Genomic DNA, 56,256 nt, shown 5'->3' on the forward strand with positions numbered 1-56,256 from the left:
GACGCGGCGGGACGGATCACCCAGGCGTTCACCGCCGCCATCCGCAGCGGGCGGATCAGCAAGGCCGCCCTGTTCGACCAGCGCTATCAGGAGATTGCCGGCAGCAACCCCAAGCAGTTCACCACCGCCTTCACCACCCTGGCCGACGCGCTGCTGCCGCCCATCCAGGAAGAGGTGCTGACCCGCGCGCAGGGCGTCATCCTGTGTGCGGCGGTGGACCGCAACGGCTATCTGCCCACCCACAACCGGATCTACAGCAAGCCCCAGGGCAGCGACCCGGTGTGGAACGCCGCCAACTGCCGCAACCGGCGGATCTTCAACGACCGCGCCGGCATGCTGGCGGCCCACAACCGCCTGCCCATCTTCCACCACACCTACGACCGCGACATGGGCGGGGGGCAGGTGGTGTTCCTGAAGGAGGTGGATTGCCCCATCATGATCGACGGCGACCACTGGGGCGGGTTGCGTCTGGCCTATAAGGCGTAGGCGGCCTTACTCCGGCGTGCCGTCTCCAACCGGCGAAGACGGCACGCCGTAGATGTCATCCTCGGTGCGGCCGCAGCCCTCGCAGCGGCCGTCCTCGCCGATGATGCAGATCCCGACACAGGGGTTTTCGTCGTCCATGGCCGTCCCGCCGTGATGTGAGCCTTCCCGCCATCATGTAGGCCGCGCCCCGGTCCGCGGCAAGGCGGCGCTTACGCCGGGCCGGCGGTGTGGGGGGCGGTCCAGCGGGGGCCGAACACCAGCCCGGCGGGCGGATCCGCCGACGGTTTGGCCGGAAGGCGCGCGGTCCACCCCAGACGCGCCCCGTCGATGCGGCTGAGCCGGGCCGGCGGCAGGGCCGCGGGATCGGGGCGGATCTCCACCTCCAGCTCCAGCGCCGGATCGCCGATGCAGAACAGGCTCAACTCGCACAGAGCGGCAAAACCGGCCGTCCCCGGCAGCAGCCGGCCGAAATCCGCCTTGCCCAGCGGCCCGAGGATCAGCCGCACCCGCGCATCCTGCTGCCAAACCCGCTGCCCCGCCATGGCGGTGCGGCCCAGGGCGTTGTTGCGCCCAAGGCGCCCCAGCCGCGTCAGATCGCGGGCGTCCACCGCCTGCCACGCCCCGATCAGCTTGCGCCCCTGCACCGGCACGCCGAACAGCGCGCCGACCAGACTGCACACCGCCGCCAGCGAGCGGGGGTGGTGGGTCAGGATGCCGGCGTGCTGCAGCAGCGACCGGTCGGGTGCGGTCATGCGGTCGCGCGTGCCCGGGGTGCCCAGCCCGATCAGGCTGTAGAGATAGCGCGCCATGGCCGTGCGGTGCGGCGGCGTGCGGTCGAACGCCACCCGGTGCCGGCGGCGCACCTGATACATCAGCGCGATCAGCCGGTGTTCGAAGATGCCGAGGAAGTCGCGCATCCCCGCATCCTTGCGCGCCATCCGTTCCAGCAGCAGCCGGGTGTAGGGCGGCGGCAGCGGGCCGTGGGCGCCCGACAGGCCGAGGAAAGTGGTGTGGATCTCGTACGGCTCACCCGCGCGGGCGGCGGGGCGCACCGACACCACGTCGGACACCGGAAACGCCTGGGACGGCAGGTGGACGAAGCGCGCCGCCTCCTGCGATGCCATCGTGCCGGTGCCGATGCCGGCGGTGCCGGGGCGCAGCGTTTCGATCAGGTTCACCACCTGATAGAAATCGAAACGGTACGCCTCGCGCAGCAGCAGGCTTTCCACCGTGCGGCCCGCCGGACGGACGGCGGGTGCGGTTTGCGGCGAGGCCGCCGGGGTGCCGGAAGCGCTCATACCAGACCGCCCGCGCCGTCACGGATGGGCCATTCGCGCAGGATTCCCTCGCGCTGCTGGCTGCGGATGGACAGTTGGGTGAAAGCGTTCATCGACGCGTGCAGGGCGAAGAAACGGTCCAGCACCCCGGCAAAGGGAAAGATGCTGGAGCCGACGTAATGGCGCTCGTCGAAGCTCAGCACCACCTCCGTCCCGCGGCAGAAGCCGCGCCACGCATCGCGGCCCAGCCGGCGCACCACCGTGTGGCAATCCATGGACCGGATGCCCTCGATCTGCTGTTCGGCCACGGCGGTGTTGGCCATGTTGTAGACGCGCAGGATCTCCTTCAGCGATTCCAGCCGGTGCGGCTCGTTGCCGAAGGACAGGCGGTTGACCGTCAGCGTGGACACCAGCCGCCACAGGGTTTCCCCATGGGACGGCGGAGCCAGTTGCCGCGACGGCTTGGTCAACAGCACGATGCGCGACGCCGGCACCGTTTCGTCGGTCTTCAGGACAGTGTTGGCCGTCATGCGCTCGGCCAGGCCGCGGTTGGTGCACACCACCTCGGCGTACGCCACCTTGTCCGCCACATGGGAGGGGTGGAAATCCAGATCCACCAGGGCCAGAAGGAGATCGGTGCCCGACTGCCCCGGGGCCGACGCCGCCAGACGCCGCGTCATCCAGAACACGTTGCCCGAATCGCCGCCCATGTCGCCGTCCAGCGGGGCCGCGCGGTGGTTCAGGGCGAAATAGGGCCGCACCACCTCGGGCTTCGGACGGCCGGGCGAGACGAGACGGATGGACTCCACCGTGTGGATTTCCGTCGTCGCCTCCCGCCGCAGGTCGGCCACCACGCGGTATTCCGGCTGCTGGTGGGTGATGCGGATCGGCTCGCTGGTGCGGCGGAACAGGTTGATGACCGGGACGCAGCCCAGATGAAAGGTGCCGGCGTCCACCGACGGCGCGCGCTTTGGCATGTGCGAGAACAGGAAGGCGATGCGCAGCGCCCCGCCCGCGGGGCGGCGCTCCAGCCCGGAAATCTCGAAGAAGAAGAACTTGTCGGGAAAGGCGAAGTATTCCTGCACCAGCCGGTGGGGCACCCCCACCAGCCCGTCGCCGGGCAGGACCGTCTCGTCATCCTCGAACCCGACGAAGCGCAGCGCATCCGCCGGCAGCACCACCGTCTTGCGCGGGTCGTCGGCCACCAGCGCGATGCCCGACAAACTGGCCGACAGCATCTCATAGATCTGGCTGGCCTGCACCCGGTCGCCGCCGATGAAGAAACGCAGCGTTCGGAAGCCCTGGGCGTCCACCGGAACCCCGCTTCCCTCCACCCGGATTTCCACCGCCCCGGCGTACCGCCCGTCGGACGCCGGCAGGTCATAGTCGATGACGCTGGCAGGGCGCGCGTCGGTCACGCGCAGCGGCCACATCTCCAGCGGCCAGGCGGTCTGGAAACGGCAGGGAACCCCCTCCCCCGTTTCGGAATAAAGCGGCAGGCCCTTGGGTATCACCTCGCCGCCCAGGGGGCCGCCGTCGGAACCGACCACGCATTTGGCGATGGCCATGGATGGAACCGGCGCCATCATCTGGGGGAACAGCACCCCCAGCAGGCTGGCCGGGATTTCCAGGAATTCGGAATCGAGATTGTGCTGCAGCCGCGCGGTCAGATAGGCGAAGGATTCGATCAGCCGCTCCACATGGGGGTCGGCGGATTCGTCGCCGCTGAACTCCAGCCGGCTGGCGACCTTGGGATATTTGGCGGCAAACCACCGCCCTTCCCGCCGCAGATACGCGATTTCGCGCAGATAATGCGGAAGGAGCGGATCATGTTCGTCACCAGCCATGCTCGACCTCTGCGTCTCCATCGCCACCCAGATGCACCGGGAACGTCACCGGCACCGGAACACCGCCGGTCACCATCAGGGCGGAAATCTCCATGGTCACCTTGCGGTTCCTCAGCGTCTCCCAATCCACCGATACCATGACCGATGTCAGCCGCGGCTCGAAAGCGGAAACGGCGTCGGTGATGTCGCCGGCGATGCCCAGCAGCCCTTCCCGGCTGCGGTCGCCGGAGCGGGCGACGTCGGGGCCACCGTAATCGATGGTGCTGCGGAACGGGCGGGGGGCCGCACCGGGGGGAATGGGGGCCCGGGTGTTCAGCAGCCACGACAGCTCGCGGGCGATGGACTCCCGCATGCCCTGAAGATCGACGGCACGGAACGGCGAAGGCTCCGCCGTCCGCAGCGGCTCGTCATCGACGAGCCGCTCGAACAGCAGAGCCCGGCCGCTGTGCGCATGTCCCGAACGGGACGATCCGGATCTGGACTGCGCCACGGAACGTTAGGCCGCCTTGTTCTGGGCCAGATCCCAACCGGCCGACACCGAGCCGTCCTTGGTGCCCTGGTTGTTGAACAGGTTGTAGGTCCACTTGATCGAGGTGTAGTTCAGGGTCACCACCTCTTGCGGCAGGTCTTCACCACGCTTGGAGCTGTTCTTCACCGACGACACATACACGTCGGTCAGTTCCACCTGCCAGAAGATCTCGGTCGTGCCTTCCAGGGTACGGGCGTAGTAGAGCTGCACCTTGCCCAGGTCGATGCCCTTGGAGCAGGCTTCCAGCAGCTTGGCCGATGCCTTGTCCAGGTACTTCGCCACGATGATGTCGCCGTGCTGCGAACGGCCGCGGGTGCGCGAGTTGCCCGAGGTGTCGAAGGTCACCGGCAGGGTGATGGCATGGTCCACGGAGATCAGGTCGATTTCCTTGGCGTGGCCGTCGATCGTCGATTCACCTTCGATCGCGAACTTGTCGCCGATCTTCATGATGATGGCGTCCATCAGATATCCTCCATGCAATGGTGATGGTTCGATTTGAAAGCGCTGGAAAGGGCGGCATCCCGGGTTTTTGAAAAAGCGGGGAGGCGTCAGCGCGGGTATCGAGGGGCGCCGGACGACGGCCGGCGCCCCGAAGCACGTCTATGCTCAGCCGGCCGCCGGGGCCGGCAGATCCGCCACCAGACGGATCGAGGTGGTCAGCTCTTCCAGCTGGAAATGCGGACGCAGGAACACCGTGGCGCGGTAGGCGCCCGGCTTGCCCGGCACCTCGAACACGTCCACGCGGGCTTCGCGCAGCGGCAGGCGGGCCTTGGTCGGCAGCGAGGCCTGATCGTCCAGGGTCACGAACTGGGCCACCCAGGTGTTCAGGAACTTCTGGATGTCGGCGCGCGACTGGAACGAGCCGATCTTGTCGCGCATGATCGCCTTCAGGTAATGGGCGAAGCGCGACGAGGCCATGACGTACGGCAGCACCGCCGACAGGCGCGCGTTGGCGTTGGCGGCGTCGGTGTTGTAGACCTTCGGCTTGTTGACCGTCTGGCCGCCGAAGAACGCCGCGTAGTCGGTGCCCTTGCAATGGACCAGCGACACGAAGCCCAGGTCGTTCAGTTCCTTTTCCCGGCGGTCGGTGATCGCCACCTCGGTCGGGCACTTCAGCGCGATGTCGCCGTTGTCGGTCTTGAAGGTGTAGGCCGGCAGGCCTTCCACCAGACCGCCGCCTTCCACGCCGCGGATCGCCGCGCACCAGCCGTACTTGGCATAGGCATCGGTGATGCGGGCGGCATAGGCCCAGGCGGCGTTGCCCCACACGAACTTCGAATGGTCGGCGCCGCCGACGTCCTCGGTGAAGTTCACGCCTTCGACCGGCTTGGTCTCGGGCCCATAGGGCAGGCGCATCAGGATGTGCGGCAGCACCAGCGACAGATAGCGCGAATCCTCGCTCTCGCGCAGCGAGCGCCACTTCACCAGCTCCGAGCTTTCGAAGATCTTCGACAGGTCGCGCGGGTTGCCGATCTCGGCGAAGCTGTCCATGTCGAACAGGCGCGGCGAGGCGGCGGAGATGAAGGGGGCGTGCGCGGCGGCGGCCACCTGCGACAGGGACTTCAGCAGTTCCATGTCCTGGGCGTTGCGGCCGAACTCATAGTCGCCGACCAGCACGCCATAGGGCTGGCCGCCGAAGGTACCGTATTCGGACTCGTAGACCTTCTTGAACAGCGCGCTCTGATCGAACTCGGAGGCCTTTTCGAAGTCGGCCAGCAGTTCCTTCTTCGACGCGTTGAGGAAGCGCAGCTTCAGGTTCGGGCCGGTTTCGGTCCGGCCGACCAGATAGTGCATGCCGCGCCAGGTGGCTTCCAGCTTCTGGAACGCCTCGTCGTGCAGGATCGCGTTGAGCTGGCCGCTGATGAGATCGTCGATCTCGGCGATGCGCGCCTTGATGACCGCGGTGGAGTCCTTGCTGACGGCCACGCCGCTGTCGATGACCTGGGCGATGAACTGCCCGATCAGATCCTTTGCGTGGGCGGTCTGCGACTCGTCGCGCGCCATCTTGCCATCGGTCAGAATGCGGTCGAGGATCGAGCCGCTGTCCTGCGCCGTTTCAACCAGCATACCCTGAGCGTCAAGGGTTTCGGTCGCCATTGTAATCTCCAGATACCGGTCCGTGGAGGAGCGTCGTCAATGATGGGCGGGGGCGGATCAGGCCGGCTCGTCTTCGGCGGCCGGCGCCGGCTCGGCACCATCCAGCGCACCGCGCAGGGCGGTCTGCTGCTCGGAGCTTTCCATCACCGACACCAGCAGGGCGTTCAGCTCGTCGTTGCCTTCCAGCTTGGCCAGCAGGTCGTTCAGGCGCTCGCGGGCGTCGTAGAGGCGGCGCAGCGGTTCGACCTGCTTGATGATCGACACGGGGTCGAAGTCTTCCAGCTTGTTGAAGCGCAGGTCGATGTTCATCTGCGAGCCGTCGTTGGCCAGACGGTTCTCGACCTGGAGCGGCAGGCGCGGGCCGGTGGCGGCCATCACATCGTCGAAATTGTCGCGGTCGATTTCGACGAAGCTGCGGTCCTTCAGCTTCGGCAGCGGCTTTTCGGGCTTGCCGGCAGCGTCGGCCAGGATGCCGACGATCAGCGGCAGTTCCTTGTTCTGGATCGCATCGCCGATTTCCACGTCATAGGTGATCTGGACGCGGGGGGGACGAACACGGTCCAGCTTATGCTGAAGGCTCTCGCTCATCTAGGATCACTCCCAGTTAAAAGTTAGCGTTTCCACTCAAGACGGTCTGATTTACCCGAAACCCGCACCTGGCGGCACGTCGTCCAAGGAGATAATGACCATAACGAACAGCAAACCCGCACATAGGTCTATTCAGATAACAACACGCATCCAAGCAATAAATTGATTTGTTATTGTAATGAAATAACAAAATTACGGATCATACCAATTCTGCAATGTTACATTTTTTACATGAAAAAATGCTTGCGTTGCCAATCAATCAAAAAATAATAAAATTAAATAATCATGCCAAATCCAAAAACAAAATGCCCTTTGCAAATTAAATTTGCCACACGCAATGCTTTGCTTTGGATTTTCCATCAGGTTTTGCCATCAACCAGCATGAATATTGAAAAATCTGCATGTATTTCGCGTATGCGCAGAATTTTTCTTCACGCCATGCCCCATCAACACTCCTCCGCGCCGACAAAACCATAGAGACAGAAGTTGCTTTTATGGATGATGACCAAGAAACCGAAGATTGTCCATAGTTCCAATCCCCATTTTTGTCACAGCCGGGGAAATGACCGGGACCGAGACCCGTGTTGCGGCGCAATCAACACGCCGCAACACGGAATTTCAATCAACACGCTGCAATCAAGCGCTCATTCAAACGTATAGAGGAAACCGATCTCGTTCACGGCGACATGTATGGTGGAGAATGGTGTCCCATCGACCATCCGCCGTAGCACCTCGTCCGACAGCTCCGCCAGCACTGTGTTGGACAGGACGGCATCGATGGAACGTGCGCCACTCTCGGTTTCCGTCGCCCGTTCGACGATGGCGTCGATCACCGCCGGATCGAAGGTCAGCTCCGCCCGGTGGGCATCGCGCATGCGGTTCTGGATCTTGCGCAGCTTCAGACGGGCGATGTCGCCGATCTCCCGCGCGGTCAGCGGGAAATAGGGCACGATGGTCACGCGGCCCAGGAACGCCGCCTTGAAATGGTTGACCAGATAGGGGCGGACGATATCGACCAGATCCTGCGGGTCGGGGCGGGTGCGCGCCTTCAGGCAATGGTCCATGATCGCTTCCGACCCCAGGTTGGAGGTCATGAAGATCACGGTGTTGCGGAAATCGACCACCTCGCCCTCGCCGTCCTCCAGCGTGCCCTTGTCGAACACCTGATAGAACAGCTCCGACACGTCCGGGTGGGCCTTTTCCACCTCGTCCAGCAGGACGACGCTGTAGGGGCGGCGGCGCACCGCCTCGGTCAGCACCCCGCCCTCGCCATAGCCGACATACCCCGGAGGCGCGCCTTTCAGGTTCGAGACCGTATGGGATTCCTGATACTCGGACATGTTGATGACGATCATGTCCTTGTGCCCGCCGTACATCAGTTCGGCGATGGTGCCGGCGGTCTCGGTCTTGCCCACGCCGCTCGGGCCGACCAGCAGGAACACGCCGGTGGGCTTTTCCGGTTCCGCCAGGCCGGCGGAGGCGGTGCGGATGCGCTTGGCGACGGTGGCCAGCGCATCGTCCTGGCCGATCACGCAGTCGGCCATGCGCTCGCGCAAGGTCAGCACGCCCTTGATGTCGTCGCGCACCATGCGGCCCGCCGGAATCCCGGTCCAGCCGGAGATGACGGAGGCCACCACATGGGTATCGACGCACAGCGGCACCAGCGGGTTTTCCCCCTGCATGGTTTCCAACTCGCGGATCAGGCCGGCGATGCTGTGGCGCAGCCCCTCCACCTCCGCCCGCGCCACCTCGTTGGTTTCGGCGGCGGCGGATTTCTCGAAGACGGTGGCGCGAAGCTGGCGGATGCGCTCCACCATCCCCTGTTCGGCGGTGAAGGCGGCGTTGAGGTCGGCCTGTTCCGCCACCAGTTCCTCGCGGCGGCGCACCAGCGCGTCGATGCGCTCGGGCTGGCCGATGCCGGCGTTGCGTTCCCGGCGCAGCAGCGCCAGTTCGCTGTCGATGGTCATCAGCTCGTGCCCGATGGCCTCGATGGGGGCGGGGGTGCTGTTCTGTCCCACCGCCACCCGGGCGCACGCGGTGTCCAGCACGCTCAGCGACTTGTCCGGCTGCTGGCGCCCCGACAGGTAGCGCGACGACAGGTGCACCGCGTCCATCACCGCCTCGTCGGTGATGACCACGCCATGGTGCTTTTCCAGCCGCGGCAGCAGGGCGCGCATCATGGCGATGGTGGCCGCGTCCGACGGTTCCGGCACCTTGACCACCTGGAAGCGGCGGGCCAGAGCCGGATCCTTTTCAAAGTACTTCTTGTATTCCGCCCAGGTGGTGGCGGCGATGGTGCGCAGCTCGCCGCGGGCCAGCGCCGGCTTCAGCAGGTTGGCGGCGTCCCCCTGCCCCGCCGAGCCGCCGGCACCGATCATGGTGTGCGCCTCGTCGATGAACAGGATGATGGGGGTGGGGGACTTGCGCACCTCGTCGATCAGGCGGCGCAGCCGGTCCTCGAACTCGCCGCGCACGCCGGCACCGGCCTGGAGCAGCCCCAGATCCAGCGTGCGGACCGAGATGTTGCGCAGCGGCGGCGGCACGTCGCCGGCCACCACCTTCTGCGCGAAGCCTTCGACGATGGCGGTCTTGCCCACACCGGGCTCGCCGGTCAGGATCGGGTTGTTCTGGCGGCGGCGCAGCAGGATATCCACCAGTTGGCGGATCTCGGCGTCACGCCCGATGATCGGGTCGATCTTGCCGGCCCGCGCCGCGGCGGTCAGGTCGTTGGTGAAGGTGTCGAGCGCGGTGGCCGAGCCGCCCGCGGCCGCCGGGGCGCCGGTGGGCACCAGCGGATCGGCGGCGGTGCGCACCGTGCCTTCGCCCGTGCCGGCCTGGCACAGGGCCTTCAGGTCCACCTTCAGCCGGTCCAGCGGGATGCGGGCCAGCGACGGCACCTTCTGCGACAGGACGCCCATGAGCTGCTGGTTTTCCAGCACCGCCAGCAGGATGGCGCCCGAGCGGATCTGCGGTTCCCCCAGCGTGAGGGAAGCGGTCATCCACGCCCCCTCCAGGATCTTCGGCATGTCCTGGGAAAAGGCGGGGGTGCGGGTGGAGCCGCGCTTGAATTCGTCGATGGCGACCGACAGTTCCGCCTGCACCGTGCCGGGGGCCACGTCGTACTGACGGAACACCGCCTGGATGTCGGAGGGCTGGACGTCGATCAGCTTGGCCAGATAGTGCTCCACCTCCACATAGAAATTGGAGCGGGCCACCGCCAGGGCCGCCGCGTCTTCCAGCGCGCGGCGGCAGGTCGCGTTCAGCTTGCCGACCAGAAACTTGATTTCCATGGATGGTTCCCTCGGGACTGTCCCTTAAGGGGGGACGCGGGAGCCGCCGGAACCGATCGTGGTTCCGGCGCTCCGGGGTTGGCTCAGAAGCTCGTGGGCCGCACGTCGGGGAAGCGGATGGGGAAGGCGGGAACACCCTTGGCCGGCGTCTTGCCGCCCGCCCCCGCCGTCACCCGTGCCGCCAGGAAGACCACCGTGTCGGGGGCCGCCGTGCCGGATACGGTGCGGGTGGGAACGGTGATGCGGATCACCTGCTGGCCGCGCAGCATGGGATCGAAGCTTTCGGGGTTGCGCACGCCGCGGGCCACCAGCAGGCGCAGCAGCGACCACGGCCCCTTTTCGACGATGGTGGCCTTGTCGTCGGTGACGGTGGGCGCCCCCGGACGGCCATCGGCGCGGCGGGGACGGTAGTCGGACCCCGACGCCCAGCGCAGCGAAATTTCCACCGGTTCGGAATAGGACCACACCAGCGTGCGTTCCTTGGTGTTGGATCCCGCCGCCGAGGAGCCGGAGCGCATGGACCATTCGATGATCTGGTCGCCGCCGACCTCGTTGACGCGGTTGACGCCGAACGTCAGCTCCGCCGACAGCTTCAGGCTACCCGACCCTTCCGGTTCCACGATGTCGGCCAGGAAGGCGCGGCTGCCCTCCACCTGTTCCACGAACTGGCGCAGCGGGCTGTTGCGGCGCTTGTCGGTGGCCAGTTCCTGCTCGATGCGCGGCTTCATGTCGTCGTACAGGCGGTAGAAGCGGCGGATGTCGGCGGGATCGGCGTCGGGTGCGGTCAGCGCATCCTCGGCCCGGACGAAGGGGAAGCGCCCGGCCAGGAGCTGGCCGAAGCTGGCGCCCAGCTCCTGCATCACCGTGTGGATCTGCTGGGCCTGGAACCGCAGGCAGCGTTCGTTCAGCCGGGAGAGCGACTGGACATGGATGCGCGAGAAGTAATCCCCGCCGCCGACCATGCCGACCCGTTCGCCCAGCACCTCGCGGCAATTGTCGCGGCCCACGGCGTTGCCGACGTAGAGCACGTATTTTTCCAGCTCCGACAGGGCGTTGTTCGGGATCTGCTGGTCGTAGCGGTCGATGGCCGCCAGGATGTCCTGCCAGTCCTGCACCGCCCGCTCGGCGCCCGGCGACCCGATGCGGTAGGGATCCTTGATGTAGTCCAGCGCCGGCTTGGCATAGGATTTGGCCAGCACCCGCACCCGCTGGCGGGCGGACGCGATCATGGACGCCAGCTCGCCGCCGTTGGCCGCCCCGAAGGCGCGGGCCAGGGCGCCCGGCTCGCCGTCCCACCGGCCGATGTTGTCCACCAGCGGCTTGTACGGCTCTTCGGAAGCCAGGACGTCGGTGACGCGGTTCAGGATCTGCACGCTCTGGGCGTTCAGAAGCTGCTCGATGTCCAGCGTCGATCCCGGCTCGGCGATGGGGCGCACGCCGTCCATCAGTTCCTGGATGATCGGCGCCACCGTCAGGAACGACGCCACCTGATCGGCCAGCGAGCGGTCGGTGGCAGCGGAACGGAACGTGTCCTCGTTGTTCGACACCGACACCGCGCGGGCGGTCAGCGTCATCACGTTGGACACCATGCGCCGGCCCACCGCGATGCGCAGGGCCGAATGCAGGGGCTTGGGAAAATCGCTCAGCCGCTGCGCCACATAGGTGGAATAGTCCACCTTGTACTGCTTGGCCTGATTGAGGACGGTGGCGTCCCACATCAGATGGCTGTCGGCGCTGACCGGCTCGAACTTCGCGGTGCCCAGGTCGGCCATGAAGCCCTGCGACAGCAGCACCTCCATGGGATCCATCAGGTCGTGGAAGCGCTCGTTGAGCTGGAACGGCGCGCCGGCCTGGGTCTGCACGAACACCCGCCCGACAAACGGCATGTCCAGGCCCAGCATCTCGTCGCGCAGGGCCATGGACCGGGTGGCGATGGTCTTGCCGATCTCCTCGAACGTGCGGCCGCTCAACAGCACCGACACGGCGATGCGGCCCAGCAGCATGTCGATTTCCGGCGGCGACTTGGCCTCCGCCGACAGGATCCAGCGGTTGACCGGCGCGTCCGCCACCGAGCGGAGCTGCTGGTAGGAATACTGCATGTCCTGCAGATCCCTGGCGGAAATCCGGTTCGACACCGCGTTGGCGCGCAGCGTCTCAAGCTGGGCCTGCAGCCGCTTGGACCAGAAGCTCAGGCTGTTGCGCGCGAACAGGTCGTCGTACAGATCCTCGGCGTACTGCAGCGCGCCCACGCCGGCGGCGGACTGCAGCGGATCGACGTTGATCTCCTGCAGCTTCGCCATGCGGATGGCGTTGGAGCGGAAACGCTCGTTGTCCTTCAGGATCGACGGCGGGGACACGCCGAACACGTACTGGGTCAGGCTGGCCAGATCGGAGAAGGAGCCGGTGCGGCGCAGCCGCTCGTACCGGTCGAGGTTCTCGCGCAGTGCCGCCAGATGGTCGATGTAGCGCGACAGCCGCTGGTATCCGGGCAACTGCTCGATGGAGCGCGGGGCAGCGCGGGAATCCATGTTGACCGCCCCCGACCGCGGAGCATCGCCCATGCCGTTGGCCCCCAGCCCGCCCACGGCGGTGTTCAACTGCTGCAACAGGCCGCCGCGCAGCGATTTCAGCATCATGCGCTGCATGGCGATGCTGACCAGGGATTCCAGATCGCCGTCCATACGGCTGAGCAGCGAGGTGGGCAGCAGGAAGGACGAGAGATCCTCGCGCTCCACCAGCACCGCCGCCGACAGCAGCCGGGCGATGGTCGGGGGATCGGCGGCGGCTTCCGCCGACAGCCCGCCCATGCGCGCCCGCTCCTCGAACCGGATCAGGTCGCGGCGGGTTTCCTCCACCGTGGAGCCGATGACGCGCGCACGGTCGGCCAGCGCGCCGCTTTCATAGATCACCGCACCGGTCAGCAGCGCCGCCGTGCCGGCCAGGGCCGCCTGCGCCAGCCGCGTGCGCTTGGTGGACACGAACAGGGCGCGCGACACCGGGCGCGCCAGCCCCAGTTCCTGGAAGATCTTCTGTTCCAGCACATCGCGGACGAAGGCGACCGGCGGGGCCGACGACGACGGGCCGTTGCCGGACGGCAACGCCGTCAGGGCGCGGTAGCTGTCCACCTCGTCCGCGGCGGCGGGGGCGCTGGCACCGGTAAAATACACCCCGCGCAGCACGAACACCTCGTGATAGGCGGTGGGGGTGAAGATGCGGCCCAGAAGCTGTTCCATCGGACGGCGCAGATGCTGGAAGCTTTCCGGCAGCAGCGCCAGCCGCCCGCGCTCGTCGGCCAGGGGCTGGCTGGCGAACAGGTCGGTTTCGATGGCGGCGATGTCGGCGGCGGTCTCGTCGAAGATCTCCGCCACCCAGCGCGGGTTGTACGACGCCTCCACCCCATAGGGGCTGGACCAGCCCAGCATCGAGGCCGACAGCTCCGCCGGCAGGGCGGCGCAGAATTCCGGGAACCCGTCCAGCGCATCGCACTGGGTGACGATCACATAGATGGGAACGTTGATTTCCAGCGTCTTCTGCAGTTCCCACAGACGGTTGTGCAGGGTTTCCGCCTTTACCAGCAGGGCGTTGCTGCCCTCCGCCGTCTGGTCCAGCAGGTCGCGGGCCGAGATGGACAGGATCACCCCGTCCAGCGGACGCTGGGGCCGGCTGGCCTGCACCAGCTTGATGAAGCGTTTCCACAACGTGCCCTCGGGCGCGCGGCCCCCCGGCCCCAGCACCGCCCGGCCCGCGAGATCCAGCACGATGGCGGTGTCGAAGAACCACCAGCTGCACGCCGCCCCGCTCTGCGGCACCGTGCCGGGGCTGGAGAACGGGCGGTGGATGGGGGCGGAGGCGAACAGCGTGGTCTTGCCCGCCCCCTCGTCGCCCAGCGACAGGAACCACGGGATCTCGTAGCGGAAGGTGCGGCTGGGAACATGGCGCTTCAGCAGGTCGAGCACGTCGGCGAACGACCGCTCCAGCGACACCGTGGACACCCCGTCGGGCAGAACGGCGAAGCGTTCCGGTTCAGGGGCCGCGGCCGCCGCCGCCCCCTCGGCCTGGCCGACACCCGGCTGGGCGCGGAACTGGCGCGACAGCACCCGGCGGCGGATCACCGCCCCCACCGTCGTCACCAGCAGATACGCGGCGGCCAGCCCCAGGACCAGCAGGATCAGGGCCGCGATGTAGGGCCAGTAGGGCTGGATCACCGACCACGCGGAATAGAACAGCCCCCAGGGCGACATATTCAGTTGGGCCATGACGTTCCCAGATTTTCGATGGCGGCGCGCGCGGCCCCCAGATCTTCGGCGATTCCCCCGGTGTTGACCGCCCACACGATGTGGGACACCACCAGGAACAGGGCGGCCACGCCGCCGATCGCCCAGTACCAGACGCGGGTCGTGGGCAGGAATTTGGGCTTGGCGTCGCTGATCAGCCGTTCATAGGCCCGCCCGCTGGCCCGCGACGACACGGGCCGCCCCTTGGCCAGCAGCCGGTGCAGGCGCAGGCGGTATTCCGTCACCTCGCCCCGGCTGTCGTGGGCGCGGAACTTGCCCTCGAACCCCAGCCCCAGGACCGCCAGATAGACCGCGGCCAGATCGCGGCTGCCGCCGTCGGGCTGCTGGAACAGGCGGTCGATGCGCTGGAACAGCCCCTCGCCCGCCACGTAGGAGTTGAACAGGCGCTGCTCCAGCAGCACCGATTTCCATGCCTGCCGCCCCGGCCAGTCGAGGCTGAGGAACACGTCGTCCCCCAGGGCGGCCATGGCGTACTTCGCCTCGGCGAACAGGGCCGCGGCAAAGGGACCGCCGGAACGCGCCGCTTCCTGCCCCAGGGTTTCCAGCAGTTGGACCAGCCGGTCCGACAGCTCTTCGGCCAGCATGGCCGAGGACGGCCTGGCCGCGGAGAAGGCCGCGGGCGGCGGCGGGGCAACCGCCGCAACCGGCGGCCCGCCGGCCAGCGGCGGCGGGCCGGACACCGGAAACGCACCGGCCAGCGGCGGCACGGCCGAAGGGGCCGGCGCGGCGGCCAGCGGCGCCGGGGCCGGGGCGGGCATCGACGCCGACGCCGGCATCGACGCCGACGCGATGGCACGGGCGCGGCACGTCAGCAACTCGGCATAGAAGCGGCGAAACAACGCGGTCATCGTCGTCCGGCCGCTCAGGCTGTGTTCCATGGCTCAAAGCTCCTTGGGGCACGGGGGCCGGGGTCAGCCCGGCGGCACGAACAGCATGATTTCCGACGGCTGGATGGTGCGGCGCGCATCCTGCTGCACGATCATCAGCGGCTCGCCCGCGCGCACGAAGCCCTGGGCCGTGTCCAGCGCGAACAGCAGCATGCCGCGGCCCGGAACCACCTGCAGCTCGTCGTCCCGCTCGATCAGCCGGCGCGGCGCGCCCAGGATGCGGCGCGATTCCAGATCGGAGATCAGCGAGGACGACCCGATCAGGCACGAATCCAGCCAGCTCACCGTTTCGGCCTGGGTCATGCTGGCCCCGTGGCGGATGCCGATGGTCAGGCCGGGGCGCAGCCAGCGGTCGCGCAGATAAAGGCTGAACGCCGCCTGGGCCCGGTCGAACGCCACCGCCACATAGGTTTCGCTGATGCGGTCGAGCACCGCATGCACATACCGCCCGGCGGCGTCGAACGCCGGCCACGGGTTGTCGTGGGCATAGGCCGGCAGAACCGGCGGAATCAGGCTTTCGGTCATCACCGACACCTGTCCGGCGATGCCGGACAGTTCGGTGTAGAGCACCGCCGGGTGGGTGTGGCGGGACCGGGCGGCCACCTCCAGCCGCGGCAGGGATGCCACCAGCGCCTGGATCATGGTCTGGTCCTGCTGCGACACCACCCCGCCTTCGCGCACGGCGGCCTGGATGCGTTCGGACAGCATCACCGCCTTCTGCCGCATGCGCTCGGCGATGCCCAGGCACAGCGCGCCGGGGCGCGCGGCGGGATCGTTCAGCGGCGCCGGCGGCACGAAGGCGGTGAGGGAGAAGGTCTCGTTGCGGAACTCCACCTCCGCCACCGCCAGGGTGACGAAGCGCCGCGACGGCTGGTTGGACACCAGAAGCTGGATGTTCGGCACCATCCGCGGCACGCGCAGGCGCCCGTCGGGGGTGTGCTCGTCCACCGCCTCCGGCCCCTCGGCCGTCAGATAGCGGGCGGTGCCGCCCGCGGTCAGGGTGCCGTCGGCGGCGGCCACCGGCACCGCCAGATGGATTCGTTGCGGCTTGGCCTTGATGTCGTCCTGCGCCTGGGTCAGATCGACGCTCAGCGTCTGTTCCGGGCAGCCGTCCTGCGGGTCGGTGGAATAGGTCACCACCAGCCCGTCGGGCATCACCGCGTGCAGACGGGTAACGGTGAACAGGCCGTTGACCAGGGCGGCCTTGTCGATCTGAAGCTCGATCACGCCCCAGGCATCGGGAGCGGCAGCACCCAGCCGGGCCGACAGCAGCGCTTCGGTCCGCCGGTCCTGCTGCTGGAAATGCTGGGGCGAGAGCATCATGCCCTCGTGCCACAGAATGGCGTGGGGGGTGGCGGGGGCGCTCATGCCGGCACCCCCGGAGACGACAGAAGAACCATGACCGGCCCCTTACGGCGTAAGCGTTTCAACGGTGAAGGTGTCTTTGAGCAGGTGGACGACGACCGCATCGTCGGAGGCCACGCGGAAACGGTGGTCCGCCGGAGTGGTGTAGCCGGCGAACACGAAGACGGCGACCACCCGCCCGTCGAAGGGCGGCAGCTCGCGCAGGCCGATGCGCTGGCCCGGCACCACCTCCCACGACACGATGTCGGCGCTGCGGGGATTGTCGCGCAGGATCTGGGCGCGGTTGGCGAACCAGTCCTGGGACGGCACCTTGGCCAACTGGTCGGCCAGCGCCAGATTGCCCACCCGCACCACGTCCACCGGCACCGGGCGCCGGCCGTTGGCATCCGAATCGGCCAGGAGCTGGATCTTGTCCACCTGCACCTTGGGCGGGCGCCCCAGAACCCAGTCGGCAGCCGAACACCCCTGAAGGGCCGCCACCGCCGCGACAGCCACGGCAAAGCGCCGGACGGCGGCACCCTTTTTCCCGCAAACGGCCTTGAACATCCAAACCCCCGCTCGTCTCACCCTCGTTTCCCCCGCACCGGCCCCGTCACGGCCGGGAACCCTCCGCGCACCGGCCATGTCCGTCACCCGACGGGACGCGGCACGGGCCGCCGGAACGGCTCCGGCACCCGCTCGCGGGGCACCGTCTCGTCACCGCCGCGGCCGGCCCCGGCGGGCGGGGCCGGCGCCGCCAGGGACGCATCCTGTGCGGCGGGCACGGCGGCCAGCGCCTTCGCCATCACGTCCACGGCCAGACGCTCGTACCCGGACAGGGCCGCCTGAATTTCCCCGGTCAACTGATCCATGCGGGTTCCGGTGTCGGCCTGAAGGGTGCGGATCTGAAGCCGCACGTCACCCAGTTGCCGGTCGATCCGCGCCACCGCCGTGGCCGCCGACCGCACCGCTTCCGCCAGCGCCGCCACGGCGTCGGCATCCGGCGCAGACGGCGCGGGCACAGGCACGGGCGGCGGGATGGTGGCGCACAGGGTCTCCACCCGTGCACGCGCTTCGGCCTCGGCCGCGGCAAGCCGGCCGTTCAGCGCCGCAAATTCCGCCGCCATCAACCTTTGCATGCGGGATGCCCGGACCAGGGCCGACAGGGCACAGACCGCCGCCAAAAGGGACGCCCCCAGAACCGCGGCGATGCCCGCCGGTCCGCTCAGAAGGAGCGCCTGCAACTCCGGATCGATCATGCGCAGCAGTTCCCATTCATGAATTTAGAAATCCGCGGCTTGACGGCTGCAAGGCATCCTATTGCAGTAACGCATCCGGCGTCTATCACCTTTGATTGGCGTGCGCAAGGTAAGCAATGAATGATTGATAGGTTGTTGCCTGACACGATTACAATCCGGCGATGATTGACAGAACATCATCACCCCTCGTGCCAATCTTTGGCCGAATGACCGGATGGCTTGTCCCACTAATTTTTCCGATTGGAGACAAAAACCTGCTTTTCTGTTTCAGTTTGGTAACAGAGCGCCGTGACGCTATTACAGAAAAAAGCAAATAAAACCCATCAATGCGCCGATACGTTGAGTTTGAAGCGGAACGGATCCCATCGGGAGCAAAACCCCCTTGGCGCCTCACCTCCCGTCCACAGTCTAAGGATGCTGACACATCGAAGGGAGCTTGTCATGGGAACGTTGCCCCGTCATGCTCCCCTCCACCGGCCCGTCCGTCCGCCCCGCCGCCGGCCCACCACACCTCGGCGTTGCATCGGGGGCGTTGCATCGGGGGCGTTGCATCGGGCGGGCACGCGGCGGTTTGGTCCGGCCCGGCGGGAAACACGCCCCGCGCCGCGATGACGAACGCATCAGGATGACGAACGCATCAGAAGGTATTGCGAATGGATGCCCAACCGGCGACGGCCGAACCGCAGGATTACCGGCCACGGATCGCGGCGCTGCCCTACGCCGCGCTGATCAAGCCGATTTCCCCCGACGCTCCCTGCGGCGAGAGCCTGCGCTACGACGATGCCTACGACCGCCTGCGCGAGTACCAGCGGGAGGAGGATGCCGGCCTGTCCCAGGACGTCTGGCAGCGGGAGGTCAAGCGCGCCCAATGGCCCGACCTCTACCGGCTGGCGGTGGACGTGCTGCGCAGCCGGACCAAGGATCTTCAGATCGGCTGCTGGCTGACCGAGGCTTTGGCCCATCTGCACGGCATCCCCGGCATCATCGACGGGCTGAACCTGCTGGGGGACTATGGCGCGCTCTACTGGGCCGACGTCCACCCCGAGGTGGAGGACGGCGATCTGGAATGGCGCGCCGCCCCCTTCGTCGCGCTGGACCGCCGCCTGGTGGTGTTCCTGCGCCAGGTGCCGCTGACCAGCCCGGCCACCGCCGACGCCAGCCCCTGTTCCCTGGATCAGTACGACGAGACGATCCAGATGGAGGCGCTGTCCCGCCGCAACGCCAAGCAGTTCGAGCGGCTGGCGTCGGAGGGCAAGATGACGCGCCAGCGCATGCTGGCCAGCGCATCGCTGACGCCCATGGATTTCTTCGTGGCGCAGGCGCGTGAACTGGCCGGCCTGCTGGCCGAGGTGGCGAAGCTGGAAGGCCGGCTGGAAGCGCTGATGGGCCGCGATGCGCCGTCGTTCACCGGCACCCGCGGCGTTCTGGACAACATGGTGCGCGTGATCAAGGAGATCGGTGGCATGAACGACATCCCGACCGACGCGGCCCCGGACGCCGCCGCCGTTGCCGGCGCGGAGGATCCGGCCGTGGACGCCCGCGGCGCCAGCGTGTCGGAATTCCCCAACCGCCCCGCCGGCCCCATCGTCAGCCGCGAGGACGCCTACCGCCGCCTGACCGAAGCGGCGGATTACCTGCTGCGCACCGAACCCCACAGCCCCGTGCCCTATCTGATCAAGCGGGCGGTGGCGTGGGGCCGGATGGACCTGTCGGAACTGCTCCAGGAACTGATGTCCAACGATCAGGATCTGTTCAAGACCTACGGCCTTCTGGGCATCCGCGAGTGGACCGGACGGAAATGACGGGCGGCGCGCCCCGCGCCCTGTGTCTGGCCGCCGCCGTGCTCGCCGCCGCGGCGGGGACGGCGCCGGCCCTGGCCGACAGCCGGCAGAGTCTGGAGGCGCGGGCGCAGGGGGGCGATGCCGCCTCGCAATACACCCTGGCGATGATGAGCCGGAAAATGGGACCGACGGGCATGGACCGGTCGGTGTCGCTGCTGTGCCGCGCCGCATCCCAGGGCCATACGGACGCGGCCTATCAACTGGGCCGCATCTATCTGACCGGCATCGGCGCCCCGATGGACCCCGACATGGGGGCGGCGTGGCTGCGCCGCGCCTCGTCGCGGGGCCATGCCGGCGCCACGTCGATGCTGCGCACCATCGGGCCGACCATGGCCGTGGCCGCCCCCACCTGCGCCGGGCGGGCGGTTCCGGCGGTGGCGCCGCGGGCGGGCGCCGGTTTTGCCGCAGGGCCGGGCGGCTATGCCGGGGGGTACGCCAGTGCGGCCATGCCGGCCGCCGCGATGCCCGCCAGCCCCCTGTTCCGCGATGTGCCGCCGGTCCGCGGGCCGGCGGATGCTCCGGCGGATGTGGTGGCCATCGTCAACCGGCACGCCGGGACCATGGGGCTGGACCCCGATCTCGTGCTGGCGGTGATGCGGGTGGAATCCCGCTACCGCCCCGATGCGGTGTCGCCGAAGAAGGCCGCCGGGCTGATGCAGCTGATGCCCGCCACCGCCCGCCGCTTCGGCGTGGCCGACGTCTTCGATCCCGAGGACAACATCCTCGGCGGCATGCGTTACCTCCGCTGGCTGCTGAACACGTTCCAGGGCGACGTGACCAAGGCCGTCGCCGCCTACAACGCCGGGGAAGGAGCGGTGGAGCAGCACAACGGCGTACCACCCTATGCCGAAACCCGCGAGTATGTGGAGCGCATCCGCGCCGTCTATGACCGCGCGTGGCATCCCTACGCGCCGGGAACCCCGTGACCATGCTGTCCGCGCTGCTCCGCATGCTGGGCCAGTGGGCCGAACGGGGGTCGCGGGCCGGCGGCGGCTCCGCATCCTTGATTTTGGTGCGGCTGTCCGACACCCTGTTGCGGATGTCCTCGCACCTCGCCCCCCCGCCCCGCCCGGCCACGCCGCACCCGGCCACGCCCGCCGCCCCCACCGCGGAAACCATAACGGGGGCGGTTCCGGTGACGGCGGCGGCCCTGCCGCCGGCCCCCGCGTCCCCCTGGCACGCGCTGCGGCTGTTCGGGCTGACGGTTCTGTGGGCGTGGCGGGTGACCACCGCGCCCATCCGGCTGACCGTGTGGCTGGCCGAGGCGGTGGTCACCCTGTCCATGGCGGCGCTGATCCTGGGTGCCGCGGCCTGGGCCATGGGGCTGATCCCGGACGACACCATCCTGCGGCTGGCCCGCCCGCTGATGGAGCGGCTGGGCGGTTTCGTGGTCCACAGCATCGAACAGGTTCTCCAGAACCGCGGCGGCGGGTGAACCATCCCCCCCGGCGGAATGTGGACAGTCCGGGGCAGAAGGCTTATGGTTCGCCCCCTCCCCCCATCATAACGATTCACCACCGCTCCCATGAGTCAGTCCGACGGCATTTCTCCGGGGTTTGGAACGGTCACCCCCGACGATGGGGCGGACGCGGCGTCGGAAGCGCCGGGCCGCCGGCGCACCGCCAAGCTTCTCGCCAACCATCAGGTTCTGTGCTCCACCGCGTTCCGCAACGCGGTGGAATCCCTGGCCGACCGCAACGGCGTCACCCTGGCCGAGATTCTCGAATCGGCGATGATCCTGGCGACCCCGGCGCGGCTGGAGGCCATCGCCGACCCCGGCGAACCGGAACCGGGCGATCTGTCGGTGACGGTGGTGCCGCTGGCCAACGGGCAGAGCCGCACCTTCCGCCGCAAGCCGTGCCTGAAGATCCGCGGCCCCATGGGGCTGGACCCGGCGCTGATCCGCCGGCTGCTGGCCTTCGCCCTGGCGCTGGACGACGGCGACGGCTGGCGGCTGGTGCCGGTGGCCGAGGTCACCCGCCCCTATCACCAGATCGCCACCCTGGAACGGCGCATCCACGCGCTGGTGGACATGCTGCGCCAGCAGTACCCCAACGTGACGGAGGAGGCGCCGCGCAACCTGCGCCAGGCCACCGCGCTGATGGGGTTTCCCAACGAATGGTGCCTGGACGAGGCGTCCATCAACAAGCGGTTCCGGGAAATGGCCCGCGTCTTTCATCCCGACACCGGGCTGGCGGCCTGCGATCTGCGGATGAACTCGCTGATCGAGGCACGCAAGCTGTTGCTGCGCTTTGTGAATACCTCCCGGCGGGCTTCCGCGGCATCGTAAGGGCTCCGGGCGGCGAAAGGGTCATCTCCGAAGGCGCTCTGTCCGCCGGCGTTCCGTCTTCCCATATGGATTTCATGTGAACCCGTGGGAGAGCGCCGACATGGAAACGTCCCGTTCCGCAAGCGTAAAGCTCCTGGCCGGCGATCTGCGCATGGCGGCGTACCAGAGCCTGGGGTTTCCCGATGCCACGGTGCAGACCTATTGGGATGACCTGCTCGGGTTCATCGGCGCCCATTACCGGCTGAAGGGCGGGGTGCCCGACACGGCCTGGGTTGCCGCCGTGCGCAACCGGCTGCTGGCGTCCAACGGCGCGGCGCTGGAAAGCCTGGACGGCCACGACGACCACGGCTTCGTGCTGGGGCTGCTGGTGTGGCTGATCCGCGATTGCCGGGTGCCCTACGACCATTCCCTGTCCCTGGTGCGCCAGCCGGGGCTGGTGCATCTGGAGACGTACCGGGTGTGGGCACAGTTCCGCCACCTGCAGGCCGCGGGCCGCATTTCGGAATAAAGTCTGGACGGCCTCCCCGTGCTTTGGGCACCGTAGCCGGGTTTGGTCCGGCCCATGGGGATGTCGTTGATGATGCGGTGTTTTCGGCGTGTGATGCGTGTCCGGCTGGTGCTGCCGCTGGCTCTGGGCGCCGCGGTGGCATCCTGCGGTTCAAACGATGCCACCGCCGTGCAGGAACGCAACGGCAACCGCATCAGCATCGATTACGACACCGCCAAGGCCGGTCTCGAGGCCACGCTGCACAAGGCCGAAGCCTACTGCCGGACCCAGGGCGACCTGCACGCTAGCCAGATCGACACCGCCTATCTGCGCGGCGGGTCGGGCTCGCCGCTGTGGCGGACCGCCACCTTCGTCTGCGTGCCCTGATCCCGGTTCTGGCGGGCGGCGTGACGTTTCCCGGCGGCTCTACAGCGGAACGGTCACCCCCCGGCGGGTCCGGCTCAGCCGGTAGCCGGCGGGTACGGACAGGGCGGCGACGATCTCTTCCGCCGCCCACACCCGCGGCCAAGGGCTGGAATCGCCGCCCTGGTGCCGGCGCGCCCGCAGGGCATGATCGATGCGCCCGTCCAGGTCGGCCAGGATGACGTCGCGCAGCCGGCGCCGTTCGTCGGGCAGGATGCGGGGGTCCAGGTAGAAACCGGGCGCCCCCTCCTCCGCCTGATACCCCAGCATGTCGGTGCCGAAGGGGCCGAAGGCCGGGCGGGGGCACGTGCCGTCATCCCCCGGCTCCCACGTTCCGCCGGCATCCAGCAGGAAGCCGTCCCCATCGCCGGCCAGGGTGCGTTCCATCAGATGGCGCACCCGCCGCTTCAGGGTTTCCGCCGTGTCCAGATCCTCCGGCGTCAACGGCACGCTGCCGATTCCCGACCGTTCGCGGAACATGGCCGCACGGTCCGCCACCCGCTGTCCGGCCACGGCCGCGAAACGGGCCGACAGTTCCAGCAGCGCCCGGCGGGGGGCGCCGTCGGCGGCGCGGGCGGCGGCGGCGATGGCGGCGGCGTGGGCGCGCACCTGCTCCACCGTCATGGACGCCACCCGCAAAGGTGTCAGCACGAACGGCGCCACCGGGTTGGCCACCACCGGGAGCGGGGCATCCGCCGCGCGTCCGCCCGCCGCCTGCGGGGCCGGCGGCAGCGCCGCCGTCACCGCCGCCGTCACCGCCGAATCGGCGGGCGCGCGAAGTATCGTGCGGAAGAGTTCCGCCAGCAATGGGGGAGGAAGATGATCGATGAACAATCGCACCAGCGAATCGTCGGGAAGATCCAGCAGATCGTGAACGTTCCATCCCCCCTCATCGCCATATGATGAAAGATGGCTCATCTCTGTTTTCTCCACGCCGTCCAAACCGTTGATGCCGCGATTCACACAGGCGCAGTGTTACGAGGAAATTTCAAAATAATAAGCAAATTCTGGTAGCATCGTTTCGATGGCTCGGAAAAAATCGTTTCCAGCCCAGCGCCCTGGTTGACGACATCATGCCCCGCGACGAACAGCAGCTAGCCGCCCTTCCCGAAAGCCCGGCTCCGGCCCAGGCACCGCAACCTTTGGTGCCGGATTCCCTGGTCAACGAGGCGGTGAACACCCTGCTGGGCGGGCAAGGCAACGCGCAGGCCCTGGAACAGAAGATCGGCCAGTCCATGGCCGCGGCCGGCGTTCCGCCGGAACAGGCTGCCGGCTATGCCGGGCAGTGGGTGCGCAGCTTCGTGACGCAGATGGCCACGTCGCCGTCGCCCGACGCCGCCCAGGCGGAGGCGAGCCGGATCGTATCGGCCAGCATCGCCCAGGCGCAATCCGCCCCCGCCCTGACCCCGGAACAGAAGCTGGCCAGCGCGTTGGCCACGGGGGGCAACGTGGCCGGCGCCCTTTCCGACACCGGCATCCTTCCGGCGGGAACCGGGAGCGGCGCGGTGAGCAAGGCCGTGTTCGCCGACCTGAACACCGCGCTGGGGCAGAATCCGGCCCAGAACGGCGCCGGCCTGGCCCCGGCGCTGGCCCAGGCCGGGGACACCGCCGCCCGCGCCGCGCACGCCGCCGCCCAGCCGGCCACGGCTCCCCCGGACCCGGCGCAGAAGCTGGCCAGCGCGCTCGCCTCCGGCACGGGGGTCGAGGGGGCGGTGGGAGGCGGCGGCGCCTACAGCGCGTCGCTGGAACAGGCCCTGGCCCACGGCAGCGATATCGGCAGCGCCGTTTCCGCGGCCAGCACCGACGCCGCCCGGTCGCAGCAGCAGGCCCAGGCCAACGCCGTCACCCCGTCGGCTGCGGACAAGCTGGTGGCGTCCCTGTCCGGCAACGGGCCCGCCGCCGCCCTGCCGGGGGGAAGCAACCCGGCCTTTGCCGCCACCCTGTCGGACGCGCTGGCCCGCGGGTCCGATCCCGGCAACGCGCTGGCCGCCTCCGCCCGGTCGCAACAGGTGTCGGAGGGGGTTGCCAAATCCACCGCCGTGCCGATGAATCCGGCGGACAGCCTGGTGGCCTCCCTCGCGTCCGGTTCCAAGGTGGGGGAAGCGGTGAGCAGCTTCGCCGCCCACACCGGGTTGGGGCCGGGAGCTGCGGGAACCTTCGCCACCTCCCTCGGCACGGCGCTGGCCTCGGGATCCACGCCCGCGGCGGCGGTGTCGTCGTCGCAGCAGACGGCGGCCACCGCCGCCGGCAACGTTTCCAGCGCGGCGCAGGGGGTGCGCTCCGATCCGGTGGTGGCCGCCCTGTCCTCCGGCACGGGCGCCGGCGCCGGCAACACCGCCTTCGGCGCCGCCCTGGGACAGGCGCTGAGCGAGGGGAAGGCCCCGGGCGAGGCCGCCGCCCACGCCGCCCAGGCCGCCGCCACCGCCGGCCAGAACGTGGCGGAGAATGCCGTCGCAGTGTCGGCGGAGCATGCGGCCCTCGCCGCCCAGTCCATGCCGGCGGAAGCCGCCGCCGTGGCCGAAAAAGCCATCCAGACCGCCGAAGCGCACACTCCCGAGGGCCGGGAAAAGGCCGCCGAGGCCGCCGCCGAAGGCGGGGAAAAGGCTGCCGCCGAAGGCGGGGAGAGGGCCGTGGCCGAAGCGGCCGGGAAGGCCGGCGAGGGGGGGGAAAAGGCCGCCCTTGCGGCTGCCGCCGCCGACAAGGCACCGGCGGAAGCGGGCGACCGTCTTGCCGCCGGAGAGGGAGAACGGGCCGTCGGGGATGGCGTGCGGGACGCCGCCGCGCGGGCGGTGGAGGCGGTCCCCCTGTTCAAGGCCGCGGAGATGAAGACCGGCGGCGATCTGGTGCAGGTGTTCAAAACCGTCACCGCCCTCGCCGGCGGTCCCGCCACCATCCTGTCGGCCACGGAAATCCACACGGTCCGGACCGACCTGCTGTCGTCCTCCACCTTGAAGACAGCGGCCAGCCTCAACCCGGCTAAGGCGATTCTGGAAGCCATGATGCAGCAGCATCAGCAGCAGGCCATCGCCACCCTGATGAAGACGGCGGCCCTGACCGGCGGAAACACCGCCAGCGATACGGCCACCCAGCCCGTTTCCCCGCCCGCGGTGGTGTCACCGCCGGAATCGCCGACGGAATCGCCCCCCGTGGTCTCGCCACCGGTGGTGTCCCCCCCGGTGTCGCCGCCGGTGGTGGTGTCGCCGCCCGTCTCGCCCCCGGTGGTTTCGCCACCGGTATCTCCACCCGTCTCACCGCCGGTGTCCCCCCCGGTGTCGCCGCCGGTGGTGGTGTCGCCGCCCGTCTCGCCGCCCGTGTCGCCCCCGGCCATTCCCAACGCGCCCACCGTCGCCAGCGGCTATGACAAGGCGCTGCTGGCTTCCTTGCTGCACGTCGGCGAGGACGATGCCGCCCCCACCGGGTTCAAGATTCTGAGCGTTATCGAGACCCTGTTCACGTTCAGCGGCGGGACCACCCCGGCCGGCGTTCTGGTAAAGCCCTTCATCACCGACCCGGCCAAGGGCGAATGGCAGTACAAGACCGACGCGATGGCCGATTGGACAACGCTCACCACGCCGACCGGCGATGCCCGGCTGTTCCTGTCGGTCAGCGTCTCCTTGCGGTTCGTTCCGGCGGCCGATTATCACGGCACGGCCACGGATCTGGAGCTGGTGGCGGTGGACAGCCGCGCCGGCCAGATCAGCGGGCACGATGTCCTGACCCTCTCGCCCACCGGTTCCCACACGTGGGCCGATCTGGCCGGGGGCAAGAATCCCTTTTCCGGCAGCACCGCGTCGCTGACCGTCAACATCGATTCGGTGAACGACGCCCCCATCACCCTGGGGCTGCACGCCTTCCTGCCGTCCAGCCTGTACGACGGATCATACTCCGGCAGCATGGCGGTCGGAGCCCTGGTGGACAGCCTGTTCTCCGACATCATCGACGGGAACGTGTCCACCCTGGCCGGGGTGGCGGTCGTCGCCATCGACGGCGACCCGACCGGAAACGGCGCCTGGCAATACTGGGTTCCGGCGGCGGAACGGTGGATCAGCATCACCGACGTATCCTTCGACGCCGCCCTGGTCCTGGGGGCCGGGACCAAGATCCGCTTCCTGCCGTCGGCCACGTTCAACGGCGTTCCTCCCCCGCTGGTGATGCATCTGATCGAATCGTCGGCGGCGGCGGTGGTCACGGGGACCGTGGTCGATCTGAGCGACCTGTCCGCCACCGGGGGATCGACGGTCTATAGCGCCGGCATCGTCCTGCTGTCCGCCAACCAGATCGTCAACGGCGATTTCTCCCTCGATCTGGCGGGCTGGACGTCCACGGGATCGGTGCGCGTGGTTACCGACGGCAACAGTTGGGCGTCGATATCCGCCGACGGGGTGCAGGCCGGCGAACTCGACACGGCACTGGGGCTGACGGTGGGCACGCTGAACGCACTCGGCGGCGGCGGGGCGACCATCGGCAGCGCCATGATCATGGACCAGAGCATCACGGTCGCCGAAGACAGCATCCTGCGGATCCACTGGTCGTTCGACTTCACCGACGTGTCGGCGGCCTATCCCGACTTCGGATTCGTGGTGGTCAACGGCCACGCCTATCTGCTGGCCCAGGCCGCGGACGCATCGGGGCTGTTCGAGATCTCCCTGAAGGCCGGGGACACGGTGGCGCTGGCCATGGGGTCCATGAACGTCAACGAGGCGGCCCCCCATTCGGAATTGAAGATCAGCGGCGTCGAGCTGTACCCGCAGTTCAACCATGCCCCCGAACTTCTGACCGACACGTTCACCATTGACCATGTGCCGGTCTGGGCCGGCACGGTGGGCGAAACACCGTCGGGCACGGTGGGCGTGCTGGTGTCGTCGCTGGTGGGCGAGAACGCCGATACCTCCACCACCGTGCACGACGCCGACATCGAGGCGCAGACCGGCATCGCCATCACCGCCACGGACACCGCCAAGGGGATCTGGTGGTATTCCACCGACGACGGCGCCACCTGGACCCAGATCAGCGGCGTCAGCGACGGCAGCGCCCTGCTGCTGCGGGCCGAGGACCGGCTGCTGTTCCAGAGCACCACCACAGGCACCGCCAGCGGCGCCCTGACCTTCCACGCCTGGGACCAGATGGTGGGAACTGCGGGGGACCGGGCCGACCTGTCGGGACACCTGTCCATCGCCGGCTCCTTTTCGGTCGAATCGGCCACGGCGTCGGTCACCGTGACGGATGGCGGCAGCCCCCCCACGCCGGCGGCGATGGGGCTGTATGTCAGCGACAGCTTCGACGGCACCCTGGACAGCAAATGGACGTCCGATACCTCGCTTTTCCCCGACGTGGTGAGTGCCGGCAAGACACCGGCGGTGACGGTGGAGGGCGGCGCGCTGAAACTGTCCTACCGCGGCGTCCTGGCCACCGCCGACGAACTGCCCCCCGCCACCCTGCCGCTGGGGGTGACGGTCAGCGGCCTGTGGCACTTCCCGTCCCAGGGAACCGATGACGTCCTCTTCATCAGCACCCGTTCCGACCAGGGCCGCGACACGTCCGATCCCGGCTCTTCAGGCGAGTTGGACAACGGTGTCATCGTCAAGCTGAAGGCCGACGAAGACAAGGTCGTCATCGGGTACAACAAAGGCGGAACCTTCACATACGTCGATTCCGTCACTCTGGGCATGGCGGCCGACGATGTTCTCAGCTTCCTGGTCCACGATGACGGCACGTCGGTGACCGCCACCGTGGTCAATACCAACACGGGTCTTTCCGCGACCATCACCGAGACGATAACGGAAACATTCCCCAACAACTACGTCACCATTCTCAACCAGGAAAACCGCATCTCCTATCTGGACGATGTGACCGTCACCACCGGCCCCGTCACGTACACCGACACCGTCTATTACGGCGCCATCGGCGCATCCGATGCGGAAACCCCCGCCGCCGACCTGCTCTACGCCCTGACGGGCACGCCCACGCACGGCCTCGTGACACTCAAGAGCGACGGCAGCTATGTCTATGTCCCCACCACCGGCTACACCGGCACGGACAGCTTCAGCTATTCCGTCACCGACGAGGACGGCAACACCGGCTCGGCGACGGTCGGCCTCAGCGTGCTGCCGTCGAGCCTGATGGCGGCCCACACCGCCATGCTCCCCGGGGTGTTCAGCGACTCCACGCTGACCCAATACGGCACGGACGGCTTCTTCACCGACTGGTCAACCACCTTCGGCACCTGGACCGGCCCGTCCGGCAGCATCATCGCCAACGGCACCTTCGACACCAACGGCGTCCACGCCTATACGGTGGCGGACCAGACGGCGGATGCCGCCACCCTCACCAGCCTGGAACACGCCCTGGGGCTGCGAAGCGGGGGGCTGATGACGCTCGGCGGCCTGTCCGAAACCCAGAACATCACCGGGGCCGCCGCCTTCATCAAGAACACCCCCATCACGGTGGCCAACGACAGCGTGCTGCGCTTCGACTGGATCTACACCCAGACGGACCACACCAACCCCGACTTCCTGTTCGTCGTCGTCAACGGCCACGCGGCAAAGACCTTCGACCTGACCAGCCTGACCGGCATCAACGAGGCGTACGGCACGTTCGAAATGGTCCTGGCTGCCGGATCAACGGTGTCGCTGGGCATCGGCGTGGTCAATGTCGGCGGCACGAACACCGCCCCCAGCCTGTCGCTGGACAATTTCAGCCTCACCTGCCTGAACGGCGACCCGGTGATCCTGGATCTGGACGGCAACGGCATCGCCCTGCGGTCAAAGGCGGACGGGGTGCGGTTCGACATGAACGCCGACGGGGTGGCCGACACCACCGGCTGGGTGGGCAAGGGCGACGGCATCCTGGCCTATGACGCCAACTACGACGGAAAGATCACCGGGGCGGGCGAACTGGTGTCGGAATATCTGGCGCCGGGGGCGTCCCACAGTCTGGCAGCCCTCGCCACCTTCGACAGCAACGGCGACGGGCGGGTGGATGCGCAGGATGCGGCGTACGCCAGCCTGCTGGTCTGGCGCGACGGCAACGGCGACGGCATCAGCGATGCGGGCGAACTGGTGACGCTGAAGGACGCCGGCATCGCCGCCATCACGGTGGTCAGCCAGGAGGCAGCGGGCAGCATCAACGGCAACCGGGTGCTCGCCACATCGTCGATGACCATGACCGACGGACAGACGCGGGAGGTGGTGGCGGTATCCTTCGACGTGGACCACACGGCGAGCGTGCGCATGACCACCACGGCGGACGCCACGCCGGTCCAGCCCCCACAGCCGGCGGTGAACTACGCCGCCCTGCTGCAGCAGGGGCTGAACGGCGGGCAGACGGCGGACGCGGGGGCCACGGATACGGATACAGATACGGCCGGGGCCGGGACCGAACACGCCGCCACCGGCGGCCAGGACCACAGCCCCGCCATCACCGACGATCACGCCGCGGCGCACGCCGCCCACGCATAACCGTGGGCGGCGTGCCGGGCCGCCGTCACCGGCATCATCACTCGCTGGGCAGCAGCCCGGTTTCGCGGAAATAGCGCACCGCCCCTTCGTGCAGCGGGGCGGTCAGGCCGGCATGGACCATCGCCGTCTTGTTCAGCCGGTTCAGGGCCATGTGCATCTTCTGCACCGCCGGCAGATCCTCGAACACCGCCCGGACCACCGTATAGACCACATCGGCGGGCACGTCTTCCGACGTGACCACGGTGGCCAGCACGCCGAACGTCTTCACGTCGGTGTCGTTGTTGCGGTAATAGCCGCCCGGCACCACCGCATGCCCGTAATAGGGATTTTCCGCCACCAGCCTGTCCACATTCTCTCCCGACACCGGGATGATCGTGGAAGGGCAGGAGTTCGTCACCTCCTGCACCGCGCTGTTGGGGTGGCCGGCCAGATAGACCACGGCATCCACCTGGCGCGCGCACAAGGATGCGGGGAGCTTGGGCTGGGGAATGTCGGCGGCATCGGCGAACTGGGCATAGGTCCAGCCCACCTTTCCCATCACCGCGTCGAGGGTGGCGCGCACACCCGATCCGGTGGGGCCGACGTTGACCTTCTTGCCCTTCAGATCCTCGAACCCGTTGATGCCGCTGGCCGGGTTGGCGACGATGGTCAGGGATTCCGGGTAGAGCGAGAACACCGAGCGCAGCTTGGTAAAAGCCCCCCGCTCCTTGAACGATCCCACCCCCTTGTACGCGTTGAAATGCACGTCCGACTGCACGATGGCAAACTGGCGGCGGCCGGCACGGATATCCTCGATGTTGGCGACCGAACCGGCGGACGGCTGCACCGTGCAGCGCACCCCGTGGGCCGGACGGGTGCGGTTGACCGACGCGCACAAGGCGCCGCCCACGGGATAATAGACGCCGGTGATGCCGCCGGTTCCAACCACGGTCTGCGCCTTGTCGATCTTGCCCAGCATGGGCACGTCATCCGTTTGCGCGGCGCCCACGCCGGGCGTGGACAGAATCCCCAGGAGAGCGAACACCCGGACAAGATGGGCGCGGACGGTCATAGAAAGCCTCGGTGATGAACGAGCGTAACGGGATTGGCACCATCATATAGGCCAGATACGCACCCCTGTGCACAGAACCTTTTGTGCACAGACCCTTATTCAGGCGCGATCGCCGGCGGGCGCCGGACTCACCCCTCGTCGCCGCTCTCGGCGAACCCCTCGCCGAATCCGTCGCCGCCCGTCTCCCCCCCGTGGGCCGATGGGGCGCTGCCGGCCCGGCTGTCGTCGTCACCGGCGGACAGGATGGCCTCGGCCACCGCCACACCGGTCACCAGCCCGGCCAACCCGCCGAGAAGCCCGCCGCCCACGGACGAGCCCTGTTCCTCTGCCGCGGGGGCAGCGGAACCGTCGTTGCCGCCGCCCTGGCGGTCCTGCCGGTCGATGGCGGCCTGCACCGGGTCGGAGCACGGCTGCTGGGCCGGGACCGGCGCAGGCTGAGGCTCGATGATCTGGTTCTTGAGCCATTTCAGCATCGCGCACCTCCGCTTCGTGTGTTTCTGGTCACCGGCCGGCACAGACGGTCACTGTATCATGAAAACCCCGGCACGATATGATTCCGGCGGGCATGGAGGCCCCGAGCCGGCCAGCCCCGTCGGGGGCATTGATCTGGAAAACTGTATTGACCCCACCTCTTCTAAATCAAGAGCTGAAGAGCGAAAAATTGCATTGACATCTTTTGGTTGCCAGTGGCTCCATCCCGGCGAATCATGAAATTCGAACGGCCTCGCCCTTGTGATCCGTCTCGATAATCAATAGAAAGACTGGTGCCGTATACAGCGAGATGGCACGTCATTCGCGCGATACGGGAATATTTGCTTCCCTCCAAGCCCCATGTGAATGCCGTATACCTTCCGACAAGTTTTTGTTAAGTCTATTATTTAATGGAAACTGGCGAAGCCGTGGCATAAGCTGTCTCCATCCCTTTGGGAAAATATCCATCCCGACAGATTCCTTGCTATCGATGTTCAATAAAATCAGCACGATACGCCTTTGGGCCGTTGTGATGGCTCTGGTGCTGCCCAATCCTTCGGTTGCGGGACCGGCACAGCCTGAAAACGTTGCGGCAAAGTTGCTGATGTCGGCAACCGAAAGTCACGACCGTCTGCGGGCGGCGCAGTCGTCGGCGGATTCGGCATTCAACGCGCTGCGGGTCTCGGTGGGGGCATGGTATCCCAACATGGCCTTTTCCGCGGGCGTGGGGCGGGAGCGTTTCGAAAAGCCCGGCCCCAGCAACACCAACATGTACGCCCGCCAGATGACGGTGCGGGCCACCCAGCTCCTGTGGGATTTCGGCGCCACCAACGCCGACATCGAACGGGCACGGCTGACCTCCATCCGCGCCGACGTGTCGGTGGAGCGCACACGCCAGGAATTGCTGCTGGAAGGGCTGGGGGCCTATGCGACCCTGCTCAAATCGCAGATGGTGCTGAAGTACGCCCGCCAGTCGGAAGAGAACATCCGCCGCCAGACCGGTCTGGAAGAGGTGCGTCTGCGCGAAGGCTACGGCTTCTCCACCGACGTTCTGCAGGCCAAAAGCCAGCTTGCCGGCGCCCAGGCCCGCCGCGTGGCGTCGGAAGAGGCGGTGCAGGTGGCGCTGAACCGGTTCCAGGCGTTCTTCGGCCATGTGGACATCAACGGCACCGCCTTGCAGGCGCTGGCCCTGCCCGAACCGGCCCTGCCCCGCCGGCTGGAAGAGGCGCTGACGCGGGCGCAGGAAAGCAACCTGCGCCTTCAGGAATTGACGCTCACCTCGGCGGCGGCGCGGGAGAACGTGACCGCCACCCAGGGCCGCAGCTTCTACCCCCGCATCGAAGGGGTGCTGGAACGCACGGTGAAGGACGATTACCAGGGCACCGCCGGGCGCCAGAACGAATCGGTGGCCAAGGTGCAGCTCACCCTGCCGTTCAATCTGGGTTTCACCGCGCTCAACTCCGTCAAGCAGGCCCGCGCCGATGCCGCCGCCGCCGACGCCTCGCTGGCCGATCAGGAACGGCAGGTGCTGGAGGGCGTGCGCAACAGCTGGTCGCGGCTGCAAAGCGCCCGGCAGCAGGCCGAGCTGCTGCGCGATCAGGCCAGCCTCGCCAAGGGCTTCCTGGAGGTGGCGCGGTCGGAACGCGAACTGGGCACCCGTTCGCTGATCGACCTGCTGACCGGGGAAACCACGCTGATCAACGCCCAGAGCGATGCCGCGGCGGCGGAAACCGACGTGGCGCTGGCGGGATACCAGCTTCTGGCCGCCATCGGCCACCTGAGCTACACCGACGTGCGCACCCGCCCCGTCGGCCAGGCGGGCAAGGACAAGCCCAAGCCGGCGGCGCGCGCGCCCAAGGCTCCGGCCAAGGCCAACCCGGCGCCGGCCCCGGCACCCGCAGCACCGGCACCGTCCCAGGCTCCGTCCCAGGCACCGCAATGAAGGATCTGGTCACCCGCCTGCGCGCCAGCCCCCGCACGGCGCGGCGCCTGCTGGCGGCGTCGGCGGCGGCCAACGGGCTGGCGCTGGCGTCGTCCTTCTATGTCATGCTGGTGCTGAACCGGTACGTGTCGCACGGCGTCGATGCGACGCTGCTGACGCTGACGGTGGGGGTGGTGGCGACCATCGGGTTCGAGCACGCGTTCCGTCATGTGCGCCTGCGCATCGCCGCCAATTTCGGGCGCACCGCCCAGCAGCGGACGGCAGCCGGGGCCTATGGCGTGCTGCTGACCGCGCGCGGCGGGGCGCTGGACCGCCATCCCCCCGCCCGCCAGCGCGAGGTGCTGCGCGGGCTGGACCTGCTGGACTCCGCCCACGGACCGGCCAATCTGGCGGCCCTGTTCGACGTACCGTTCGCGCTGATGTTCATCGCCATCATCCTGCTGGCGAGCTGGCCGCTGGCGCTGGTGTGCGTGGTGTTCGTGGCCCTGTCCATCGCCGCCAACCAGCTCAGCCAGTCGGTGCTGCAGACGGTGGGGCAGGAAAGCTCGCAGGCCGCCATGGAAACCCAGCGGCTGGTTGCCGCCGGCATCGACAACCGCGACACGGTGCGCGCCTTTGCCGGGCTGGCCCCGGTGATGGCCCAGTGGGAACGGGCGGTGCGCGGCGCGCGGGCGGCGCGCGAACGGCTGTCGCTGGCGCAGGGGCGGTCGCAGTCGGCGTCCCAGACGCTCCAGTCGCTGCAAAGCGTGGCGGTCATCGCCGTCGGCGCCATCCTGGTGGTGCGCGGGCATCTGGACGTGGGCACGCTGATCGGCATCAACATCCTGGCCGGCAAGGCGGTGGCCCCCATCGGGCGGGTGGGGCAGATCGGCAGCGCCTTCATCCTGGCGCGCCAGGCCCGCGCGCGGCTGGAGGAATGGGCACGGCTTCCGGTGGAAGGGACCGGCGGCTCGGCGCTGGCGTCCTTCACCGGTGCGCTGGAGCTGCGCGACGTCACCTACACGCCCGCGGAAGGGGCGGCGGCGGTGCTGCGGCGGGTGTCGTTCCGCCTGCCGCCCGGTGCCGTGCTGGCGGTCAAGGGCCGCAACGGGGCGGGCAAGACCACGCTGCTGCGGCTGCTGACCGGGCTGATCGAGCCGCAGGACGGACTGATCCTGGCCGACGGGGTGGACATCCGCCGCTTCAATCCCGGCTGGTGGCGGGCGCAGGTGGCCTATCTGCCGCAGGAGCCGGCCTTCCTCGACCTGTCGATCCGCGACAACCTGCTGGCCGTGCGCCCCGATCTGGACGACGCCGGGCTGATGGCGGTTCTGGAACGGGCCGGGGCCGCGCATGTCGTCGCCGGCACGCCCCAGGGGATCAACACCCTGATCCGCAACGCGGGCCGCGAGTTTTCCGTGGGCCACCGCCGCCGTCTGGCGCTGGCCCGCGCGCTGGCGTCCGGCGGGCGGCTGGCGGTGTTCGACGAACCGACCGAGGGGCTGGACGCCGAGGGCACGGCCCTGGTGTACAAGGCGCTGATCGACCTGGCGCGGTCCGGGTGCACGGTGGTGGTCGCCTCCCACGACCCGCGCATCCTGCAGGGGGCCTCGCATCTCCTGGATCTGGACGGCGCCGGCACCGCGGTGACGGCGGAGGCGGTGGCGCGATGAACCTGACCGGCTGGCTGATCCGGCTGTCCCGCTTTACCGCCCGCCCGCCCGCGGCCGGGACCGTGCCCGTCACGGCGGGGGCGGAGGACGATCCGTCGGGCGACGACCGCTTCCTGGTCACCGCCGGGGCGCTGGTGCTGTTCGCCGTCGGCTGGTCGTCGGTGGCCGAGCTGAACGTCACCAGCGTGGCGCCGGGCGAGGTGGTGCCGCTGTCCTATGTCCAGAGCGTCCAGCACCTGGAGGGCGGCATCGTCCGCGAGATCCTGGTGGCCGAAGGCGACCGGGTGACGGAAAACCAGCCGCTGGTGGAGTTGGACCAGACCAAGACCGGCTCGGACGCGGGCGAACTGCGCGAGCGCCTGTCCTCGCTCGCCGCCGACCGCGCGCGGCTGGAGGCGGAGGTGGAGGACGCCCCCGCCGTGACATATCCCGCGTGGCTGCTGGAACGGGGGCCGGAGGTGGTCGCCGCCTCCCGCCTGCTGTTCCAGGCGCGGCGGGACCGGCTGGCCTCCGACATCCGCATCCAGACCCAGACGGTGACCCAGCGCGAGCAGGACGTGGCGATGATGGAATCCCGCATCGCCGGGACGCAGGCCGGCTTGCGCATCGTGCAGGAGCAGATCGCCATCAGCGACACGCTCCTGAAGCGGGAAATCACCAACCGCATGAAGCATCTGGAGCTTCTGCGCGATCAGGCCAACCTGACCGGCACCCTGGCCGAGGACCGCAACGCCCTGCTGCGCGCGCAGGCCGCCCTGGGGGAGGCCCGCGACCGGCTGGCCTGGATCACCCAGAAATACAAGGAAGAGGTCCGCAGCGCCCTGGAAGAGGCCCGCCGCAGCATCGCCGAGCTGTCCCAGCGCCAAGCCCGCGTGGAAGACAACCTGGACCGCAGCAGCCTGCGCGCCCCCGTGGCCGGCGTGGTGAAAACCCTGTCGGTGTCCACCCGCGGCGCGGTGGTCAAGCCGGGCGACACGGTGGTGGAGCTGGTGCCCGCCGACAGCCAGCTCGTGATCGACGCCCGCCTGCCGGTGCAGGACATCGGCTATGTCCAGACCGGGCAGGAGGTGTCGGTCACCCTGGCCAGCAGCGATGCGTCGCGCTTCGGCCACATCGTGGGCCACGTGCGCACCATCAGCCCCGACACCCTGGTCGATGCCGACAAGCAATCCTATTACAAGGTGCGCATCGCGCTGGACTCGCGCTCGTTCCAGTACGGCGGGCGGCGCTACGACCTGTACCCCGGCGTGCGGGTGGTCTGCAGCATCCTGACCGGCCAGCGCACCGTGCTCGATTACGTGCTGTCCCCCATCCTCAGCGGCCTGCACCGCGGGCTGCAGGAGCGGTGACGGCCATGTCTTCCCCGTCCGTTCCGCCTTTCCGCTTTCTTCCCGGTGGTGTCCATGTTCAAGCGGCTTAAGCCCCAGATCCAGCCCGCAACCATGCCGCGGCTGACCAAGAAGGCGCGCTTCGCCCTGATTATCGTCAGTGCCATCGTCATCACGGCCCTGGTGTCGGCCATCGTGCGCACCTGGGTGCTGGACGGCGACCGGCACGACCCGCTGGTGGTGGCGGTGGTGGCCCCGCTGTCGGGGACGGACGCGGCCATCGGGCGGGCGATCCGGCAGGGGGCGGAGCTGCGCGCCGGCCTCATCAACGCCGCGGGCGGCCTGTCGGGCCGGCCCGTGGAGGTGCGCGCCTTCGACGACAAGGGCGACCCCGCCGCCTCCCGCGCCCTGGCCCAGACGGTGGCGCAGCAGGCGGACGTGCTGGCGGTGATCGGCCACCACCCCGACAGCGCCGCCGACGCCGCGGGCGTCTACGCCGCCCGCGGCGTGCCGCTGCTGGAGCCGAACACCATGGCCGATCCGGGGGGGGACGCCAACCCGTGGCTGTTCCGCACCAATTTCGACACGCTGTTCGAAACCCGGTTCCTGGCCAACTACGTCCGCAACGTCATCGGCGAACCCACCATCGCCGTGGTGCGCGCCGACACCCCCCAGACCGCCGAACAGGCCGAGCAGTTCGACCGCATCATCCAGCGATTCGGCACCAGACTGGTGGCACAATGGACCTTCGCCCCCGGCAGCACCGACCTGCAGGCCCTGGCCGCCGACGTGAAGCAGAAGATGCCCACCGGCGCCCTGGTGATCCTGGGCTCGCCCGCCGACAGCGCCCAGGCGGTGGTGGCCCTGCGGGATGCCAACGTGCGCAACCTGATCGGCGGCCTGTCGGGCATGGCGTCCAACGCCTTCCGCGCCCGGCTGGTGGAGCTGGCGGCGAAACAGCCGCCGGAGGCGTACGCCAACGGCCTGCTGGTGTCGTCGCCGATCCTGTTCGACACCGCCAACGAACGCGCCCAGAGCTTCTACGGCCAGTACGAGAAGCGGTTCCGCTCGGTGCCCGACTGGGCGGCGGCCATGGGCGACGATTCCCTGTCGCTCGTCGCCGACGCCATCGGCCAGACGCTGAAGGCCGCCGGGCCGGAGGCCGGCAAGACCGCCACGCCGCAGCAGATCTCCGACCAGATCCGCAGCCGGCTGGCCGACCGCAACCGCAGCGAAACCGCCTTTCAGGGCGTGCTGGGAAGCTGGATCTTCAACGACAAGGGACAGGCCAACATCCCGGTGATGATGGCGCTCTACAACGGCCTGAACCCGGTGGCCGCCCTGACCCAGCTTCAGCCCATCCGCGACGTGGGCGTGTCGAACTTCCTGGAAGAGGTGCAGCGGGGCCGGGCGCTCTATGTCAACGACCGCTTCATGTACAAGACGAACGTGATCTACACGGGCGTCCAGATGAACGAGATCCGCGACCTGAACCCCGACCGGAACGAGGCGACGCTCAACGCCACCGTGTGGTTCCGCTACCGCGGCAATTTCAATCCCGCCGACGTGGTGTTCGTCAACGCGGTCAAGCCCATCGACCTGGGCAAGCCGTACCGCGAGGAACGCGACGACACCATGACCTATGCCGCCTACCGCATCGAGGGGCGGTTCAGCCTGGACTTCCTCAACGTCCGCCAGCCGTTCGGCAGCAAGGTGGCGGGGCTCAGCTTCCGCCACCGCACGCTCAACCGGAACAACGTGATGTTCGTCACCGACGTTCTGGGCATGGGGCTGATCGACACCTCCGATTTCGTGGAGAAGCTGAAGGCCGCCTCCACCGCCGTCCCGGCCCGCGAGCCGACGCTGATGGAACGGCTGAGCCGCAATCTGGAGGGACAGGCCGAAGGCTCCGCCCTGCTGGAACGGCTGCGGGGGGGCCGCGTGCTGGCGGCGTCGCCCGGCTGGCGGCTGTCGCGGGCCTGGATCTCGCAGGACGTGGTGTCCATCAGCTCCGAAGGCGACCCCAATTATGTGGGCTTCGGGCGTCCGGCCCCGGATTTCTCGCGGGTCGATTTCGGGGTGATGGCGGTGCCCGACGCGCCCGCCGCCCGCGACGTCATCGACGCCGACCATTTCCTGACCATCGCCATCTTCGCCGCCGTGCTGGCGCTGTTCGCGCGCCTGATGGACCGCAAGGACCGCGGCCAGTTCTGGAAGATGCAGACGCTGTTCATGCGCATCCTGTCGTGGCCGCTGCTGCTGATGTCGGTGGGCAACATCGCGCTGGACCGGGCGGTGGCCAGCCTGCCGCCCAGCGGCATCAACGCGGTGGTCAACACCTTCGACGTGCTGTGGCTGCTGGTGCCGGCGTTCCTGGCCACCCAGACGCTGGAACGGTTCGTGTGGACGCCGCTGGAGGTGAAGACCCAGCGCAAGATCCCCGGCATCATCCGCCGCTTTGCGTCGATCATCATCTTCGGGCTGGCGCTGTGCGGCGTCATCGCCTTCGTGCTGAAGCAGCCGCTGACCAGCCTGCTGGCCGCATCCGGCCTCATCAGCATGGTGATCGGTCTGGCGATCCAGGCCAACATCGCCAACATCTTCTCCGGCATCATCCTGAACCTGGAACGGCCGTTCAAGATCGGCGACAGCGTGCAGATCACCGATGTGGTCAAGGGCGTGGTGGTGGACATGACCTGGCGCACGGTGCGGGTGCGCAACGGGTCCGGCTACACCGTCGCCATGCCCAACGGCAAGGTGTCGGAGGCCACCGTGGTGAATTTCAGCGCGGTGGAACGGGTGTGGATGCGGCTGGAATACTACGCCGATCCGGCCTACGATCCCGACTTCATGGCGCAGGTGCTGACCCGCGCGCTCGCCGTGGCCGAGGGGACGATGCCCAGCGCCGGGGGGGCCGCTCCCTTCGTGCGCTACGACGGCATGCGCAACAGCAACGGCCAGTGGCTGGCGAAGTACAACCTGATCTTCTGGGTCAAGGATTACGACGCCACCTTCTCGGTGCCGGAAAAGGTGTGGAAGGCGGTCTATGCCACCCTGCGCGACGCCGGGCTGGAGCCGTCGCCGCCGGACCTGCTGGACGCCATGACCGCCGCCGAGAACGGGGGGGGCACCCATGGCACCCCCGTGCAGGCGGCGGCGGCCACGGCGGTGGCGCTGGCCGACGCGCGGTGACCGGAAACGGGACGATCAACGGAAAGGGCTTTGTCATGGCGGTGTTTTCCGGTTTCCCCAGCGGGGTTCGGCGTCTGGTTCTGCCGGTTCTGGCCCTGGGGGCGGGGGTGCCGGCGGGCGGGTGCGTGCCCATGGTCGCCGGCCCGGTGGTGGCGGTGGCCGCCCTGCCCGAGGTGGAGTCGCGCACCGACGTGCTGGCCCCCATCACCGAGGGACGCCTTGACCCGCTGGTACGCTATCCCGCCCGCAACGTGCGCTATTCCCTGACCATCGACGAGCAGGACGGCTCCTTCATCCTCAAGACGCGGGAGACAGGGGATGAGCCGGCGGCGGTCTCCGCCCCGGTCCGCAAGGCCGCCGCCCCGGCCCCCGTGGCGGCGGCACCAGCAACGGCGACCGTACCGCGTCCGGCACCGGCCGAAACGGCATCCGTCACCGTGGCGGCGGTTCCCCCCTCCCCCACCCATCAGAGCGATGTGGAAAGCCCGCTGTTGCCGGCCGCAGCCAGCCGGCCCGCGGCGGTCCAGCCGATCCCCACCAGCACGGCCCCCGCCGTCGCCGCCCCGGCCATTGCGGCGGCCCCGATGGTCCCGGTTGCTCAGATGGCTGCCGCGTCCGACGTTCCGCCGCCGGTCGCCCCCGCCCCGGCGGCCAAGGCCCCGGTGGTCATCACCCCGGCCCAGACGGCTCCCGTCACCGCACCGGCGGCCCCGGCTTTCCAGCCGGCGGCGGTGGACGCGCCCGTCCCCACCCCGGCACCGGCCCCGCGGACGGTGCCGGTGGCGCCGATCGTTCCCGGTGCGGTCCCGGCGGCCCCCCGGTCCGTGGTGGTCACCCCCTGCCCGTCCGGCGGGGAAAGCTGGTTCCGCTACACGCCCGAGGGCTATGTGTGCGCGGCCCCCACGCCAGCCCCCGCGGCGGCGGTGGCCGAAAGCGCGCGCATCCCCGACCGGGATTGCCGCACCGGACGCTGGGTGCAGGCCACGCCGGGGGAATTCGTCTGCCAGCCCATCGGCAAGGGGGAGTGATCCCCCCGCCGGTCAGCGGACCCGTTCGACGGGAAAGCGCACGCTGGGTGCCGCCATCAGATCCTGCGCGGCGATGAGCTGAAGCTCGCGGGTGCCCGCACGGCGGGTTTCCTGGAACACGGCGTTGATGGCCGCCGCCGCCCCCTCCAGCGCCGCGGCGGCGCTGCGGGTCTTCAGGTAATGGGCCAGGAACAGCGCCGCCACCGCATCGCCGGCCCCGTTGGGCGGCGGATCCAGCGGCAGGCGCGGGGTGCCGACCAGGAACGCGCCCTCATCGCCGTCCACCAGCATCTCGATCCGGCCCTCGGGCGCTTCGGCGCGGGTCAGGCTGGTGACCATGACCAGTTTCGGTCCGCGGGACCGCAGGGCCGCCGTTGCCGCCAGCGCCTCGGCCAGCGAGGTCACGGGGCAGCCGGTCAGGTATTCCAGCTCGAACTGGTTGGGGGTCACCACGTCGGCGGCGGGCACGGCGTGGTCGCGCATGAATTCCGGGATGCCGGGCCGCACGAAGAAGCCCCGCCCCACGTCCCCCATCACCGGGTCGCAGCAATAGAGCGCGTCGGGCCGCGCCGTCTTGACCCGCGCCACCGCCGACAGGATGACGGTGCCCATGGCGGCATCGCCCATATACCCCGACAGCACGGCATCGCACGAATCGAGCGCACCGCGCTCCCCCACCCCCTCCAACACCTGCTCCACATGGGCGGGGGTGAACACATCCCCCTTCCACGAGCCGTAGCCGGTGTGGTTGGAAAACTGCACCGTGTTGACGGCGATGACGTCACAGCCCAGCCGCTGCAGCGGGAACACCGCGGCGCGGTTTCCGACATAGCCGTAGGCAACGTGGGATTGGATCGACAGGACGGTCTTCATAGGCGGAAGGATGAATCAGCTTGGCCGTACTGTCCACCGTGGGATTGTCATCATGACACGCTCCAGCAATGCTGCAGGGCGGCATCGCCCAGGCATGGCATCCCATTGTTGCAGAAACATGCGGCTATCGTCCCAAGGTTACAGCGACAAAATCGCCCGACACCGTGCTGAAACCCGAATGCACTTCTGGGTGTAACAAGCGGCTGCTAATCTTCGCTGCGCTGCAATGCGGTAGGAGACGACCGGAATGTCCGTGGAATTGATTCGCCTGAAACTGCGCCGTGCCGACGGGACCGTGGCCCTGCTGTCCGGGTCGGTGGTCCTGCATCCCGACGGCATCATCGACTTCTTCGGCGACACCATGGCGCACGCCGACACCATCGCCGCCCTGCTCGACCGCTGCAACGCCGCCCCCCGCCCGCTGGAAGAGGTGCCGCTGGGCGCCATGGTGCGGGACACCGCCGCCGGGCTGACCGCCGACCGCATCCGCATCGGCATCGTCACCGCCCTCTCCCCGCTCTGCCTGCGCCCCGGACAGCCGGTGACGGTGGCCGAGGGGATGGACCCCGACGCGCGTGCGCTGTTGCAGCGCGAACTCGCCACCTTCCGCGCCTCCCGCGCCGGCGGGGTGCGCACACCCATGGCCGCCTGATCCTTGTGCCCCCACAGGGCATGGACAGGACCGGAGCCGGGGGGTATCAGGGGGGTGACCATCACCGCCTTCCGATACGGGGAACGATCCCATGGCCATGACCGTCCGTCCGCGCCGCAGCGTGCTCTATATGCCGGGCTCCAACGCCCGCGCGCTGGAAAAGGGCCGCAGCCTGCCCGCCGACGGGCTGATTCTCGACCTTGAGGACGCGGTGGCCCCCGACGCCAAGGCCGACGCCCGCGCCACCATCCGCGCCGCGGTGGCCGCCGGCGGGTACGGCGGGCGGGAAATCATCATCCGCGCCAATGGGCTGAACACCCCCTGGGGTTATGACGATCTGGTGATGGCGGCATCCAGCGGCGCCGACGCCGTGCTGCTGCCCAAGGTGGAGAGCGCCGACATGGTGCGGCAGGCCGAATCGGTGCTGGCCGCCGCCGGGGCGCCCGCGGATCTGCGCCTGTGGTGCATGATGGAAACCCCCATGGGCATGCTGAACGCGCGCGAGATCGCCGGATCCACCCCGCGTCTGGGCGGGCTGGTGATGGGCACCTCGGATCTTGCCAAGGATCTGCACGCCGCCCACACCCGTGACCGGCTGCCCATGATCACCAGCCTGGGGCTGTGCCTGCTGGCGGCGCGGGCCTATGGGCTGGCGATTCTCGATGGGGTGCATCTGGACCTGAACGACGATGACGGCTTCGCCGCCTCCTGCGTCCAGGGGTGCCAACTGGGCTTCGACGGCAAGACCCTGATCCATCCCAAGACGATTGCCGCCTGCAACGCCGCCTTCGCCCCGTCGGAGGCCGAGGTCACCCACGCCCGCCGCATCACCGCGGCCCACGCCGCCGCCGTGGCCGCGGGCCAGGGGGTGGTGCTGGTGGATGGGCGGCTGGTGGAAAACCTGCATGTGGAGAACGCCCGCCGCCTGATCGCGCTGGCCGATGCCATCGCCGCCCAGGAATCCGGTGGAGATTCCTCGGGCGGCTGAGAATCCGTCATCCCTTCGGGAACCAAAGCCTTCGCCGCCGGTTAACGGGACATGGCAGAGGTGGAGGTGTTCCCATGACGGCAAAGGAGGCCGGACGGACGTCGAACCGGGGTTTCGCGTCCATGGACCCGGAAAAGCAGCGGGAAATCGCGGCCAAGGGGGGCGAGAGCGTGCCCGCCGCCAAGCGCAGCTTTTCCCGCAACCCGGAACTGGCGGCGGAAGCCGGGCGCAAGGGCGGGCGCAGCGTCCCGGCTCAGGCCCGCAGCTTCGCCCGCAATCCGGCCCTGGCCGCCGAGGCCGGGCGCAAGGGCGGACAGGCCAGCCACAACAACGGGCAGGGCGGCGGCCGTTCCCGCGGCACCCCGCCCGCCGACTAGGGTTTGATGGGGCGGAGGGTTTCCGCGTCAAACGGCGGCTGGCACGGGGTACCCCGTGCCAGCCCTTTTTCCGTCATGCCGGCGGAAGGTCGCGGAACACATAGCCGACGCCGTAGACGACGCTGATGGGAAGGTCGGCGCAGCAGGCTCCCGCCACCTTGCGCCGCATCCGGCTGATGAGAGCATCCAGGTTGCGGTCGTTGTAGCGCATGGAGGGGCGGTCGAGCGCCGCGATGAGATCGCCGCGCGGCACCGGGGTGCCGCGGCAGCGGAACAGCGCCGCGACGCAGGCGAATTCCGTCGCCGTCAATTGCACCGCCGTACCCGACGGAGCAATCAGCCGCCAGCTTTGCGGCTCCACCCGCCAGCCGGCGGGGGACGGGGCGGGAACGGGGGGTGCATCGCCGGGCCCGGCGGCGGACAGGCGGCGAAGCAGGCCGCGGATGTTCGCTTCGATCTCCCGCAAGCTGGCGTGCTTGACCAGATAGATGTCGGCGCCGCTGGCCAGCCCCTCCACCCTGTCATCGACGCTGGCGAAGCCGGTCAGCATGATGATGCCGCAGGTCAGCCCGTAGCGGCTGCGGATGTCCCGCGCCAGATCGAAACCGTTGCCGTCGGGCAGACCGATATCCAGCACGATCACGTCCGGCAGGCGGACGGCCAGGGCTTGGCGCGCGTCTGCCCCCGACCCCACGCCCGCCGCCTGGAATCCTTTCAGGGACAGGTAATCGACCAGATCGACCCGCGGCCCTTCGGCATCCTCGACCACCAACACTTCGGGCAGCGCATCAGGCATAGCGGGCCTCCGGCATGTCCGTTTCCAGTGGCCGCACCGGCAGGGTCAGGGTGACGCATGTCCCAAGATTGCCGGGGCCGGGATCGTGGCGCATGGTTCCCGCCATTTCTGCGAGGAAACGGCGGGCGATGAAAAGCCCAAGCCCGTTGCCGGAGTGGCGGCCGGTGTTCGATGCGCGGTAGAACCGGCGGCCGATGGACGGGCGCTCCAGATCGGGAATCCCGATTCCCTGGTCGGTGACCGTGACCGTCACCATGCCGTCATGGGCGAGCGCCGACAGAACGACCGGCGTTGGCGGCGGCGAATATTTCAAGGCGTTCTCCACCAGATTGCGCAGAATGGCGATGATCATGCTGGGGTCGGTTTCCAGCCAGACCGGATGGCCGGGGCCGGCGACCTGCACCCGGCGCTCGGCCCCCAGATGGCCCAGCCCCCCCACCACGGTCTGCACCACCGCCATCAGATCCAGCGGCTGCGGCTGGAACTGCACATGGCCGGTGCGTTCGCTGGCGGTGATCCGGTCCACCAGCCCCGCCACGCGGCGGACGCCGGCCCGGATCTCGGTCAGCCGCCGCAGCCCCGCGTCCGGCAGGACGGTGGGCTGAAGCTGGAGCATCTCCGCCGCCCGGTCGATGCCGGTCAGCGGCGTGCGGACCTCGTGCACCACGATGTCCAGCAACTGGCGGTATTCGGCATGGGTTTGCCGTTCGGCGGCCAGAGTGGCCGCAAGCTGCTGTTCCAGATGGCGGCGGCGGTCGATCTCGTGCGCCAGGTCGCGGTTGCGCTGTTCGACCTTCGATTGAAGCCGCGCGCCCAGCATGGCCAGGAAGCACACGAACCACAGGTGATGGGCAACGCCGGATTCGACGATGGTCCAGGGAAAGAACATGGTCGGGTCCATCTCGCCGGTCAGCCGCAGCCAGACGCGGTACAGCGACCATGTTCCCTGCAGCGACAGGTGTATGACGATGCCCGGCAGCAGGGTCCAGCGCAGCCAGGCGCAATCCCCCTGCCGCCGCCACACCACCGGAACCACCGACCCGAACCCGACGCTCAACACCACCGCCCCGGCCAGGGAACGGAAAGCCCCGTCGCCGGGATCGGTGGCCAGGGCGAGCGGCCAATAGATCATCGGGAACAGAATGGAAAAGGGCAACAGCCAGCGCCGGGGCGTTTTCCCCAGAAAAATCATGACCCCGTTCACGCACAACGCCAGGGACGTGTAGACGAGGATGTTGGGCAGATACCCGGTCATGCCGTTCAGAAAGCCGGGGGCGGGCCGGTAGAACGCCCCCCCCACCATCACAGCCACGGCCCCGACAATGAATCCCACCGCGATCAGCCGGACGCCCTGCAAATGCCGGTAGGCATTCCAGATCAGCCCCGCGATACCCGCGTTCACAATCGACATCAGGAAGAGTGTCGCCAGAAGCTCTTTCATATTTCATTCAAAAGTATGCAAAATCAATTTGCCACCTTGATTGTATATTTGATACTCAAAAAATAAAAAGATTCACGTAGCGGGCAGTATATGTGGAGAAAATATTAACAACCGGGAAACCATGTTCATCCCCGTATTAGAGTTTGATCGGTTCAAACGGAATCGTTTGAAGCGTGAATCACACGGAAAAACCAAAAGCTTAGAGTCCTTCAGGTGCTTCAATAAGCACCTGAAGGACTCTAACTATCTGATTTTATGAAATATCAGGGCAGGCAATAAAGAAAAGTGTGATGGCCGATATGATCTTGAAAATGGCGCAGGATGGCGGGGTGAAATGAAAAAGCCCCCTTCCCGGCCCGGGAAGGGGGCTTTTTCAAAACGGCAGGGCCGAAGGATCAGGCGGCCAGCTTGTCCAGCTCGCGCAGGATGCTGTCGCCCATCACGGTGGTGGAGCAGCGGGCCATGCCCGGGGCCATGATGTCGGCGGTGCGCATGCCGCCGCCCAGCACGTTCTGCACGGCCTTTTCGATCAGGCCGGCGTCGGTGTCCAGGTTGAACGAGTAGCGCAGCGCCATGGCGAACGACAGCAGGGTGGCGATGGGGTTGGCCAGATCCTTGCCGGCGATGTCGGGGGCCGACCCGTGGACCGGCTCGTACATGGCCTTGCGGTTGCCGTTGGCGTCCGGGTCACCCAGGGCCGCCGACGGCAGCATGCCCAGCGAGCCGGTCATCATGGCCGCTTCGTCCGACAGGATGTCGCCGAACAGGTTGTCGGTGACGATCACGTCGAACTGCTTGGGGTTGCGGATGAGCTGCATGGCGCCGTTGTCGGCGTACATGTGGTGCAGCTCGACGTCCTGGAATTCCTCCTGGTGCAGGCGGGTCACTTCCTGGCGCCACAGCAGGCCGGATTCCATGACGTTGGCCTTTTCCATGGAATGGACCTTGTTGCTGCGCTTGCGCGCCAGCTCGAAGGCCACCCGCGCCACGCGGCGGATTTCCGTGGTGGTGTAGACCTGGGTGTTGATGCCGCGCTTTTCGCCGTTGCCCAGATCCTCGATGCCGCGGGGCTCACCGAAGTAGACGCCGCCGGTCAGTTCGCGGACGATCAGGATGTCCAGGCCCTTGACGATTTCCGGCTTCAGGGTGGAGGCATCGACCAGCGCGTCGAACACCTGGGCCGGGCGCAGGTTGGCGTACAGGCCCAGTTCCTTGCGGAGTGCCAGCAGGCCGGCTTCCGGGCGCTTGTCGAAGGACATGGTGTCCCACTTCGGCCCGCCGACCGCCCCCAGCATCACCGCGTCGGAGGCCAGCGCCTCGGCCAGGGTGGCGTCGGCCAGCGGCACGCCGTACTGGTCGATGGCCGCACCGCCGACCAGCCCTTCGGACACGTCGAAGGTGACGCCGCGGCGCCGGTCCATCCAGTCGATGACGCGGCGCACCTGGCGCATCACTTCGGGGCCGATGCCGTCACCGGCGAGGAACAGGATCTTCTTGTTGGCGGGCATCGTCCGTGCACTCCGCTGGAGATTGGAATCAGATGAAGGTGGCGGGACCGCGGGGGATCAGCCCCACATCCACGGCTGGCCGGTCTTCTGCTGGGATTCGTACCCGTCGATGACCGACACCTGCTGCAGGGTCAGCCCGATGTCGTCCAGGCCGTTCAGCAGGCAGTGCTTGCGGAAGGGGTCGAGATCGAACGGGATGCGGCCGCCGTCGGGGCCGGTGATTTCCTGACGCTCCAGATCGATGGTCACCACCGCGTTCGACCCGCGCGACGCGTCGTCGAGCAGCAGGTCAACCTGCTCCTTCGGCAGCTTGATCGGCAGGATGCCGTTCTTGAAGCAGTTGTTGTAGAAGATGTCGGCGAAGCTGGGGGCGATGATGCAGCGGATGCCGAAATCGGCCAGCGCCCACGGCGCATGCTCGCGCGACGAACCGCAGCCGAAGTTGTCGCCGGCCACCAGGATGCTGGCCTTGCGGTAGGCCGGCTGGTTCAGCACGAAGCCGTCAACCTCTTTGCCGTCGGGCGTGTAGCGCATCTCGTCGAACAGATGCTTGCCAAGCCCGGTGCGCTTGATCGTTTTCAGGAACTGCTTGGGAATGATCATATCGGTGTCGATGTTGATCATCGGCAGCGGCGCCGCGACGCCGGTCAGAACGGTAAACTTTTCCATCGCCCAATAGCCTGTCCGCACGAGCAAGGGCCGGCGAGGGCCGCCGGCCGGAATGTTTGGCTGAATACCAGACCCTCGGCGGCAATTCCAGTGGAACCATGGGTTTTCATGGCAGCTTTGTTGCGCCGTCCACCATGCCTTGCGCAAGCAACCGGGCGGGGCACCCCGTTTTCCCGCCCGAACCGTACCCGGATGGGATCAAGCGCCGGCTCCCCCGATGTTGCACGTGAAACGGAACGGTCATGCCGGGGAAGCGCTGGAATGGCCGGGCCGGATGTGCTGTTTATGACGTGTCTCCCTTATCGTCCGCCAACCGGGTTTTGGGTCATGAGCGCATCACCGACGGCCGTGTCGCCGGCCCTGTTCCCGGAAGAAAAGCCGCGCCCGGAGACGGCGGCCCCGGACGCCGGCCTCAAAGGTTTGCCGTCCGGCGGGCCGCCACCGGGGGTGCGGGTGGCGGTGCTGATCCCCTGCTACAACGAGGAAGCGGCCATCGGCCGGGTGGTGGCGGATTTCCGCGCCGCCCTGCCCGACGCCGCCGTGCTCGTCTATGACAACAACTCCGCCGACCGCACGGCGGCGGTGGCGCGGGCCGCCGGGGCTACCGTCCGGCACGAACCGCTGCAGGGCAAGGGCAACGTCATCCGGCGCATGTTCGCCGACGTGGAAGCCGACGTGTACGTCCTGGTGGACGGCGACGACACCTATCACGCCCCGTCCGCACCGATGATGATCCGGCGGCTGTGGGATGGGCAGCTCGACATGGTGAACGGGGTGCGGGTGACCGACATCGTTGCCGCCTACCGCCCCGGCCACCGGCTGGGCAACCGGGTGCTGACCGGGCTGGTGGCCCGCATCTTCGGCAGCCGCATCGACGACATGCTGTCGGGCTACCGGGTGTTTTCCCGCCGTTTCGTCAAATCCTTTCCCGCGCTGGCCTCGGGCTTCGAGACGGAGACGGAGCTGACGGTCCACGCGCTGGAACTGCGCATGCCGGTGGCGGAGGTCAAGACCCCCTACAAGGACCGGCCCGCCGGCTCGGTCAGCAAGCTCAACACCTACCGCGACGGCTTCCGCATCCTGCGCACCATCGTCACGCTGGTGAAGACGGAACGGCCGCTGGCCTTCTTCTTCACGGTCTTCGCGGTGCTGCTGGCCGCCGGGGTCGGGCTGGCGGTGCCGGTGGTGGACACGTGGCTGCACACCGGGCTGGTGCCGCGGCTGCCGACGGCGGTGCTGTCCATGGGGCTGGTGCTGCTGGCCTTTCTCAGCCTGACCTGCGGCCTGATCCTCGACACCGTGACCCAGGGCCGGCGGGAGATGAAGCGCATGCGCTATCTGGCCATCCCCGCCCCCGGCCATGCCCCTGGCGCCCTTTCCCCTCCGTCCCCCTCCCCCTCTTCTTCGGGCGATCCGTCATGAGCCATTCCCTTCCCCCACCCGTGGCCCGGCCCTTCCCCCCATCCCTGGTCCGGCTGGCGGTGCAGTTCGGCAAGTTCGGGCTGGTGGGTGTCGCCGGGCTGGCCGTCGATACGGCGGTCCTCTACGCCCTGCTCTACGGCGCCGGGCTGGAGCGGGTGGCTGAGGGCGGGTTCCTGCTGGCCCGCGTGCCGTCGTTCCTGGCGGCGGCCACGGCCACCTGGGCGCTCAACCGCTGCTTCACCTTCCGCCACGCCGACCACGGGCGGTCGCTGGTGCGGCAATGGGCGGCCTTCGTCGCCGCCAACGCCTTTGGCGGGGTGGTGAACTACGGCGCCTACGCCGGCTGCATCGCGGCGGGGGGCGTGTTCCTGGACCACCCCGTCCTGGCGGTGGCGGCTGGGTCGCTGGCCGGCATGTTCTTCAACTTCGCCGCCAGCAAGAAGCTGGTGTTCAAGGGGGCGTAAGGGGCCATGACCGCGCTGGTTCTTCTGTCGGGCGGGCAGGATTCCGCCACCTGTCTGGCCTGGGCGCTCGACCGCTTCGAACGGGTGGAGACGGTGGGCTTCGACTATGGCCAGCGCCACGCGGTGGAGCTGACCTGCCGGGAGCGCCTGCGGGACGGCATGGCGGCGCTGAACCCCGCCTGGGCCGGGCGGCTGGGGCCGGACCATCGGCTGGACATGCGCTCCCTGGCCGGCATCGGCCAGACGGCGATGACCGAGGAGACCGAGATCCGCATGACGGCGGAGGGGCTGCCCAACACCTTCGTTCCCGGCCGCAACCTGCTGTTCTTCACCTACGCCGCCGCGGTGGCCTACCGCCGGGGCCTGAAACATCTGGTGGGCGGCATGTGCGAGACCGACTATTCGGGCTACCCCGACTGCCGCGACGACACGCTGAAGGCGCTGCAGGTCGCGCTCAACCTGGGCATGGAGCGGCGGTTCGTGGTGGAAACCCCGCTGATGTGGCTGGACAAGGCGCAGACATGGGATCTGGCCCGCCGGCTGGGCGGGGATGGGCTGGTGGAGCTGCTGGTGGAGGACACCCACACCTGCTACACCGGCGACCGCACCCGGCGGCACGCCTGGGGGTACGGCTGCGGCGCCTGCCCGGCGTGCGAGCTGCGCGCACGGGGGTGGACTGCGTGGCGCGCGGGGGCGTGACCGGCCCCGGTCATGGGGGTTCCCATGGACTCATCCGTTGCCTGGCCCTATAACAGAGACCATGAGCCGCGATTTCCTCAAGATGCATGGCCTCGGCAACGACTTTGTCGTGATCGACGCCCGAACCGCCCCCTACGCCCCGACGGCGCAGGAGGTGCGCGCCATCGCCGACCGCAAGACCGGCGTGGGCTGTGACCAGTTCATCGTCATCGAGCCGCCGGTCCAGCCGGGATCGCAGGGCTTCATGCGCATCCGCAACGCCGACGGCGGCGAGGTGGGGGCGTGCGGCAACGCCGCCCGCTGCGTCGGCTGGCTGCTGATGACCGAGGCGGGAACCCGGCGCACCCTGTTCGAAATGCCCTCGGGCCTGGTGGAAGCCACCCTGGGCGACGGCACGGTCACGGTGGACATGGGGCCGGCGCGGCTGGCGTGGAACGAAATTCCGCTGGCGTCGGCCATGGACACGCTGCACCTGCCGGTGGATGTGGCCGGGCTGCCGGCGCCGGTGGCGGTCAGCATGGGCAACCCCCATTGCGTCTTCATCGTCGATGACGCCGACGCGGTGGACGTGGCGGCCCTCGGCCCCGGCCTGGAACACCACCCGCTGTTCCCCGAACGCACCAACGTGGAGTTCATCTCGGTCATCTCCCCCACCGCCATCCGCATGCGGGTGTGGGAGCGCGGGGCCGGCATCACGCGGGCCTGCGGCACCGGGTCGTGCGCGGCGTGGGTGGCGGCGGTGCGCCGCGGGCTGGTGGGGTGCCGCGGCGACGTGGTGCTGGACGGCGGCACCCTGACCATCGAATGGCGCGACGACGGGCGGGTGCTGATGACGGGGCCGGTGGCCGTGCCGTTCCGCGGCACCCTGTCGGACGCCCTGGCCTGACGCTTTCGAGAGCAGTGCAAGAGTGAGCAACATGGGCACCCCGGCCAACCGTGACGGCCCCGAGATCGTCACCTTCGGCTGCCGGCTCAACACCTATGAGTCGGAGGTGATGCGCACCCACGCCCGCAACGCCGGGCTGGAGAACGTGGTCATCGTCAACACCTGTGCCGTGACCGGGGAGGCGGAGCGGCAGGCCCGCCAGACCATCCGCAAGCTGCGCCGCGACAACCCCGATGCCCGCATCGTGGTGACCGGCTGCGCCGCCCAGATCGATCCCGCCCGCTACGCCGCCATGCCCGAGGTGGATCAGGTTCTGGGCAATCAGGAAAAGCTCCAGCCCGAAAGCTGGGGGCTGGCCCCGGCGGAAAAGGTGCTGGTCAACGACATCATGTCGGTCACGGAAACCGCCGGCCATCTGATCGGCGGGTTCGAGGACCGGGCGCGCGCCTTCGTCCAGGTGCAGCAGGGGTGTGACCACCGCTGCACCTTCTGCATCATCCCGTTCGGGCGCGGCCCGTCGCGCTCGGTCCCCATCGGCGCCGTGGTGGAGCAGGTGCGGGCCTTGACCGCCGCCGGCTACAACGAGGTGGTGCTGTCGGGGGTGGACATCACCTCCTACGGTCCCGACCTGCCGGGCACGCCGACGCTGGGGCAGATGGTGCGGCGCCTGCTGGCCTGCGTGCCGGAATTGCCGCGGCTGCGGCTGTCGTCGCTCGACTGCATCGAGATGGACGAGGATCTGTGGCGGCTGATCGCGGAGGAGCCGCGGCTGATGCCCCACCTGCACCTCAGCCTGCAGGCCGGCGACGATCTGGTGCTGAAGCGGATGAAGCGCCGCCATGGCCGCGCCGACGCGGTGGCGTTCTGCGAGCGGGTGCGGTCGCTGCGCCCCGACGTGGTGTTCGGCGCCGACCTGATCGCCGGCTTCCCCACCGAGACCGAGGCCATGTTCCGCAACACCCTGGCGCTGGTGGAGGATTGCGGGCTGACATGGCTGCATGTCTTCCCCTACAGCGCCCGTCCCGGCACCCCGGCGGCCAGGATGCCCCAGGACAACGCGCCGTTCCGCAAGGAGCGCGCCGCCCGCCTGCGCGCCGCGGGCGATGCGGCGGTGGCCTGCTATCTGGACGCCTGCGTCGGGCGCACGGCCATGGTTCTGATCGAATCGGGCGATCTGGGCCGCACCGAGCATTTCGCCGAAATCCGTCTGGGCACCGCCTTCCCGCCCGGCGCCCTGGTGCCGGCGCGCATCACCGGCCATGCCGATGGGCACCTGACCGGACAGCCTCTTTCCCCGCCCACCATGCCCCCGGTTTCGCCATGATTATGCGCTGGTTCCGCAAGAAGCCCACCGAGGACACGGCCCCCGCCGGTGTGTCCCCCGACGCGGCACCCGCACCGGAGGCCGAAGCCCCGGCGTCCGAACCCGCGTATGAGCCGGCCCCGCAGCCGGAACCCGAGCCCCTGCCGGAACCGGTGGCTGTCGAGCCGGAACCGGAACCGGAACAGGACGCGGAACCCGAGCCGGAGTCGCTCCCCCTTCCCGTGGCCGCCGCCGAGCCGGCGCCCGAGGAGCCGAAGAAGAAGGGCTGGCTGGCCCGGCTGAAGGACGGGCTGTCCAAATCCTCGTCCAAGCTGACCGAGGGCATTACCGGCATCTTCACCAAGCGCAAGCTGGACGACGAGGCGCTGGAGGAGTTGGAGGAACTGCTGATCACCGCCGACCTCGGCCCCGCCACGGCGGCGAAGATGACGGCGGAGCTGGCCCGCACCCGCTTCGGCAAGGAGGTCTCCCCCGACGAGGTCAAGCGCACGCTGGCCGACTCGGTGGCCCGCATCGTCGCCCCGGTGGCCCAGCCGCTGGTGATCGATGCCGGCCTGAAGCCCCACGTGATCCTGCTGGTGGGGGTGAACGGCACCGGCAAGACCACCACCATCGGCAAGCTGGCCCGCCAGTTCCGCGACGAGGGCAAATCGGTGATGCTGGCCGCCGGCGACACCTTCCGCGCCGCCGCGGTCAGCCAGCTTCAGATCTGGGGCGAGCGCACCGGCTGCCCGGTGGTGGCCAAGGAAACCGGGGCCGACGCCGCCGGTCTGGCGTTCGAGGCGCTGGAGCGTGCGCGGCGCGAACAGGTGGACGTGCTGCTGATCGACACCGCCGGCCGGCTGCAGAACAAGGCCGGGCTGATGGCCGAGCTGGAAAAGATCGTCCGCGTCATCAAGAAGGTGGACCCGGACGCCCCCCACACCACGCTGCTGACGCTGGACGCCACCACCGGCCAGAACGCCCACAATCAGGTGGAGGTGTTCCGCGACATGGTGAACGTGTCGGGCCTGATCCTGACCAAGCTGGACGGGTCGGCCCGCGGCGGCGTGCTGGTGGCGCTGGCCGAGCGGTTCAAGCTGCCGGTCCACGCCATCGGCGTGGGCGAGGGTGTCTATGACCTGCGCCCGTTCGACGCCGAGTCGTTCTCCAAATCCCTGATGGGCATTTCCTGAGCGTCTGCAGGGCTGACGGAAAAACGGGGGGTGCCGGCGACGGCGCCCCCTTTTTCGTTAGATGGCCTCAAGAAAACCTCCCATTTTGGGAGAATTGTGCTTGCTCCTGTCTGGGGAGGCGCTACGATCACATTATGAGGATCATCGCATACAAAATGCTGCGCGAACATTGGGAACGGCCCGGCCGGGCCGACAGTCAGGAGGCGCTGACCCAATGGTATGCGATCACCGAGCGGGCCGACTGGGCAGGGTCGGCGCAGCTTAAGGACCAATTCCGCAGCGCCAGTTTTGTCGGAGACCGGGTGGTCTTCAACATCGCCGGCAACGAATACCGGCTTGTGGTTGTGGTGAAGTACAAATGGCGCATGGTTTACATCCGTTTCATCGGAACCCATGCGGAATATGACGCACTGAACCACGCGGGCAGATTGGAGAGCATCTGATGGATCTGAAGCCGATCAAGACCGACGCCGACTTCCGCGCCGCGCTCGCCGAAATCGAAGGTCTGTGGGATGCGGAACCCGACACGCCCGAAGGGGATCGCCTTGACCTCATGATGACGCTGGTCGAAGCGTACGAACGGCGGCACCATCCGATGCCGCCTGCCGATCCCATTGCGGCCATCGAATTCATGATGGAACAGCGCGGAATGACCCGCGCCGATCTGGAACCGATCATCGGCTCCAGTGGCCGCGTATCGGAAGTCCTCAACCGTCGCCGCGCCTTGTCGCTGTCGATGATCCGCCGCCTGTCGGCGGAGCTTCACATCCCACCGGAAATCTTGATTCAACCCTACGAACTGACGCGAGCCGCTTAATTCCGGCGTCTTCAGTCTGTCGCCAAAAGGGAGCGGACGGGAGAGAGCATTCTCCCCCCGCCCGTCTGCGTTAAATCGCTATATTTTTTAAAACATAGCGTGTAGCTTTTTCCCATCGGGCGCCCGCCGGCTGCCCCCACGGATGGACCGCCCCCCGGAGGAACGCGCCATGAGCACCCTGTCCCGGCTGATGCCCCTGCCCGGCCCCTTCGGCGGTGACGAACCGCTGCTGGAAACCGAACTCTACCGCGTCATCGACGGCGAGGGGCTGCTGCGCGGCCCCCGCGGCCTGACCAGCCTGTCGGTCAGCGTGCGGTTCCTGGAGGTGGTGGAGGTATGGATCTACGCCGCCGACATGGTGACCCACGGCCCCACCCGCGGCCTGTGGCGCTGGACCCCCGATGCGTGGGAATTCCTGGGCGGCACGGCGCGCGGCACCGACCCTGCCGCCCTGATCCGCCGGGCGCTGTCGGAATCGGCGTGGGTCCGCCTGCCCGGCGTGGCGGCGGAACGGGAACGGCTGCTGCGCACCCTGCGGCTGGTCACCGCCCCGCCCTCGGCGCTCTCCTCCTGATCCGGGGGGCTGATCCGGGGGCTTTCCGCGGCGCGTCCCCGTTCCCATGTCAGACACACTGACGTAACGGATACGGCCGCCATGCCCCTTTTCCCCGATGCCCCCCTGCCCCCCGGCCCGCGCGGCCATTACACCGATGCCGACGCCGCGGTGGACGAGGTGCGCCGGGTGTGGGAGCACCAGACCGCGTACCTGCGCGGCTGTTTTTCCGCCTACACCGGCGGGGCGGATCTGGGGGGGGCGGTGCGCGCCCATTACCCCTTCATCCGGCTGCAGGTGGAACGGGGTGCCACCATCGACACCCGCCTGTCCTACGGCTTCGTCGAAGGCCCCGGCCTGTGGGGCACCACCATCACCCGCCCCGACCTGTTCGAACGCTATTTCCGCGAACAGGCCGGGCTGCTGCTGCGCAACCACGGCGTTCCGCTGGAGGTGGGGGTGAGCGAGGAGCCGATCCCCATCCATTTCGCCTTCCCCGACGGGCTGTATGTAGAGGGGGGGCTGGCGCCCGACCGGCTGCACCGGCTGCC

46 protein-coding genes and 1 pseudogene (1 of these 47 only partly in view) are annotated in these 56,256 nt (G+C 68.5%); 26 read left to right on the forward strand and 21 right to left on the reverse strand.

What is annotated here, in order from left to right; translation table 11 throughout:
* A protein-coding gene (locus tag M2352_RS25430) for a protoglobin domain-containing protein (protein WP_264667296.1) crosses the window boundary here: on the forward strand, nucleotides 1-486 show its final stretch. It extends 1,635 nt beyond the left edge of the window; the window shows 486 of its 2,121 coding nt (coding positions 1,636-2,121); the start codon falls outside the window, past its left edge; its stop codon occupies nucleotides 484-486.
* A gap of 6 nt (nucleotides 487-492) precedes the next feature.
* Here M2352_RS25430 and M2352_RS25435 read toward each other — a convergent pair whose 3' ends face one another.
* The 13 genes from M2352_RS25435 to M2352_RS25495 form a co-directional block, all read right to left on the reverse strand.
* On the reverse strand, nucleotides 493-624 hold the full coding sequence (locus M2352_RS25435; RefSeq protein WP_264667297.1) for a DUF1289 domain-containing protein: 132 nt from the start codon (nucleotides 622-624) through the stop codon (nucleotides 493-495).
* 71 nt (nucleotides 625-695) lie between these two features.
* The gene (gene tssG / locus M2352_RS25440; RefSeq protein WP_264667298.1) at nucleotides 696-1,784 is read right to left on the reverse strand and encodes a type VI secretion system baseplate subunit TssG; all 1,089 of its coding nucleotides are present in this window, start codon (nucleotides 1,782-1,784) and stop codon (nucleotides 696-698) included.
* Nucleotides 1,781-3,610 carry a type VI secretion system baseplate subunit TssF gene (gene tssF / locus M2352_RS25445; RefSeq protein WP_264667299.1) on the reverse strand — a complete coding sequence of 610 codons (1,830 nt, stop codon included), beginning with the start codon at nucleotides 3,608-3,610 and terminating at the stop codon, nucleotides 1,781-1,783. The genes tssG and tssF overlap by 4 nt, the downstream gene beginning before the upstream one ends.
* Nucleotides 3,600-4,100, reverse strand: coding sequence for a type VI secretion system baseplate subunit TssE (gene tssE, locus M2352_RS25450; protein ID WP_264667300.1), 501 nt, complete (start codon nucleotides 4,098-4,100; stop codon nucleotides 3,600-3,602). The genes tssF and tssE overlap by 11 nt, the downstream gene beginning before the upstream one ends.
* A 6-nt stretch (nucleotides 4,101-4,106) precedes the next feature.
* Nucleotides 4,107-4,601, reverse strand: coding sequence for an Hcp family type VI secretion system effector (locus tag M2352_RS25455; protein WP_264667301.1), 495 nt, complete (start codon nucleotides 4,599-4,601; stop codon nucleotides 4,107-4,109).
* A gap of 144 nt (nucleotides 4,602-4,745) precedes the next feature.
* Nucleotides 4,746-6,236, reverse strand: a complete 1,491-nt coding sequence (gene tssC, locus M2352_RS25460) for a type VI secretion system contractile sheath large subunit (RefSeq protein WP_264667302.1) — start codon at nucleotides 6,234-6,236, stop codon at nucleotides 4,746-4,748.
* Between the two features lie 57 nt (nucleotides 6,237-6,293).
* Complete coding sequence (gene tssB / locus M2352_RS25465; RefSeq protein WP_264667303.1) at nucleotides 6,294-6,824, reverse strand: type VI secretion system contractile sheath small subunit; 531 nt, start codon at nucleotides 6,822-6,824, stop codon at nucleotides 6,294-6,296.
* A gap of 644 nt (nucleotides 6,825-7,468) precedes the next feature.
* Nucleotides 7,469-10,114, reverse strand: a complete 2,646-nt coding sequence (gene tssH / locus M2352_RS25470; RefSeq protein ID WP_264667304.1) for a type VI secretion system ATPase TssH — start codon at nucleotides 10,112-10,114, stop codon at nucleotides 7,469-7,471.
* Between the two features lie 83 nt (nucleotides 10,115-10,197).
* On the reverse strand, nucleotides 10,198-14,370 hold the full coding sequence (locus tag M2352_RS25475; protein ID WP_264667305.1) for a type VI secretion system protein: 4,173 nt from the start codon (nucleotides 14,368-14,370) through the stop codon (nucleotides 10,198-10,200).
* Entirely contained in the window at nucleotides 14,358-15,287 is a 930-nt protein-coding gene (locus M2352_RS25480; RefSeq protein ID WP_264667306.1) for a DotU family type IV/VI secretion system protein, read from the reverse strand. The genes M2352_RS25475 and M2352_RS25480 overlap by 13 nt, the downstream gene beginning before the upstream one ends.
* A 33-nt stretch (nucleotides 15,288-15,320) precedes the next feature.
* A complete protein-coding gene (gene tssK, locus M2352_RS25485; RefSeq protein WP_264667307.1) occupies nucleotides 15,321-16,664 on the reverse strand; it encodes a type VI secretion system baseplate subunit TssK in 1,344 nt (447 codons plus the stop codon).
* A 42-nt stretch (nucleotides 16,665-16,706) separates the two neighbouring features.
* Nucleotides 16,707-17,207: a hypothetical protein gene (locus tag M2352_RS25490; protein ID WP_264667308.1), complete on the reverse strand. Its 501-nt coding sequence runs from the start codon at nucleotides 17,205-17,207 to the stop codon at nucleotides 16,707-16,709.
* An 83-nt stretch (nucleotides 17,208-17,290) separates the two neighbouring features.
* Nucleotides 17,291-17,899: a hypothetical protein gene (locus tag M2352_RS25495; RefSeq protein WP_264667309.1), complete on the reverse strand. Its 609-nt coding sequence runs from the start codon at nucleotides 17,897-17,899 to the stop codon at nucleotides 17,291-17,293.
* A 653-nt stretch (nucleotides 17,900-18,552) separates the two neighbouring features.
* Between M2352_RS25495 and tssA the strand changes: the two genes are divergently transcribed.
* The 6 genes from tssA to M2352_RS25525 all read left to right on the forward strand — a co-directional run bounded on the left by tssA (nucleotide 18,553) and on the right by M2352_RS25525 (nucleotide 22,904).
* Nucleotides 18,553-19,701, forward strand: coding sequence for a type VI secretion system protein TssA (gene tssA, locus M2352_RS25500; RefSeq protein ID WP_264667310.1), 1,149 nt, complete (start codon nucleotides 18,553-18,555; stop codon nucleotides 19,699-19,701).
* Nucleotides 19,698-20,666 (forward strand): transglycosylase SLT domain-containing protein, encoded by a 969-nt coding sequence (locus M2352_RS25505; RefSeq protein WP_264667311.1) that lies wholly within the window; start codon nucleotides 19,698-19,700, stop codon nucleotides 20,664-20,666. Before tssA ends, M2352_RS25505 begins: the two co-directional genes overlap by 4 nt.
* On the forward strand, nucleotides 20,663-21,175 hold the full coding sequence (locus M2352_RS25510; protein WP_264667312.1) for a hypothetical protein: 513 nt from the start codon (nucleotides 20,663-20,665) through the stop codon (nucleotides 21,173-21,175). Before M2352_RS25505 ends, M2352_RS25510 begins: the two co-directional genes overlap by 4 nt.
* A 90-nt stretch (nucleotides 21,176-21,265) precedes the next feature.
* The gene (locus M2352_RS25515; RefSeq protein WP_264667313.1) at nucleotides 21,266-22,030 is read left to right on the forward strand and encodes a hypothetical protein; all 765 of its coding nucleotides are present in this window, start codon (nucleotides 21,266-21,268) and stop codon (nucleotides 22,028-22,030) included.
* 100 nt (nucleotides 22,031-22,130) lie between these two features.
* Complete coding sequence (locus M2352_RS25520) at nucleotides 22,131-22,538, forward strand: hypothetical protein (RefSeq protein ID WP_264667314.1); 408 nt, start codon at nucleotides 22,131-22,133, stop codon at nucleotides 22,536-22,538.
* A gap of 69 nt (nucleotides 22,539-22,607) precedes the next feature.
* Nucleotides 22,608-22,904 (forward strand): hypothetical protein, encoded by a 297-nt coding sequence (locus tag M2352_RS25525; RefSeq protein WP_264667315.1) that lies wholly within the window; start codon nucleotides 22,608-22,610, stop codon nucleotides 22,902-22,904.
* Between the two features lie 39 nt (nucleotides 22,905-22,943).
* On the opposite strand, the gene M2352_RS25530 is transcribed toward M2352_RS25525, so the two are convergent.
* Nucleotides 22,944-23,858 carry a hypothetical protein gene (locus M2352_RS25530; protein ID WP_264667316.1) on the reverse strand — a complete coding sequence of 305 codons (915 nt, stop codon included), beginning with the start codon at nucleotides 23,856-23,858 and terminating at the stop codon, nucleotides 22,944-22,946.
* 155 nt (nucleotides 23,859-24,013) lie between these two features.
* Here M2352_RS25530 and M2352_RS25535 point away from each other — a divergent pair, with 155 nt between their 5' ends.
* Entirely contained in the window at nucleotides 24,014-30,397 is a 6,384-nt protein-coding gene (locus M2352_RS25535) for an Ig-like domain-containing protein (RefSeq protein WP_264667317.1), read from the forward strand.
* Between the two features lie 37 nt (nucleotides 30,398-30,434).
* On the opposite strand, the gene M2352_RS25540 is transcribed toward M2352_RS25535, so the two are convergent.
* Nucleotides 30,435-31,448: a TAXI family TRAP transporter solute-binding subunit gene (locus tag M2352_RS25540; RefSeq protein WP_264667318.1), complete on the reverse strand. Its 1,014-nt coding sequence runs from the start codon at nucleotides 31,446-31,448 to the stop codon at nucleotides 30,435-30,437.
* A gap of 128 nt (nucleotides 31,449-31,576) precedes the next feature.
* Nucleotides 31,577-31,921, reverse strand: a complete 345-nt coding sequence (locus M2352_RS25545; RefSeq protein ID WP_264667319.1) for a hypothetical protein — start codon at nucleotides 31,919-31,921, stop codon at nucleotides 31,577-31,579.
* A 602-nt stretch (nucleotides 31,922-32,523) separates the two neighbouring features.
* Here M2352_RS25545 and M2352_RS25550 point away from each other — a divergent pair.
* From M2352_RS25550 to M2352_RS25570, 5 genes are read left to right on the forward strand one after another with little or no spacing between them, the layout of a single operon-like run.
* Complete coding sequence (locus M2352_RS25550) at nucleotides 32,524-33,861, forward strand: TolC family protein (protein ID WP_264667320.1); 1,338 nt, start codon at nucleotides 32,524-32,526, stop codon at nucleotides 33,859-33,861.
* Nucleotides 33,858-35,513 carry an ATP-binding cassette domain-containing protein gene (locus M2352_RS25555; protein ID WP_264667321.1) on the forward strand — a complete coding sequence of 552 codons (1,656 nt, stop codon included), beginning with the start codon at nucleotides 33,858-33,860 and terminating at the stop codon, nucleotides 35,511-35,513. Before M2352_RS25550 ends, M2352_RS25555 begins: the two co-directional genes overlap by 4 nt.
* On the forward strand, nucleotides 35,510-36,862 hold the full coding sequence (locus M2352_RS25560) for an HlyD family type I secretion periplasmic adaptor subunit (protein ID WP_264667322.1): 1,353 nt from the start codon (nucleotides 35,510-35,512) through the stop codon (nucleotides 36,860-36,862). The genes M2352_RS25555 and M2352_RS25560 overlap by 4 nt, the downstream gene beginning before the upstream one ends.
* A gap of 54 nt (nucleotides 36,863-36,916) precedes the next feature.
* Nucleotides 36,917-40,033 (forward strand): ABC transporter substrate-binding protein, encoded by a 3,117-nt coding sequence (locus tag M2352_RS25565; RefSeq protein ID WP_264667323.1) that lies wholly within the window; start codon nucleotides 36,917-36,919, stop codon nucleotides 40,031-40,033.
* A gap of 35 nt (nucleotides 40,034-40,068) precedes the next feature.
* On the forward strand, nucleotides 40,069-41,061 hold the full coding sequence (locus M2352_RS25570) for a hypothetical protein (RefSeq protein WP_264667324.1): 993 nt from the start codon (nucleotides 40,069-40,071) through the stop codon (nucleotides 41,059-41,061).
* Between the two features lie 12 nt (nucleotides 41,062-41,073).
* Here the strand turns inward: M2352_RS25570 and pdxY are convergent, their stop codons facing one another.
* Complete coding sequence (pdxY, locus tag M2352_RS25575; RefSeq protein ID WP_264667325.1) at nucleotides 41,074-41,934, reverse strand: pyridoxal kinase PdxY; 861 nt, start codon at nucleotides 41,932-41,934, stop codon at nucleotides 41,074-41,076.
* Nucleotides 41,935-42,181: 247 nt separating this feature from the next.
* Here pdxY and M2352_RS25580 point away from each other — a divergent pair, with 247 nt between their 5' ends.
* The 3 genes from M2352_RS25580 (at nucleotide 42,182) to M2352_RS25590 (ending at nucleotide 43,951) form a co-directional block, all read left to right on the forward strand.
* Nucleotides 42,182-42,586: a hypothetical protein gene (locus tag M2352_RS25580; RefSeq protein ID WP_264667326.1), complete on the forward strand. Its 405-nt coding sequence runs from the start codon at nucleotides 42,182-42,184 to the stop codon at nucleotides 42,584-42,586.
* A gap of 91 nt (nucleotides 42,587-42,677) precedes the next feature.
* Nucleotides 42,678-43,574 (forward strand): HpcH/HpaI aldolase/citrate lyase family protein, encoded by an 897-nt coding sequence (locus tag M2352_RS25585; RefSeq protein WP_264667327.1) that lies wholly within the window; start codon nucleotides 42,678-42,680, stop codon nucleotides 43,572-43,574.
* Nucleotides 43,575-43,648: 74 nt separating this feature from the next.
* Entirely contained in the window at nucleotides 43,649-43,951 is a 303-nt protein-coding gene (locus tag M2352_RS25590) for a con-10 family general stress protein (RefSeq protein WP_264667328.1), read from the forward strand.
* Nucleotides 43,952-44,024: 73 nt separating this feature from the next.
* On the opposite strand, the gene M2352_RS25595 is transcribed toward M2352_RS25590, so the two are convergent.
* The 4 genes from M2352_RS25595 to leuD all read right to left on the reverse strand — a co-directional run bounded on the left by M2352_RS25595 (nucleotide 44,025) and on the right by leuD (nucleotide 48,365).
* On the reverse strand, nucleotides 44,025-44,747 hold the full coding sequence (locus tag M2352_RS25595; RefSeq protein WP_264667329.1) for a response regulator transcription factor: 723 nt from the start codon (nucleotides 44,745-44,747) through the stop codon (nucleotides 44,025-44,027).
* A complete protein-coding gene (locus tag M2352_RS25600) occupies nucleotides 44,740-46,188 on the reverse strand; it encodes a sensor histidine kinase (RefSeq protein ID WP_264667330.1) in 1,449 nt (482 codons plus the stop codon). Before M2352_RS25600 ends, M2352_RS25595 begins: the two co-directional genes overlap by 8 nt.
* A 395-nt stretch (nucleotides 46,189-46,583) precedes the next feature.
* Nucleotides 46,584-47,696 (reverse strand): 3-isopropylmalate dehydrogenase, encoded by a 1,113-nt coding sequence (gene leuB, locus M2352_RS25605; RefSeq protein ID WP_264667331.1) that lies wholly within the window; start codon nucleotides 47,694-47,696, stop codon nucleotides 46,584-46,586.
* A 57-nt stretch (nucleotides 47,697-47,753) separates the two neighbouring features.
* A complete protein-coding gene (gene leuD, locus M2352_RS25610) occupies nucleotides 47,754-48,365 on the reverse strand; it encodes a 3-isopropylmalate dehydratase small subunit (RefSeq protein WP_264667332.1) in 612 nt (203 codons plus the stop codon).
* A 327-nt stretch (nucleotides 48,366-48,692) separates the two neighbouring features.
* On the opposite strand from leuD, the gene M2352_RS25615 reads away from it, so the two are divergent.
* The 10 genes and pseudogenes from M2352_RS25615 to M2352_RS25660 form a co-directional block, all read left to right on the forward strand.
* The gene (locus M2352_RS25615) at nucleotides 48,693-49,787 is read left to right on the forward strand and encodes a glycosyltransferase family 2 protein (RefSeq protein ID WP_264667333.1); all 1,095 of its coding nucleotides are present in this window, start codon (nucleotides 48,693-48,695) and stop codon (nucleotides 49,785-49,787) included.
* The gene (locus M2352_RS25620) at nucleotides 49,784-50,251 is read left to right on the forward strand and encodes a GtrA family protein (protein WP_264667334.1); all 468 of its coding nucleotides are present in this window, start codon (nucleotides 49,784-49,786) and stop codon (nucleotides 50,249-50,251) included. Before M2352_RS25615 ends, M2352_RS25620 begins: the two co-directional genes overlap by 4 nt.
* A gap of 6 nt (nucleotides 50,252-50,257) precedes the next feature.
* A complete protein-coding gene (gene queC, locus M2352_RS25625) occupies nucleotides 50,258-50,950 on the forward strand; it encodes a 7-cyano-7-deazaguanine synthase QueC (protein WP_264667335.1) in 693 nt (230 codons plus the stop codon).
* Between the two features lie 61 nt (nucleotides 50,951-51,011).
* Entirely contained in the window at nucleotides 51,012-51,836 is an 825-nt protein-coding gene (dapF, locus tag M2352_RS25630) for a diaminopimelate epimerase (RefSeq protein ID WP_264667336.1), read from the forward strand.
* A gap of 31 nt (nucleotides 51,837-51,867) precedes the next feature.
* A complete protein-coding gene (mtaB, locus tag M2352_RS25635; RefSeq protein WP_264667337.1) occupies nucleotides 51,868-53,160 on the forward strand; it encodes a tRNA (N(6)-L-threonylcarbamoyladenosine(37)-C(2))-methylthiotransferase MtaB in 1,293 nt (430 codons plus the stop codon).
* The gene (ftsY, locus tag M2352_RS25640; RefSeq protein ID WP_264667338.1) at nucleotides 53,157-54,335 is read left to right on the forward strand and encodes a signal recognition particle-docking protein FtsY; all 1,179 of its coding nucleotides are present in this window, start codon (nucleotides 53,157-53,159) and stop codon (nucleotides 54,333-54,335) included. Before mtaB ends, ftsY begins: the two co-directional genes overlap by 4 nt.
* 134 nt (nucleotides 54,336-54,469) lie before the next feature.
* Nucleotides 54,470-54,778 carry a type II toxin-antitoxin system HigB family toxin gene (locus tag M2352_RS25645; RefSeq protein WP_264667339.1) on the forward strand — a complete coding sequence of 103 codons (309 nt, stop codon included), beginning with the start codon at nucleotides 54,470-54,472 and terminating at the stop codon, nucleotides 54,776-54,778.
* Nucleotides 54,778-55,152, forward strand: coding sequence for a helix-turn-helix domain-containing protein (locus M2352_RS25650; RefSeq protein ID WP_264667340.1), 375 nt, complete (start codon nucleotides 54,778-54,780; stop codon nucleotides 55,150-55,152). The genes M2352_RS25645 and M2352_RS25650 overlap by 1 nt, the downstream gene beginning before the upstream one ends.
* A 169-nt stretch (nucleotides 55,153-55,321) precedes the next feature.
* Nucleotides 55,322-55,726: a hypothetical protein gene (locus M2352_RS25655; RefSeq protein WP_264667341.1), complete on the forward strand. Its 405-nt coding sequence runs from the start codon at nucleotides 55,322-55,324 to the stop codon at nucleotides 55,724-55,726.
* 81 nt (nucleotides 55,727-55,807) lie between these two features.
* Nucleotides 55,808-56,256 (forward strand): annotated as a pseudogene (locus tag M2352_RS25660) (AMP nucleosidase); the annotation flags it as partial.

Origin of the sequence: Azospirillum fermentarium (genome assembly GCF_025961205.1) — a bacterium.
Classification (GTDB): Bacteria; Pseudomonadota; Alphaproteobacteria; order Azospirillales; family Azospirillaceae; genus Azospirillum; species Azospirillum fermentarium.

Bases quoted from the DNA above. Each gene is read 5' to 3' on its own strand.
- tssK (WP_264667307.1), bottom strand. From the start codon at position 16,664: ATGAGCGCCCCCGCCACCCCCCACGCCATTCTGTGGCACGAGGGCATG.
- dapF (WP_264667336.1), top strand. From the start codon at position 51,012: ATGAGCCGCGATTTCCTCAAGATGCATGGCCTCGGCAACGACTTTGTC.
- tssC (WP_264667302.1), bottom strand. From the start codon at position 6,236: ATGGCGACCGAAACCCTTGACGCTCAGGGTATGCTGGTTGAAACGGCG.
- M2352_RS25650 (WP_264667340.1), top strand. From the start codon at position 54,778: ATGGATCTGAAGCCGATCAAGACCGACGCCGACTTCCGCGCCGCGCTC.
- M2352_RS25540 (WP_264667318.1), bottom strand. From the start codon at position 31,448: ATGACCGTCCGCGCCCATCTTGTCCGGGTGTTCGCTCTCCTGGGGATT.
- leuD (WP_264667332.1), bottom strand. From the start codon at position 48,365: ATGGAAAAGTTTACCGTTCTGACCGGCGTCGCGGCGCCGCTGCCGATG.
- pdxY (WP_264667325.1), bottom strand. From the start codon at position 41,934: ATGAAGACCGTCCTGTCGATCCAATCCCACGTTGCCTACGGCTATGTC.
- M2352_RS25615 (WP_264667333.1), top strand. From the start codon at position 48,693: ATGAGCGCATCACCGACGGCCGTGTCGCCGGCCCTGTTCCCGGAAGAA.
- tssF (WP_264667299.1), bottom strand. From the start codon at position 3,610: ATGGCTGGTGACGAACATGATCCGCTCCTTCCGCATTATCTGCGCGAA.
- mtaB (WP_264667337.1), top strand. From the start codon at position 51,868: ATGGGCACCCCGGCCAACCGTGACGGCCCCGAGATCGTCACCTTCGGC.
- leuB (WP_264667331.1), bottom strand. From the start codon at position 47,696: ATGCCCGCCAACAAGAAGATCCTGTTCCTCGCCGGTGACGGCATCGGC.
- M2352_RS25495 (WP_264667309.1), bottom strand. From the start codon at position 17,899: ATGATCGATCCGGAGTTGCAGGCGCTCCTTCTGAGCGGACCGGCGGGC.
- M2352_RS25555 (WP_264667321.1), top strand. From the start codon at position 33,858: ATGAAGGATCTGGTCACCCGCCTGCGCGCCAGCCCCCGCACGGCGCGG.
- M2352_RS25600 (WP_264667330.1), bottom strand. From the start codon at position 46,188: ATGAAAGAGCTTCTGGCGACACTCTTCCTGATGTCGATTGTGAACGCG.
- queC (WP_264667335.1), top strand. From the start codon at position 50,258: ATGACCGCGCTGGTTCTTCTGTCGGGCGGGCAGGATTCCGCCACCTGT.
- M2352_RS25480 (WP_264667306.1), bottom strand. From the start codon at position 15,287: ATGGAACACAGCCTGAGCGGCCGGACGACGATGACCGCGTTGTTTCGC.
- M2352_RS25620 (WP_264667334.1), top strand. From the start codon at position 49,784: ATGAGCCATTCCCTTCCCCCACCCGTGGCCCGGCCCTTCCCCCCATCC.
- M2352_RS25545 (WP_264667319.1), bottom strand. From the start codon at position 31,921: ATGCTGAAATGGCTCAAGAACCAGATCATCGAGCCTCAGCCTGCGCCG.
- M2352_RS25475 (WP_264667305.1), bottom strand. From the start codon at position 14,370: ATGGCCCAACTGAATATGTCGCCCTGGGGGCTGTTCTATTCCGCGTGG.
- M2352_RS25550 (WP_264667320.1), top strand. From the start codon at position 32,524: ATGTCGGCAACCGAAAGTCACGACCGTCTGCGGGCGGCGCAGTCGTCG.
- M2352_RS25535 (WP_264667317.1), top strand. From the start codon at position 24,014: ATGCCCCGCGACGAACAGCAGCTAGCCGCCCTTCCCGAAAGCCCGGCT.
- M2352_RS25515 (WP_264667313.1), top strand. From the start codon at position 21,266: ATGAGTCAGTCCGACGGCATTTCTCCGGGGTTTGGAACGGTCACCCCC.
- M2352_RS25525 (WP_264667315.1), top strand. From the start codon at position 22,608: ATGATGCGGTGTTTTCGGCGTGTGATGCGTGTCCGGCTGGTGCTGCCG.
- M2352_RS25455 (WP_264667301.1), bottom strand. From the start codon at position 4,601: ATGGACGCCATCATCATGAAGATCGGCGACAAGTTCGCGATCGAAGGT.
- M2352_RS25645 (WP_264667339.1), top strand. From the start codon at position 54,470: ATGAGGATCATCGCATACAAAATGCTGCGCGAACATTGGGAACGGCCC.
- ftsY (WP_264667338.1), top strand. From the start codon at position 53,157: ATGATTATGCGCTGGTTCCGCAAGAAGCCCACCGAGGACACGGCCCCC.
- M2352_RS25585 (WP_264667327.1), top strand. From the start codon at position 42,678: ATGGCCATGACCGTCCGTCCGCGCCGCAGCGTGCTCTATATGCCGGGC.
- M2352_RS25595 (WP_264667329.1), bottom strand. From the start codon at position 44,747: ATGCCTGATGCGCTGCCCGAAGTGTTGGTGGTCGAGGATGCCGAAGGG.
- tssG (WP_264667298.1), bottom strand. From the start codon at position 1,784: ATGAGCGCTTCCGGCACCCCGGCGGCCTCGCCGCAAACCGCACCCGCC.
- M2352_RS25590 (WP_264667328.1), top strand. From the start codon at position 43,649: ATGACGGCAAAGGAGGCCGGACGGACGTCGAACCGGGGTTTCGCGTCC.
- M2352_RS25655 (WP_264667341.1), top strand. From the start codon at position 55,322: ATGAGCACCCTGTCCCGGCTGATGCCCCTGCCCGGCCCCTTCGGCGGT.
- M2352_RS25520 (WP_264667314.1), top strand. From the start codon at position 22,131: ATGGAAACGTCCCGTTCCGCAAGCGTAAAGCTCCTGGCCGGCGATCTG.
- tssA (WP_264667310.1), top strand. From the start codon at position 18,553: ATGGATGCCCAACCGGCGACGGCCGAACCGCAGGATTACCGGCCACGG.
- M2352_RS25560 (WP_264667322.1), top strand. From the start codon at position 35,510: ATGAACCTGACCGGCTGGCTGATCCGGCTGTCCCGCTTTACCGCCCGC.
- M2352_RS25570 (WP_264667324.1), top strand. From the start codon at position 40,069: ATGGCGGTGTTTTCCGGTTTCCCCAGCGGGGTTCGGCGTCTGGTTCTG.
- M2352_RS25435 (WP_264667297.1), bottom strand. From the start codon at position 624: ATGGACGACGAAAACCCCTGTGTCGGGATCTGCATCATCGGCGAGGAC.
- M2352_RS25490 (WP_264667308.1), bottom strand. From the start codon at position 17,207: ATGTTCAAGGCCGTTTGCGGGAAAAAGGGTGCCGCCGTCCGGCGCTTT.
- M2352_RS25505 (WP_264667311.1), top strand. From the start codon at position 19,698: ATGACGGGCGGCGCGCCCCGCGCCCTGTGTCTGGCCGCCGCCGTGCTC.
- M2352_RS25530 (WP_264667316.1), bottom strand. From the start codon at position 23,858: ATGAGCCATCTTTCATCATATGGCGATGAGGGGGGATGGAACGTTCAC.
- tssB (WP_264667303.1), bottom strand. From the start codon at position 6,824: ATGAGCGAGAGCCTTCAGCATAAGCTGGACCGTGTTCGTCCCCCCCGC.
- M2352_RS25565 (WP_264667323.1), top strand. From the start codon at position 36,917: ATGTTCAAGCGGCTTAAGCCCCAGATCCAGCCCGCAACCATGCCGCGG.
- tssH (WP_264667304.1), bottom strand. From the start codon at position 10,114: ATGGAAATCAAGTTTCTGGTCGGCAAGCTGAACGCGACCTGCCGCCGC.
- M2352_RS25580 (WP_264667326.1), top strand. From the start codon at position 42,182: ATGTCCGTGGAATTGATTCGCCTGAAACTGCGCCGTGCCGACGGGACC.